The 46,403-nt window shown below is 49.2% G+C and carries 33 protein-coding genes (1 of these 33 running past the window's edge); 20 read left to right on the plus strand and 13 right to left on the minus strand.

Going from position 1 to position 46,403, the window contains the following annotated elements; genetic code table 11:
• Positions 1-943, minus strand: the 5' portion of a protein-coding gene (locus GILYN3_RS01230) for an amino acid aminotransferase (protein WP_049721165.1). The gene continues 251 nt to the left of window position 1, outside the view; 943 of the gene's 1,194 nt are visible here — the first part of the coding sequence; its start codon is at positions 941-943; its stop codon lies off the left edge, out of view.
• Between the two features lie 320 nt (positions 944-1,263).
• The gene (locus tag GILYN3_RS01235) at positions 1,264-1,542 is read right to left on the minus strand and encodes a YebG family protein (RefSeq protein ID WP_049721166.1); all 279 of its coding nucleotides are present in this window, start codon (positions 1,540-1,542) and stop codon (positions 1,264-1,266) included.
• 139 nt (positions 1,543-1,681) lie between these two features.
• On the opposite strand from GILYN3_RS01235, the gene murJ reads away from it, so the two are divergent.
• The 6 genes from murJ to ispH are packed head-to-tail and all read left to right on the plus strand — an operon-like array spanning position 1,682 to position 9,074.
• Complete coding sequence (murJ, locus tag GILYN3_RS01240; protein ID WP_084004999.1) at positions 1,682-3,301, plus strand: murein biosynthesis integral membrane protein MurJ; 1,620 nt, start codon at positions 1,682-1,684, stop codon at positions 3,299-3,301.
• Between the two features lie 52 nt (positions 3,302-3,353).
• Positions 3,354-4,334: a bifunctional riboflavin kinase/FAD synthetase gene (ribF, locus tag GILYN3_RS01245; protein ID WP_049721167.1), complete on the plus strand. Its 981-nt coding sequence runs from the start codon at positions 3,354-3,356 to the stop codon at positions 4,332-4,334.
• A 13-nt stretch (positions 4,335-4,347) separates the two neighbouring features.
• Positions 4,348-7,149, plus strand: a complete 2,802-nt coding sequence (ileS, locus tag GILYN3_RS01250) for an isoleucine--tRNA ligase (RefSeq protein ID WP_049721168.1) — start codon at positions 4,348-4,350, stop codon at positions 7,147-7,149.
• 10 nt (positions 7,150-7,159) lie between these two features.
• Positions 7,160-7,681, plus strand: a complete 522-nt coding sequence (gene lspA, locus GILYN3_RS01255; protein WP_157484825.1) for a signal peptidase II — start codon at positions 7,160-7,162, stop codon at positions 7,679-7,681.
• A complete protein-coding gene (locus tag GILYN3_RS01260; protein WP_049721170.1) occupies positions 7,674-8,123 on the plus strand; it encodes an FKBP-type peptidyl-prolyl cis-trans isomerase in 450 nt (149 codons plus the stop codon). Before lspA ends, GILYN3_RS01260 begins: the two co-directional genes overlap by 8 nt.
• Positions 8,124-8,141: 18 nt before the next feature.
• Positions 8,142-9,074 (plus strand): 4-hydroxy-3-methylbut-2-enyl diphosphate reductase, encoded by a 933-nt coding sequence (ispH, locus tag GILYN3_RS01265; RefSeq protein WP_049721171.1) that lies wholly within the window; start codon positions 8,142-8,144, stop codon positions 9,072-9,074.
• Here the strand turns inward: ispH and GILYN3_RS01270 are convergent.
• Positions 9,066-9,596: a GspH/FimT family pseudopilin gene (locus tag GILYN3_RS01270; protein WP_198147306.1), complete on the minus strand. Its 531-nt coding sequence runs from the start codon at positions 9,594-9,596 to the stop codon at positions 9,066-9,068. The genes ispH and GILYN3_RS01270 overlap by 9 nt on opposite strands.
• A gap of 113 nt (positions 9,597-9,709) precedes the next feature.
• Between GILYN3_RS01270 and GILYN3_RS01280 the strand changes: the two genes are divergently transcribed.
• From GILYN3_RS01280 to GILYN3_RS01305, 6 genes are read left to right on the plus strand one after another with little or no spacing between them, the layout of a single operon-like run.
• Complete coding sequence (locus GILYN3_RS01280) at positions 9,710-10,312, plus strand: GspH/FimT family pseudopilin (RefSeq protein WP_084005003.1); 603 nt, start codon at positions 9,710-9,712, stop codon at positions 10,310-10,312.
• Entirely contained in the window at positions 10,312-10,716 is a 405-nt protein-coding gene (gene pilV, locus GILYN3_RS01285) for a type IV pilus modification protein PilV (RefSeq protein WP_049721175.1), read from the plus strand. The genes GILYN3_RS01280 and pilV overlap by 1 nt, the downstream gene beginning before the upstream one ends.
• A gap of 9 nt (positions 10,717-10,725) precedes the next feature.
• Positions 10,726-11,754, plus strand: a complete 1,029-nt coding sequence (locus GILYN3_RS01290; RefSeq protein WP_049721176.1) for a PilW family protein — start codon at positions 10,726-10,728, stop codon at positions 11,752-11,754.
• A gap of 11 nt (positions 11,755-11,765) precedes the next feature.
• Positions 11,766-12,290 carry a pilus assembly PilX family protein gene (locus GILYN3_RS01295; protein ID WP_049721177.1) on the plus strand — a complete coding sequence of 175 codons (525 nt, stop codon included), beginning with the start codon at positions 11,766-11,768 and terminating at the stop codon, positions 12,288-12,290.
• Positions 12,291-12,325: 35 nt separating this feature from the next.
• Positions 12,326-16,516, plus strand: a complete 4,191-nt coding sequence (locus GILYN3_RS01300; RefSeq protein WP_049721178.1) for a pilus assembly protein — start codon at positions 12,326-12,328, stop codon at positions 16,514-16,516.
• 14 nt (positions 16,517-16,530) lie between these two features.
• Positions 16,531-16,926 (plus strand): type IV pilin protein, encoded by a 396-nt coding sequence (locus GILYN3_RS01305; protein ID WP_049721179.1) that lies wholly within the window; start codon positions 16,531-16,533, stop codon positions 16,924-16,926.
• 60 nt (positions 16,927-16,986) lie between these two features.
• Here the strand turns inward: GILYN3_RS01305 and GILYN3_RS01310 are convergent, their stop codons facing one another.
• Together GILYN3_RS01310 and GILYN3_RS01315 are read right to left on the minus strand one after the other, a co-directional pair.
• On the minus strand, positions 16,987-18,369 hold the full coding sequence (locus tag GILYN3_RS01310; RefSeq protein ID WP_049721180.1) for a sigma-54-dependent transcriptional regulator: 1,383 nt from the start codon (positions 18,367-18,369) through the stop codon (positions 16,987-16,989).
• On the minus strand, positions 18,366-19,982 hold the full coding sequence (locus GILYN3_RS01315) for a sensor histidine kinase (RefSeq protein WP_049722504.1): 1,617 nt from the start codon (positions 19,980-19,982) through the stop codon (positions 18,366-18,368). The genes GILYN3_RS01310 and GILYN3_RS01315 overlap by 4 nt, the downstream gene beginning before the upstream one ends.
• Before the next feature lie 146 nt (positions 19,983-20,128).
• On the opposite strand from GILYN3_RS01315, the gene GILYN3_RS01320 reads away from it, so the two are divergent.
• Positions 20,129-21,757 (plus strand): NAD+ synthase, encoded by a 1,629-nt coding sequence (locus GILYN3_RS01320; protein ID WP_049721181.1) that lies wholly within the window; start codon positions 20,129-20,131, stop codon positions 21,755-21,757.
• A gap of 77 nt (positions 21,758-21,834) precedes the next feature.
• Here the strand turns inward: GILYN3_RS01320 and GILYN3_RS01325 are convergent, their stop codons facing one another.
• Positions 21,835-22,740: an outer membrane protein assembly factor BamD gene (locus GILYN3_RS01325; RefSeq protein WP_198147256.1), complete on the minus strand. Its 906-nt coding sequence runs from the start codon at positions 22,738-22,740 to the stop codon at positions 21,835-21,837.
• A gap of 271 nt (positions 22,741-23,011) precedes the next feature.
• Here GILYN3_RS01325 and rluD point away from each other — a divergent pair, with 271 nt between their 5' ends.
• The 3 genes from rluD to GILYN3_RS01345 all read left to right on the plus strand — a co-directional run bounded on the left by rluD (position 23,012) and on the right by GILYN3_RS01345 (position 25,600).
• The gene (gene rluD, locus GILYN3_RS01335) at positions 23,012-23,965 is read left to right on the plus strand and encodes a 23S rRNA pseudouridine(1911/1915/1917) synthase RluD (protein ID WP_049721184.1); all 954 of its coding nucleotides are present in this window, start codon (positions 23,012-23,014) and stop codon (positions 23,963-23,965) included.
• Complete coding sequence (pgeF, locus tag GILYN3_RS01340) at positions 23,958-24,776, plus strand: peptidoglycan editing factor PgeF (protein WP_049721185.1); 819 nt, start codon at positions 23,958-23,960, stop codon at positions 24,774-24,776. The genes rluD and pgeF overlap by 8 nt, the downstream gene beginning before the upstream one ends.
• Before the next feature lie 257 nt (positions 24,777-25,033).
• Positions 25,034-25,600, plus strand: a complete 567-nt coding sequence (locus GILYN3_RS01345) for a lipid-binding SYLF domain-containing protein (protein ID WP_049721186.1) — start codon at positions 25,034-25,036, stop codon at positions 25,598-25,600.
• A 65-nt stretch (positions 25,601-25,665) separates the two neighbouring features.
• Here GILYN3_RS01345 and GILYN3_RS01350 read toward each other — a convergent pair whose 3' ends face one another.
• Both GILYN3_RS01350 and GILYN3_RS01355 read right to left on the minus strand, forming a co-directional pair.
• Positions 25,666-28,785, minus strand: coding sequence for a DUF7933 domain-containing protein (locus GILYN3_RS01350; protein WP_049721187.1), 3,120 nt, complete (start codon positions 28,783-28,785; stop codon positions 25,666-25,668).
• Between the two features lie 56 nt (positions 28,786-28,841).
• Entirely contained in the window at positions 28,842-29,681 is an 840-nt protein-coding gene (locus GILYN3_RS01355) for a hypothetical protein (protein WP_049721188.1), read from the minus strand.
• A gap of 232 nt (positions 29,682-29,913) precedes the next feature.
• Here GILYN3_RS01355 and GILYN3_RS01360 point away from each other — a divergent pair, with 232 nt between their 5' ends.
• The 3 genes from GILYN3_RS01360 to GILYN3_RS01370 all read left to right on the plus strand — a co-directional run bounded on the left by GILYN3_RS01360 (position 29,914) and on the right by GILYN3_RS01370 (position 34,939).
• The gene (locus GILYN3_RS01360) at positions 29,914-30,504 is read left to right on the plus strand and encodes a TetR/AcrR family transcriptional regulator (protein WP_084005006.1); all 591 of its coding nucleotides are present in this window, start codon (positions 29,914-29,916) and stop codon (positions 30,502-30,504) included.
• Positions 30,505-30,645: 141 nt separating this feature from the next.
• Complete coding sequence (locus GILYN3_RS01365; protein ID WP_049721189.1) at positions 30,646-31,806, plus strand: efflux RND transporter periplasmic adaptor subunit; 1,161 nt, start codon at positions 30,646-30,648, stop codon at positions 31,804-31,806.
• 4 nt (positions 31,807-31,810) lie between these two features.
• Complete coding sequence (locus tag GILYN3_RS01370) at positions 31,811-34,939, plus strand: efflux RND transporter permease subunit (protein WP_049721190.1); 3,129 nt, start codon at positions 31,811-31,813, stop codon at positions 34,937-34,939.
• 80 nt (positions 34,940-35,019) lie between these two features.
• Here the strand turns inward: GILYN3_RS01370 and GILYN3_RS01375 are convergent, their stop codons facing one another.
• The 5 genes from GILYN3_RS01375 to GILYN3_RS01395 all read right to left on the minus strand — a co-directional run bounded on the left by GILYN3_RS01375 (position 35,020) and on the right by GILYN3_RS01395 (position 44,824).
• A complete protein-coding gene (locus GILYN3_RS01375) occupies positions 35,020-38,676 on the minus strand; it encodes an ATP-binding protein (RefSeq protein ID WP_049721191.1) in 3,657 nt (1,218 codons plus the stop codon).
• A 196-nt stretch (positions 38,677-38,872) separates the two neighbouring features.
• Positions 38,873-42,436: a pullulanase-type alpha-1,6-glucosidase gene (pulA, locus tag GILYN3_RS01380; protein ID WP_084005008.1), complete on the minus strand. Its 3,564-nt coding sequence runs from the start codon at positions 42,434-42,436 to the stop codon at positions 38,873-38,875.
• A gap of 175 nt (positions 42,437-42,611) precedes the next feature.
• Positions 42,612-43,373: an ABC transporter permease gene (locus GILYN3_RS01385; protein ID WP_049721192.1), complete on the minus strand. Its 762-nt coding sequence runs from the start codon at positions 43,371-43,373 to the stop codon at positions 42,612-42,614.
• Positions 43,370-44,296, minus strand: a complete 927-nt coding sequence (locus GILYN3_RS01390) for an ABC transporter ATP-binding protein (protein ID WP_049721193.1) — start codon at positions 44,294-44,296, stop codon at positions 43,370-43,372. Before GILYN3_RS01390 ends, GILYN3_RS01385 begins: the two co-directional genes overlap by 4 nt.
• Before the next feature lie 36 nt (positions 44,297-44,332).
• Complete coding sequence (locus GILYN3_RS01395; RefSeq protein WP_157484826.1) at positions 44,333-44,824, minus strand: hypothetical protein; 492 nt, start codon at positions 44,822-44,824, stop codon at positions 44,333-44,335.
• A 249-nt stretch (positions 44,825-45,073) separates the two neighbouring features.
• On the opposite strand from GILYN3_RS01395, the gene GILYN3_RS01400 reads away from it, so the two are divergent.
• A complete protein-coding gene (locus GILYN3_RS01400) occupies positions 45,074-46,105 on the plus strand; it encodes a helix-turn-helix transcriptional regulator (RefSeq protein ID WP_049721195.1) in 1,032 nt (343 codons plus the stop codon).
• Positions 46,106-46,403 lie beyond the last annotated feature (298 nt).

Consider the following 46,403-nt stretch of genomic DNA (forward strand, 5'->3'; position numbering starts at 1 on the left):
GCATGTCGGTCAGTTCTTGCAGCCATAGTGCGTGCAAACTTTCGCTGTGATAAATAATGTCTACCAGCGAGCTGCCGTGTGCGGGCGGCATGGAGTATAGGCCTCGGGTAATACTTAATACTTGGCTTAAGCTGGCGCTAGCTGCAGTGGCCGACGGCGCGACAATACTAAGGCTGCCGGTACGTTCGCGGTATAACCCCAAGTTTTTTGAAAACGATGTAGCGAGAATCAGCTCGGGTAGTTTATCGGCCATAAGCCTTACTCCGTAGGCATCTTCGGCAATACCATCGCCAAAGCCCTGATAGGCCATATCAATAAATGGTGTAAAGCCGCGCTCGGCGGCAAGCTCGGTTAGTTTCTGCCATTGGGTTGGGGTTAAATCGGCGCCGCTGGGGTTGTGGCAGCAAGCGTGCAATAGAACTAAATCATCTTTTCCGGCTTGGCTTAAGGTGGTAAGCATGGCCTCAAAATCAATCGCATGTCGGTTAAAGTCGTAATAGGGGTATTGCTTTAATGTGATGCCGGCACTGCTAAGCAGCGGCACATGGTTGCCCCAGGTTGGGTTGCTTACCCAGATGGTGGCATTGGGGTTGGCTTTGGCAATTAGCTCGGCGGCAGTGCGCAGTGCACCGCAGCCGCCGGGGGTTTGTATGGTGGCTACCCTTTGTTCACGAATCACTGCATGTTGCTCGCCAAAGGCCAGCGCCGCTGCGGCTTGGTTGGCACCAGGCACACCCGCAGGTGGTGTATACACCTTGCTCGACTCGCTTTGGTAGAGCTCGGCCTCAGCTTGTTTCACGCAGGCTAAAATTGGCGTATTACCTTGCTCGGTTTTGTACACACCAACGCCTAAATCGACTTTATCTGGGTTGTTATCGGCGTGGTAGGCGGCGCTCAAGCCTAAAATAGGGTCGGCAGGCAATAGTGGCAGCTTGGTGAACATAGGGGCTCCTGAGTAGGTAGGCAATACGTATGGCCGTAAAATACCGCGGCGGCAAAAATATCTGGCGTGGATAATAGCGCAAAATAACCGAGCGCGCAGAGCCTAAAGAATTGTGGGCGTCGAATGGTGGGGGTGGCTATAAAAAGGCCGTCGCACCGTTGAGGGGATACGACGGTTAAGCAAGCGGCAGTACGGTGTGGAAGCTGTGTCCTGCCGCGAAGTTCCTGTTGTGGTACAGGATCCGCGCCGTGTGGAGTGATGGCTGGTGAAGGCCATCCGGCGCAGTGGTTTAATGTACTTTGTGTTTAGCGTGGTTGCTGCTATTGGTTTGCCACCAGTGGGGTCACGCTGCTGGCAGGCGACACCTCTAATAGCAGCTCGGGCTTACCTTTGCAGGCTCGTGCCAATTCATCACTTTTACCTGCCAGCAATAGACCGATGGCCTCGCTGTGTTCTTCACTAATACCTTTAATCGATGTTTCAATCAGTTCGGTAATATTGGCAGCCAATTCCAGCATTTTATCGTGAGCTTCGGCAGCTTTTTTATCATCAAACATCTTTCCATCCCGATCACATTTCCAAACGGCGACTACAGCCATGATTAACCTCCATTGCGACACTGTTTGCATGTACAGTATTTTATTGTGGTGTTGGTGTCAAGCAAATGCATGGGGCGGAGTTTATTTTTCCTGTTCTTTTACGGATGAGCTAGGGATAATAAGGCACATTTAAGCCGTTATGGGACTGTATGTGACTAAAACGCCCCCCGAGCCCAAAACAGAGCAACAAGCGGTTAACCGCCCCGGACTGCTGCGCTCTAGCAGTAAGGTGGGGCTGATGACCATGACCTCGCGAGTACTAGGGCTGCTGCGTGATGTGGTGTTTGCCCACACCATTGGTGCCGGTGGCGGCGCCGATGCGTTTTTTGTCGCTTTCAAAATTCCCAACTTTATGCGCCGATTATTTGCCGAGGGTGCCTTTGCGCAGGCGTTTGTGCCGGTGTTGTCCGAGTATCGCGCACAGGGCACCTTGGCTGCGGTAAAGGCGTTGGTGGATCGCGTGGCTGGTGGTTTAGGGTTAGTTTTGTTGCTGGTCACCGCGTTGGCGGTGCTGGGTGCGCCATTGGTTGCTGCTGTGTTTGCTCCAGGCTTTCATGCCGATCCAGAGCAGTTTGCCTTGGTCACCGACATGATTCGAATCACGTTTCCGTACCTAATGCTGATCTCCCTAACAGGGCTAACCGGTGCGATTCTTAACAGCTACGACCATTTTGCAATACCCGCATTTACCCCCGTACTGTTGAATGTGTGCCTGATTGGCGCGGCATTATTGGCGGCGCCCCAGTTTGATCCGCCCGCCTTAGGGTTGGCGTGGGGCGTGTTGGCGGCGGGGGTTGTGCAGTTTGTGTTTCAATTGCCGTTTTTGATGCGCCTGCAATTGTTGCCCTCACCCAAAGTGGATTGGGCCGACCCGGGCGTAAAGCGTATTTTGGCGCTTATGTTGCCGGCACTGTTTGGTGTGTCGGTAAGTCAGATCAATTTAATGCTCGATACCATTATTGCGTCTTTGTTGCCCAGCGGCAGTATTTCTTGGCTGTACTACTCCGAACGCTTGGCTGATTTGCCTCTTGGGGTGTTTGCGATCGCCATTGCTACCGTAATCTTACCCAACTTGTCGCGCCAGCATGCCGCCCGCGACCCAGACAGTTTTGCCCATACGCTCGATTGGGCGTTGCGGTTAATTTGCTTAATTGCTCTGCCGGCCATTGTTGCGTTGGTGATTTTAGCCGAACCAATACTGGTGACCTTGTTTCAGTACGGTGCCACTGGCGCCGCTGATACCGCGATGGCGGCGCTCAGTTTGCGGGCCTACGCTTTGGGGCTGTTGGCCTTTATGCTAATTAAAGTGCTGGCGCCTGGTTTTTTTGCGCGCCAAGACATGAAAACACCCGTGCGTATTGGCGTTATCGCTATGGTGGTTAACATGGTGCTTAATATTGCGTTTGTAGTGCCATTACATTATTACTGGCAGGTTGGTCATGTCGGGTTAGCCTTGGCTACGTCGCTTGCGGCTTACGTTAACAGTTTTTTGTTGTATCGCGGCTTGCGCCGCTTGGGGGTCTATTGGCCGCATCGCGGTTGGCCAGTATTTGGGCTGCAAATGCTGTGTGCCAATATCGCTATGGCGCTGATGTTGGTGGCGCTGATGATGGTTTGGCCCAATTGGGTAGACTGGTCAGCGGGGCAGCGTATTTGGCGCTTAGCGTTAGTTTGCGTGGCGGGGGCGCTGATCTACGCTGTAGGTTTGTTGTTAACGGGATTTAAACTCGCCAATTTGCGCCACGTCTCGCGCCATTAGGGTTGCTGTTGTATACTCACGCGTCAGATTTTCCGCCGTCAACAGGTTCAGTGTGAACAATCAGACTCCAGAATTCATTCGCGGTTTATACAACTTGCGCGAGCGCCATCGAGGGTCTGTGGCCACCATTGGCACGTTCGATGGTGTGCATTTAGGGCATCAGGCGATACTGCGACAACTCAAAGATGTGTCTGAGCGTCTGCAGTTGCCCTCTGTGGTGATCTTATTTGAGCCTCAGCCTCACGAGTATTTTGCACGCGAGCGGGCACCGGCACGGTTAATGCGGCTGCGTGAAAAGCTCGAAGCGCTGTTTGCCGCTGGTGTAAACAAAGTATTATGTCTGCAGTTTAATGAGGCGTTTCGCAGCCTAACGGCGCATCAATTTATTGCTCAGGTGCTGGTGGGTGGTTTAGGTATTCGCCACTTGGTGGTGGGTGATGATTTTCGCTTTGGCTGTGATCGCGCTGGCAACTATCAATTATTGCAAGAGGCGGGCGCCGAGCTGGATTTTGGCGTGACCGACACTTGTACTTTAACGCTCGCGGGTGAGCGGGTGAGCAGCACTCGTATTCGCGAACATTTGCAGGCCGGTGAATTTGCCCAAGCTGAGGCCTGCCTAGGGCGGCCCTATGCGATTAGTGGACGAGTAGGGCACGGTAAAAAGCTGGGGCGTGAGTTAGGTGTGCCCACCGCTAATGTGCGCTTGCAGCGTTATCGAGCGCCGCTCTCGGGGGTTTTTGTGATCAGCGCTTTATTGGCCGATGGCAAGTGCTACCCAGGCGTTGCTAACGTTGGAGTAAAGCCTACGATAGGCGGTGATATTGAGCCGTTATTAGAAGTGCACTTACTGGATTTTGATCGAGATATTTATAGCCAACCGGTAACGGTGATGTTTCACCAGCGGTTGCGAGCTGAGCAAAAGTTTGCATCGCTCGCGGCACTCACCGCACAATTGCAGGATGATATTCGAGGCGCGCGGGCGTATTTTGCCGTCGTGTCACCGGCATCTATCCAACCACACATTCTTAACTGACTTTGAAAAGACCATGACCGATTACAAAGCAACGTTGAATTTGCCCCATACATCGTTTGCCATGAAGGCTAACTTGGCCCAGCGCGAGCCGGAGATGCTCAAAGCGTGGGCGAACGATGATCTATACCAACAAATTCGTGCCGCACGTAAGGGCTGCGAGTCGTATATTTTGCATGATGGCCCCCCCTATGCAAATGGCGATATTCACATTGGTCATGCCGTTAATAAAATTCTTAAAGATATTATCGTTAAGAGCAAAACCTTAAGTGGTTTTGACGCGCCTTACGTCCCCGGCTGGGATTGCCATGGTTTGCCGATTGAGCACAATGTCGAGAAGAAACACGGCAAGGCGGGGGTTAAGTTAGACGTAAAAGCGTTTCGACAAAAATGCCGCGAATACGCTACGCGTCAGGTCGATGGTCAGCGGAAGGATTTTATCCGTTTGGGGGTGTTAGGTGACTGGCACAACCCTTACCTCACGATGGACTTTACCTTCGAGGCCGATATTATTCGCGCGTTAGGTAAGATCGTCGAAAATGGCCATTTGCAGCGCGGTTTTAAGCCCGTCTACTGGTCAGTGGTCGGTGGCTCAGCATTGGCTGAGGCCGAGGTGGAGTATCAAGATAAAACCTCATTCAGTATCGATGTAAAGTTTGCTTTTGCCGATCAAGATGCCGCCGCTGGCGTGTTTGGTGACTTAGCCGGTAATGGCCCGCTGTCCGTGGTTATTTGGACCACCACGCCATGGACTTTGCCGGCCAACCAAGCGGTGAGTGTTAACCCCGAGTTGGATTATGTTGTAGTTGCAGTGGCGGGTGAGCGCTTAGTTATGGCCGAAGGCTTGTACGAGTCGGTTATGGCGCGCGCGGGCATCGAAAACTTTACCGTGGTAGGCCGTGTTAAAGGCTCCGCTCTCGAAGGGCAGAACCTACAGCATCCGTTTTATGAGCGTCAGGTGCCGGTTGTGTTGGGTGATCATGTCACCTTAGATGCTGGTACGGGTTGTGTGCACACCGCGCCTGATCACGGCATAGATGACTTTGTGGTAGGGCGTAAATACGATATAGGTACGCTTAATTACATCGATGATAACGGCTTATACCGTGATCATGTGCCAATGTTTGCCGGCGAGCATGTGTATAAAGTTGATGAAAAAGTTATCGACTTATTAAAAGAAAAAAGCGCACTGTTTTTTGAGAGTAAAATCACTCACAGTTTCCCACACTGCTGGCGCACCAAAACACCGCTGATTTTTCGCGCGACGCCGCAGTGGTTTGTCAGTATGACTAAAAACGATTTGCGTGGCCAAGTAGCAAAATCGGTTGAAGGTGTGCAGTGGGTGCCCAGCTGGGGACGTGCGCGTATCGACTCGATGCTGGAGTCTAGCCCCGATTGGTGCATTTCTCGACAGCGCACATGGGGTGTCCCCATTGCGTTGTTTGTGCACAAAGAAACCGGCGCGCTGCATCCCCGCACCGCCGAGCTAATTGAGCAAGTGGCGCTGCAGGTTGAAAAAACTGGCATGGACGCTTGGTACGACTTAGATGCTAGCAGTTTGTTGGGGGCCGAGGCTGCTGAATACGATAAGGTGACCGACACGTTAGATGTTTGGTTCGATTCTGGTGTTACGCATCACGCCGTGCTGCAGCAGCGTGAAGGTTTGCACTACCCGGCCGACTTGTATTTAGAGGGTTCAGACCAGCACCGCGGTTGGTTTCAGTCGTCGCTTAAAACCGCAATGGCAATGAACGGCACCGCACCTTACAAAACGGTTTTGACCCACGGCTTTGTGGTAGATGCTGACGGACGTAAAATGTCTAAATCTATCGGCAATACGGTGGCACCGCAAAAAGTGATTAATGAGCTGGGTGCCGATGTGTTGCGTCTTTGGGTGTCGGCTACCGATTTCAGCTCTGAGATGAGCGTGTCCGATGAAATTCTAAAACGTACCGCTGACTCATACCGTCGCATTCGCAATACCGCACGTTTTATTTTATCCAACCTCAACGGTTTTGATCCGGCGACTGATTTGGTGCCCGAAGATGAACTGCTGGCGCTGGATCGTTGGGTTGTTGGGCGTGCGGCTCAATTGCAGGAAGAGTTGATTCAGTGCTACGACAACTTTCAGCTGCATCAGGTATACCAAAAGCTGCATAATTTTTGTGTGGTTGAGCTTGGTGGTTTTTATCTGGATATTATTAAAGATCGGCAGTACACCACTAAAGCGGATTCACGTCCGCGCCGCTCGGCGCAAACGGCGCTGTATTATTTGGCCGAGGCGTTTACACGCTGGATTGCACCGATACTAAGCTTTACCGCCCATGAAATGTGGCAGCAATTACCAGGTAAGCCCAGCGGCAGCGTGTTTACGGCCGAATGGTTTGTATTGCCAAAATGTGTTGATGCTCGGTTGGGTGATGACTTTTGGCGGCAAGTAGCGGATGTTAAAAATGCCACGAATAAAGTCTTGGAGGCCAAGCGCGGTGAGGGTGCCATAGGTGGTTCATTGTCTGCTGAGCTCACCCTATATTGCGACGAGAGCCTGCTGAGCCAGTTGGCGCGGGTAGGGGATGAGTTGCGGTTTATTTTAATTAGCTCGGCCGCCACCTTGGCGCCATTAAGTAGTGCTGGTGATGATGCTGTGAGTACGGATGTTAATGGTTTGAGTATTGCCGTACAAAAATCTGAGCAACCTAAGTGCGCCCGCTGTTGGCACTTTCGTGCCGATGTTGGCTCTGTTGCCGCACACCCAGAAATTTGCCAGCGCTGTGCTGATAATATTGAGGGTGCCGGCGAAGTCCGACACTATGCCTAAGGTGATGGCCATGTTTAAAAAAATAGCGCACCCGTGGTGCTGGTATATGCTGGCACTGGTGGTGTTTGTTTTGGATCAGTGGAGTAAAACGGCGATAGTGGCAAGTTTAGATTACAATTCACCACTTGTGCTGAATGCGTACTTTAATTTTACCTTGCTATATAACCCCGGCGCGGCCTTTAGCTTTTTAAGTGACGCCGGTGGCTGGCAACGCTGGTTTTTTACCGCGATAGCGGCGGTATTTAGCGTTGTGATTGTGGTTTGGTTGGCGCGTTTGCCCAAAGTCCGCTGGCTAGAGGCGATGGCGTTAGGGTTTGTTTTAGGCGGTGCGCTAGGCAACTTGTACGATCGAGTGATGCTTGGCCACGTTGTAGATTTTATCGTTGTGCATTATCAAGATAGTTATTTTCCAGCGTTTAATCTTGCCGATGCCGCGATTTGTTTTGGCGCCTTCTGGTTGATTGTGGATATGTTGTTCGGTTCTAAAGTGGCCGTCGCCGAGACCGCTCGTAACGGTGACTCTAATGCGTGATTTGACGGTTGGGCCTGGTACCCGCGTAACTTTGCACTTTTCATTAGCCTTGCCGGATGGCCAGTTAATCGATTCTAATTTTGAAGGTTCGCCGGCCACTTTTACAGTGGGCGATGGAAAACTTTTAAAAGGCTTTGAGCAGGCGCTGTTTGGTTTACGCGAGGGCGCACAAGAAGAGTTAACCATTAAGCCAGAGGCCGGTTTTGGCGCCCATAACCCTAATAATCTGCAAACGATTCCACGCTCCGACTTTGAGGCAGATCTGGAATTGAGCCAGGGGTTAATGTTGTCGTTTTCCGATGCGCAGAATACCGAATTACCTGGTGTCGTCGTAGAGTACAATGACGAAGAGGTAACAGTGGATTTTAATCACCCGCTGGCGGGGCGTGATATCACCTTTAAAGTGGCGATCCTGCAAATAGAGCCCGTGCAAGTACACTAACATCGACAGGTTTTACTAATGCAAATCAAATTGGCCAACCCCCGCGGCTTTTGTGCGGGGGTCGATCGCGCGATTGATATCGTCAACCGGGCGCTAGATGTGTTTGGTGCACCTATCTATGTGCGTCATGAAGTGGTCCACAATAAATTTGTGGTCGATACGCTGCGCGAGCGCGGAGCAGTGTTTGTCGATGAGTTAGAAGAAGTACCTGATGACGTCATTGTAATTTTTAGTGCGCACGGTGTGTCGCAAGCGGTGCGTGACGAAGCGGCAAAACGCGCTCTACAAGTGTTTGACGCCACCTGTCCGCTGGTGACCAAGGTGCATATGGAAGTGGCTCGGTACAGTCGAGATGGCAGTGAATGCATCTTAATTGGCCACGCAGGTCACCCCGAGGTAGAAGGCACTATGGGACAGTATGACGCCGGTAACGGTGGCAAGATGTATTTGGTTGAATGTGTTGCCGATGTTGCCAGTCTTAGCGTGGTAGACCCGTCGCGTTTAGCTTACGTTACCCAAACTACGTTATCGATGGATGACACGGCTGAGATCATCGCCGCTTTGCGGGCAAAGTTTAGTGATATCCAAGGGCCGCGCAAAGACGACATTTGTTATGCTACTACCAATCGCCAAGATGCAGTGCGTCAGCTGGCACTAGAGTGTGATTTGGTTTTGGTGGTTGGCTCCCCTAATAGCTCAAACTCCAACCGTTTGCGCGAGCTGGCCGAGCGCTGTGGTACCGAGGCCTATTTAATAGATTCTCCCGCGGATATTAACAACGCTTGGTTAACCGGTAAGAATCAAATTGGTATTACTGCAGGTGCATCAGCGCCAGAAACTTTAGTGCGGCAAGTGGTGGAGCATCTGGCTGTAATGGGGGCTGATTTTCCGCAAGAGATCGCTGGGACACCGGAGACTATTAGTTTTTCTCTGCCTAAAGAATTACGTTGAGGTTGCACATTCGGATTCACCTATTCGCTCTTTACGGATCCTGCCACCTCTAGATAGTACTAGAGAATATCCGCCGTGTTCTGCGTTGTCTGAACAAATAGTGATGGTTCCGGCTTGGAAGGCGCTTTTGCGCTTTCCGCTCGCCCAATGGCTTTCGCCAGTTCCCAAGTATGAAATGTAATCCTGTAGTGGTCGATTACCTTTTACCTTAATGGATTCATGTAGCTCGTGATGAGTTTGTAGTAGAAGCTCGTCTTCGTCATAGAGCCCGTTGTGGTTGTCATCGTGAAATATGCGCCAGCCTTGTTGCCAAGTTGAATTAGCTTGCATCGTAACTCGGCTATTGGCTTTGACTGCGTGGGATCTTGCCGTTTGAGTCGCATCGAATAACGCCCATGTGGCAGTTTCGATGCGTGAGCTGCGAATTAAGTGATCAAAAGCAGGTATTGCTATGGTAAAAAGAAGAGCGCCAATAGCCAGTGTGATTATCATTTCAATTAAGCTAAATCCTGATGTTTTCATAGGTTGCGTCCATGCTCTTGGTCGAATGTATCCGTTTGATCTTCCATGATGACCGTATGTCGACAGTGCCAAGCAAATGCTGAAGTGCTGTGATAGTTTTGGAAATATAGTAGATGAAAATAAGTGCGTCAAATTTTGCAGCAGAGGGGAGTAGCTCATTGAAACACCTAAACTCTAGTAAAAACAAAGGCTTCACTCTCATAGAGTTGATGGTCACGTTGGTAGTAGCTGCGGTTCTTGCAACTGTCGCCTTGCCCAATTTTAGAACTATGATTTTTAATAGTCGCTCTGATGGTCTAGGTGAAGAGCTAGTGTCGGCTTTGCAGGCAACGAAGGCTGAAGCTGTTAAACGAGGTCGAAGAGTCAGCCTTTGTGCCAGTAATGGCGATGGCTCTGGGTGTGCTGGCGATTGGGCCAACGGGTGGCTGATGTTTGTTGATGGTGCCGCTTCTGATGAAGCTGCTACGCCTGTGGTGGGGGCGACAACTGATATTTTACGACATATCAATAATTTAGATGATGCGGCAGTGATTACTGGTAATGCTGATTTTGTTCGCTATACCAGCACTGGGCAGTTGGCTCGTATCGGAGGTACTGCCAATACCACACCTGTAGTCTTGAGCGCGTATGTAGATGGGTGTGAGGGGGATAAGCAGAGCAACATCACAATTGGTGTTGCAGGCATGATGAATGTAAACGAAGTAAGGTGTCCGTGATGAATAAAAGCAATCGTTATGCAAATAAACAGGCTGGCGTTACCCTAATTGAGGTATTGGTAACGGTATTAATTATTTCTACTGCACTAATGGCCCTTGCTTCCTTGCAAACACGCGCATTGCAGTACAATAGTAGTGCCTATTTACGGTCTCAAGCTAACATTATCGCTTACGATATTTTTGAACAAATGCGCGCATCCTCTACTGCTAATGCGGTAGTAACTGGGGCTGCTGTGGTAATGCCTGATGTTGATGCTCTAGCTGCCCAGTTGCCTGCTGGGACGGGTAATGTTGTATGCGCTGCGCGGGTATGTACTGTAACTTTGACGTGGAGCGAGCCCACGCAAAGCCAGGCAGGCGACAATATGGAAAACACAACATTCGCTTATGCTTCGAGGATTTAAGAGGTGAATATGAATCGCCAAAAGGGTTTATCGCTGGTCGAATTAATGATATCCATCGCTATTGGTTTAATGTTGATGACGGGTATCGTGCAGTTGTTTCTTTCTAGTAAAGAGGTATTTAACACCCAGCAGGGGATGTCTCGGCTGCAGGAGACCGGTCGTCTAGCGGTCGAATTTATGAGTAGAGATTTACGTCAAGCGGGTTACATGGGGTGTGCGTACCTGACTGATTGGAATATCAACTCAACATTAAATAATGGCCATGCATTCAGTAATAATTTTGAATTTGGTACTCCTTTACAGGTATATGATGCTTCTGCTCCGCCAGCAACAATTCCTCTTGTTCCTGGGCCCAAAGCTGGTACCCAGGTGCTGGTAGCTTATACGGCTAACGAAGCCTCGGCGTCAGTCAGTCAAGCAAATACATCTAGTAGTGTATTCGTGGACTTGATACCTCCTGCCAACCAAAGTTGTCCTAGTGGTATTTGTGAAAATGACATTGTGGTCGTAGCTGACTGCGATAAAGCAATGGTGTTTCAGGCTACCAGTGTGAGTGAGCAAGGTGTGCAGGTGGAGCTTGGGCATGCGGCAGGGGCTGACCCTGGCAACGCTCGTACCAATTGGGGTGGGAATCCAGATAATTTGGTTGAAACCTTTGATGTGGGGGCTGAGGTCTTCAAAATTAATACTGTGGTGTACTACGTTGCAGAAGACGCAGATGGTGAAGTTGGGTTATATCAAAAAATAGGCAGTAATCCGGCTTTTGAGCTGTTGCGTGGAGTAGAAGATTTTAATGTGTTGATTGGTGTGGATGGCAATGCGGATCGAGCAGCCGATAACTATGTAGCACATGGGGCCGTTGCTAATTGGATGGATGCTGTGGCCGCGCAAATTGAGGTGTTGGTTCAGACTCCAAATGATGGGGTCGCCAGCGAAGAGCAGACGTACGAGTTCGGAGGCGCAGAAATTACCGCTGCGGATAATCGAATTCGCAAAGTGTTTACTACCACGGTAGGCATCAGAAGTAAGTTGCCTTAAAAGGAGAAATTATGAATTGCCAAGTCATTAATCGGGCAGGCCAGGCAGGGGTCACTTTAATTGTAGGTTTGATAATGGTGCTTGTCATGACTGTCCTTGGTCTTTCGGCTATTCGTGGAAGCGGATTACAAGAGCAAATGGCCGGTAATATGCGCGACCGTCAATTAGCATTCCAAGCATCCGAGGCGGCTTTACGTGAGGCAGAGGTTCAACTTGAAGTGCCAGCCCCGCCCATTGGTAGTAGTCAGGGATTTAAAGAATCGCTTAATCAATCAAGCACAGCTTTTTGGTTGGATTATGAGAACAATTGGTCGGCGTTAGCCGCAGATTATTCTAACCATATCGACCACGTTAAAGAACGGCCAAAATACTTGGTGGAGGAGGTCAGGTTCTACTCGAGTGGCCTTGATGGCAACCCTGTTGATTTGTCAAGTATGCTCAATAAGGGTATGGAAGTGCGTTATCGAGTTACCGCACGTTCCACTGGTGGTTCAACTGATGCGAATGTAATTTTGCAGTCTTCTTACCGCAATTAAGCAATCTGTTTGCATGAGCAACACGGAGTAAAACCATGAACAGAACAAAATTGACTATTTTTCTTAGGCAGCCAGTGCGTGTGGTTGCTGCAATCGCAACGATAGTGCTAACGCTTGGAAGTGTCCACTCTGTACACGCTATAAATCTAGCGCAATCGCCGTTATTTTTGGCGCGTCCGGTTGCCCCTATTGTTATGCTGAATATGTCCAACGATCATCAGCTGTACTTTAAGGCTTATGATGATTATTCGGATTTAGACTCAGAAGATGTGGGTGGTGATCCGGCCCCCGAAACAACTTATAAAAATAGCTACGATTACTACGGCTATTTTGATAGTAATAAATGTTATAAGCATAGCGGCGGGGCGTTTCGGCCTAGCAGTGCGGCCAGCAACCATTATTGCTCTGGTGAGTGGAGTGGTAATTTTTTAAACTGGGCGACTATGACTCGGATCGATACTGTGCGGAAGATTTTGTACGGCGGTATGCGCTCTACTGATAAAGTGAACGAGACTATACTAGAACGAGCATTTTTGCCGCAGGATGCGCACTCATTTGCGAAATATTATAACGGATCTGATGTATTTAAATTAGTCCCCGGTGCTACGCATGGTCCAGCTAACTCAAAGGCAAGTGGTGTGACAATTTGTAATACCACTAACCCATCAAATCGTAACGTCCATTCCCAGAATGTAACCGCACCGCCTATTATGCGTGTGGCCTCGGGTAATTATTCGTTGTGGGCAAGTAATGAGCGTTGGCAGTGCCGTTTATCTGGTGATGTAAGTGGCTCAAACGGGAAGAACGATAATGACTCCAGCAAGTCTGGAATTTATGCATATTCGAGCTCTCCAGCGGCGGCGGCTGATTATGTTGTCCGTGTCGAGGTCTGTAATGCCGCACACGTTGATATAGATAATAACGAAAATTGTAAAGCGTATGCCGGCGCTAGCTTGAAGCCAGCGGGCTTGCTGCAAACCTATGGCGAGGATGATTCTATTTTGTTTGGGTTGTTAACCGGCTCATATAAGCAAAATAAATCTGGCGGAGTCCTGCGTAAAAATGTCGGCTCTATGTCTGATGAAGTAGACGCGAACGGACGATTTCTTACTCCTGCAAATGGCGAAAGTATTATTGAAACACTCGATAAGCTTCGTATTGCACGTTATGATTATAATCAAGGTCTTTATAATAGTGCGGATTCCTGTGCTTTTGGTTTGTCATCCTTCAGTAACGGAAATTGTACTAACTGGGGAAACCCTCAGTCAGAGATGTACCTTGAGTCATTGCGTTACTTAGCTGGTTTGACGCCAAATTTCTCGGCGGATGATAGCACTATTATTAGCGGATTAAAGACGGCGGGGTGGGATGATCCTATTGGTAATAACAATTACTGCGCGCCGCTAAGTGTCATTCAATTTAACGCATCGACCAGCTCTTACGATGGCGATGAGCTCGGTGGCTTTACAGGTATTGCTGGAGGTAAATCGTTAAATGCCTTAACTGATATAGTTGGTGCCGCAGAAGGGATACACAGCACCAGTCGCTATGTTGGTGAAACGGCCTCAGACACTAATCAGCTTTGTACGGCTAAAACTGTTAGCAAATTATCAGCTGTTTTGGGAACTTGCCCTGATGCTCCACGATTAGAGGGGAGTTATCAGATTGCTGGTTTGGCCTATCACGCGAACCTTAACGGCATCGCCGATAATCGTGAGACAGTACAGACTTTTGGTGTGGCATTAGCGCCCGCGGTGCCCTTGGTTAAGATCCCTGTTCCTGGTAGCGCTGCAAACACAATCTCAATACAGCCTGCCTGTCGTAATAGACAGCCAAACCCGGATGGTAATTGTGCGATTGTTGATTTTAAAATTGTAGAGCAAAATCATGTCGGAACCACCCATACCGGTAAACTTTATGTTAACTGGGAAGATAGTGAACAAGGTGGTGATTTTGACCAAGATATGTGGGGTATATTGTCATACGAAGTAAGCTCAACTGAAGTAAAGGTGACGACTGATGTTATCGCTCAATCAACACCTAACTCAATGGGGTTTGGGTATGTGATCGGCGGCACTACAATGGATGGATTCCATGTGCACAGTGGTATTAATAACTTTTCTTTCTCTAATGAGTACACCGCTGCTTTGGCTTGTAACAATTGCGTGAGGGATAATGATGCCTCAGAGCAAACTTTTGAGATTGGTGCTACGTCGGCCTCTGCATTAGAGCAACCGCTTTATTATGCGGCTAAATGGGGTGGCTTTGAAACGGAAGATGAAGCGGGTAATGTGGTTGATACGCCGACAGGTGACCCCTCAACCTACTTTTTTGCGACCAATCCGCGTAAGTTAGAGGAAGCGTTAAAGGATGCTTTTGACACTATCGCGGAAGGGGCCGGTTCGGCTAGTGCCGTAGCGACTAATTCGACGCGCTTAGGTTCTGATGCGGTTGCCTACCAGGCAACTTTTAACACTGAAAGCTGGAGTGGCGATTTAATCGCAGCCAATATCGGTGAGGTGGCGTTAGGTTCATCTATATGGTCGGCGGCCAACAGTATGCCGGCTGCTAATGCTCGTGAAATTTGGACGCATGACGGTAACTCAGCTGTTGAATTTGTTTGGAGTAATCTCTCTGGCGCGCAACGTAGCATTTTAAATAGTGACGACGGTCAAGGGCAAGAGCGATTACAGTGGGTGCGTGGCGTCGAGGTCGTGGGGCTTAAAGATCGTGACGCGGATGAAGTGCTCGGTGACATTGTAAGCTCTAACCCTGCGTTCGCTGGCGCCGAGAATTATGGGTTCGATCGCTCACAGGCCAGTGGCGCAGATCATTATTCCACGTTTGTTGAGGGCACTAAAGCAAGTCGAGATAAAATGATTTACGTTGGTGCCAATGATGGTATGTTACATGCCTTTAATGCTGAAACAGGTGTGGAGAGGTTTGCTTATATACCATCGACTGTTTACGAGCAGCTAGTTGCGCGCACAGGTAGTGATTATGGTTCGGTATTTAATCCACATCAGTTTTCGGTTGATGGACAAGTATTTGTCGGTGATGCTTATATTAACGGTAGCTGGAAGACAATACTTGTGGGGACTCTGGGGGCAGGTGGCAAGGGAGTGTTTGCGCTGGATGTCACTAACCCAGAGAGCGGTTTGGATGCGACCAAAGTGTTGTTTGAGTACAATGAAAGCAATGCGCCGAATATTGGTAATGTGACTGGTACGCCGATTATCGCGCCAATGCCGGACGGTAGTTGGGCGATCATTCTAGGCAATGGTTATAACAGTCAAGGAGGAGAGGCCCAATTGGTTGTTATTCCACTGGACGGCAATTATGTGCCTACTTATATTCCAACAGGTAATGTCGGAGATAATGGCTTGAGTGAGCCGTCAATCTCTGTCGGTGGTGGCTTCTTGTCTCGTTACGCTTATGCCGGTGACTTGCAAGGAAATATGTATAAATTTGATTTGCAGAGTAAAACGCTTGATTACACCTTGTTTGAAGCTCGCGATAATAGTGGAAATGCACAGCCAATTACCGCAGCGCCAGTATTGGGCATTAATCCTTACCGTAAGTCCAGCAATGGACAAGTAGGTACGATGGTATATTTCGGTACTGGCAGTTATCTTACAGTCGGAGATTTGAATAACACTAAACTGCAAAGCTTTTACGGCGTCGCTGATACCGGTGCAGCGGTAAGTCGAGGTGATTTGTTTGAAAAGGAGATTACGTCTCAAAGCGGAGGGAGTCGTACCGTTTATCAAGGTGATGGGCAGTTCGGAGATGAAATTGACTGGGATACACACGCTGGCTGGGTTTTGGATTTTGATACCGTCATCGGTGAGCGTGTGGTTGATAAGCCCATATTGTCTTTTGATAGGCTAATCTTTCCTACAACGGTTCCCACGGAAAACCCTTGTGATTATGGTGGTAACAGTTGGATTATGGCACTTATTGGTGTTGGTCAGTTGTACCCAGGGTATTCGCCTTTCGCTGAACCTCCAAGTGATCCTAGTGAACCACATGAGCCAGGTGTTTGCACTGGGGATGGTTGTGAAACAGACACGCTGGTTAAATTGACTCCACCAAAAGATAAAGGACTACCCTGTGGCGGTGGTGCATTTATTATTCAGCAAAACAGTGACGGTTCCGTAGGCTATATATGCACCGGCGAGCCAGATGTAGTTGAAGGCCGTCAGTCTTGGCGACAAATTCAATAGCACAGGATTGTAATATGAAAAAAGAAAAAGGTTTTACATTAATTGAAGTGATGATTGTAGTGGCAATTATAGGTATTATCGCTGTTATCGCTGTGCCCTCTTATTTGGATAATATTCGTAGGGCTAACCGTGCTGACGCTACGACCTCACTAACTAATGTGGCGCATCAAATGCAGCGTTGCTATACGTTGAATAACAGTTATACCGGCTGCCCGTCTATTGGTACTCGAACTTCAGATGAAGACTTTTATACTATTGTGGTGGCTCTGACTGATGCGGGTGCGGGTTATACTGCAACGGCAACACCGGCTAAGACCCCGCAAACTGGTGATTCCGACTGTGCTAGTTTGACTTTGAATAATTTGGGGCAAAAAAGTGCTTCACCTGATTCGGAGGGGCGTTGCTGGTAAGGTAAAGCTTTTTCAGTAATAACACAGCTTAATAACAAAGCCCGTCATGTACGGGCTTTGTTATTCATCCAGTCCCAGTTTTTGTAGTCGGTATCGCAATGACCTAAAACTTACTCCTAATTTTTTTGCCGCTTGGGTTTTGTTCCAGCGGCTGGATTCTAGGGCGCTACATAACACTTCTTTTTCAATTTCTTCTAGATATTCATCTAGGGAATCGTGCTCTAAACACCGTTGAAAGTGATTGAGGGTTGGGCCGTTTTTGACTGTTGAAGAACTTTGGTTGCCGGTAACTTTTGATATTGTAATCGGTAATTGTAAGTCAGGCTCATCAATGAGGTCATTTTCACATAAAGTAAAGGCACGCTCTAAAATATTTTCTAGTTCGCGAACATTACCTGGAAACGAGTAAGCTGTAAGGGTGGTTAATGCCTTGCTGGATAGAGCGAGAGGCTCTTGGCCTACGGAGTGAGCGATTTTTTTAAGTAAGCGTTCTGCAAGTGCGGGAATGTCTTCTTGACGCTCGCGTAGAGCAGGAACGGCCAGCTGAATAACGTTAAGTCGATAAAATAAATCTTGGCGAAAGTTGCCTTGTATAACCTCTTGTTCAAGATTCTTATGGGTGGCGCAAAGAATACGTACATCGGTTTTAATCTCACCAGTTGCACCCACCGGACGCACCACTTTTTCTTGGATTGCGCGCAGTAACTTTACTTGCATATCTAGCGGCAAGTCGGCCACCTCGTCAAAAAATAAAGTTCCGCCTTCAGCTGCTTGAAATAAACCAAGTTTGTCTTGGTTGGCGCCAGTAAAGCTACCTTTAATATGACCAAACAATTCACTTTCGAGTAATTCGCGCGGAATGGCGCCGCAGTTCACTGCGATAAAAGGCGCGCTTGCACGCGGTCCTAAATTATGAATTGAGCGTGCTGTTAATTCTTTTCCTGAGCCAGATTCGCCGCTAATGTACACAGGTGCTTGTGAACGCGCTAGTTTTTGAATGCTAGCGCTTAGACGAGTAATTGACGGTGATTCTCCAGTAAGTAAAGTGCTTTTGTTATTGGTGTTGCTGGGTAAGTTGCCGGATTTAATTGCGGTGTTTACCAGTTTTCGTAAAATGGCGAGATCTACCGGTTTAGAAATAAAATCAAAGGCGCCAGCTTTCATCGATTCAATTGCAATATCGATGTTGCCGTGGGCAGTAATTACGGCAACTGGCATCCGCGGTTGGTGTTGTTGAATATACTCGACAATCTCTAAGCCGTTACCGTCGGGCAGCCTCATGTCGGTCAAACAAAATGAAAATTCGTGTTTGGTTAATAAAGCCTTTGCTTCACGGATAGTGGCGACGCTGCGAGTGTTGATTTGCATTCGCCCTAGAGTGATTTCTAGCAGTTCACGAATGTCAGGTTCGTCGTCGATGACTAATGCGGTTTTTACACTCATTGCTGCGCCTTATCTGGATGTGCCATTTGCAGAGTAAAACAACTTGGCTCATTATCGTTACACTGATAAAAAAGAATAGCTTGGTTGGCTTCGCAAAGTTCTTGGCAAATAAATAACCCTAGGCCTGATCCGGTATTTTCAGTGGTAAAAAAAGGCTCAAATACATGTTTTTGGTTGGCTGGGGCGATGCCCGGACCTTTGTCTATAATCTTAATATAAGGGGTTTGTCGTCCGCTCTCTACCCCTATTTCTAAAATAACGGGCTCGGCACAGTCGGTCGGTGTATAGCGTAATGCATTATCAACTAGGTTGGTCAGGATTTGATGTAAATGACATGAGTCGAAGGTTGCATATACAGGTTCTGAATTAAGTTTTAAAGCAATATCACTGTCGTTGGACCGGGTGTATTCATCGATGAATTTTCTGGCCCAAGTGCCAAGTTCAAGCATGGAAGGGGTCGCCATATTACGCCGTGAAACGTGCAGTATGTTTTCGATAATTTGGTTTACACGTTTGGTGTGATTGCTGATAATCTCAAGTAAACGTTGGTCGGCATCGGCTATGTTGGGTGACTCGCTAAGTAATTGACTGGCATGACTAATGGCACCTAAAGGGTTGCGTATTTCATGAGCGATACTGGCAGTAAGTCGCCCAAGTGATGCCAGTTTAAGTTGTTGAGCTTGTTGTACAATGGCACGATTGTCTTCGATAAAGGCTAGTGTCTCTTCAGTCTTTCCAAGTTCTAGGTTGGCTAGGCTAATGCGTAATTCACTGCCTGGGTCGGTATTGTTTTTAACGACTTCTGAGCCTTGAGCTTGACCTTTACGCCACTGGTCTAGTTGATGTTTTAGTGTGGGCATTTGCGTTAGTGATAAGCTCAAATCGTCTGATTTTTTTAAACTTAAAAGTCTTTGCGCTGCATCATTAATAAGCTCAATGTCGTCGTTTTTGTTTAACACGACAATGCCTGTGCGCATTCTTTCGACAATCAGTCGGGCCAGTTTTTGCAGGTGAGCAATATGTTTGCTGTGAGCAGCTAACTCCTCGGTACTGGCTTTAATTTTACGGGTTAAATATTGAAATAGTAGTGCTGTGATAAAAATCATAGCACCAAGCGAGCCGGCTATAAACAGTGCTTTTGAGTCTATTCCCGAAACTGAGTGATGAACAATACTCTCGCCAATAAGTGCAATGGTGGCTAACGCTGCGATAAAAACAGCAAGTTGTGCTGGCATTAACATACCTGCAGCAGCAACGCTCACAATTAATAAGTATCCTAAACCGCTGGTGGCGCCACCACTGGCAAACATAATAAGTGTGATGCCGACAATATCGCTAACAATGGCAAATAATCGTTGTTGTAAGGTGGGGGCGCTTTTGTTACACCATAAGAAAATTAATGTGGTTAGGCTAATCGTGGTGTACGCCCAAGTTGTATATACAAACAAAGGAGCGCTATCGATTCCCAGTACATTACTTACTAGGTTACTTTTGTAAATTAATAATAATAAGCTGCCTAACAATACTCGGTAATAGGTATATACCCGTAATAGCTGGTATGGGTCGTAACTTGGGTCGTAGCTTGGCTCTATGATTTTATCAGTGGCTTTCATGGGCATCATTTTTGGCTAAACATAATGGTTTTGATATCGCAAATACCGAATCAGCTATTGTACAGCATTGCCTGCTCTTTGCTTAATGGCGGCCTTTATTGGACAATATGAAACCCAATGTAGGGGCGTTGTAAAGAGGAAAGAGCATGAGCAAAGTCGTCGTGTGTATGGCGCAAATCAATACGCTGGTCGGTGATATCCCCGGCAACACTAATTTGGTGTTAAGCGAAGCGCGACGCGCACTCACACAATATGACGCAGACGCCATATTGTTTCCTGAGTTAACCCTAACGGGTTACCCGCCCGAAGATCTATTGTTGCGCCCGTCGCTGCAAGTGCGTATTGAGCACGCGCTTAAAGTATTAATAGAGGCTGCGCTGCCAATCACTCTTATTGTGGGTTACCCGCGCAAGGTGGCTGGGGAGCTGCTTAATATGGCAGGGGTTATAGCGAATGGCCAGTTAGTAGCTGAATATGCTAAGCAGCACTTACCTAACTATCAAGTGTTTGATGAGGTACGTTATTTTGTGCCGGGCGACAAAGCGTGTGTTTTTGACCTGAAAGGGATCCCCACGGCACTGACAATTTGTGAAGATATTTGGCAAAGCGAGCCAATGATTCAGGCGCGAGACGCAGGTGCGGCACTGATGCTGAATCTTAATGCCTCGCCCTTTCATAAAGGCAAAGCGAGCGAGCGTGAACAACTGCTGGCAAACCGTAGTCGCGATGGCCAGATGCCTATTATTTACACCAATATGGTGGGCGGCCAAGATGAGCTTGTGTTTGATGGCGGCTCGTTAGCCGTCAATCAAGCTGGGGAAGTGTGCGCTAAGGCGTTGGTCTTTGAGCCCGCATTGTTGCCCGTAAGTATCGTACGCGAGGCTAATGGTTTACAGCTCGTGCCGCAATCTCTTGCCCCTGAGCCGCTAGAATTGGCCTCTGTGTATCAGGCTTTGGTGACTGGGCTGCGCGATTACGTCCAAAAAAATCACTTTAAAGGTGTACTGCTCGGGTTGTCTGGCGGTATCGATTCTGCACTGACTCTGGCGATTGCGGCCGATGCTTTGGGCGCTGCAAACGTCGAGGCGGTAATGATGCCGTTCCGTTACACGTCGGAGTTAAGTAAAACTGATGCAGCTGACCAAGCTGAGCGCATGGGAGTGCGCTACCAATCCATAAGTATCGAGCCGATGTACGAAGCTTTTATGACAGCGCTCGCCGATGAGTTTGCCGGCACTTCTGTTGACACTACCGAGCAGAACTTACAGGCCCGCTGTCGTGGCGTTGTGCTTATGGCTATATCCAACAAAAAAGGCAGTTTGGTATTAACCACAGGCAATAAAAGTGAGCTGGCGGTGGGTTATTCAACGCTGTATGGTGATATGGCCGGTGGTTTTGACGTACTAAAAGATGTACCCAAAACCTTAGTGTTCAGCTTGGCTAAGTATCGTAATCGTATCGAAGAAGTGATTCCAAACTCGGTGATTGTCCGGCCGCCCTCGGCGGAGCTTGCACCCGATCAAACAGATCAAGATTCGCTGCCACCCTACGAAGTGTTAGATCCGATTCTGGCCTTATATGTCGAGTTAGATTACAGCGCCGAACAAATCATTCGTGAAGGTTTTAGTCGTGAGGATGTGATGCGAGTAGTGCGGTTGGTAGATATTAATGAGCACAAACGACGTCAAGCCCCTATCGGTGTGCGTATTAGTCAGCGTGGCTTTGGTCGAGACAGGCGTTACCCGATTACCTCGGGCTGGCAAGCTGGAGAGTAACCTAATTAAGCACTCCCAAGGCTTATATAAAAAAGGCGCTGCTACTGCAGCGCCTTTTTAATAGTGTTTTCTAGGTGTTATTGAATGGCGCGAGGGGCGTCTTGGTATTGGGCGTCGTATACTCGGCGCGAGTCAAAGCCACGTGGGTCCCGCTTATCAAATAAACCAAAGGTGATGGTGCTGAGCCAAGAGCGCTCGCCGCTGACATCGCCGTGCTGAAAATCAAACTCACCTTGCTTATTAAAAGCTGGGTGATCGGCGTAGTTTAAGCGTAAAACTGCCAGTGTGCGATCGGCCAGCTCGTCCATCTCTAATAGGTGGTAACCTTGTACCATTACTGCCAGCGCATCAGGCACAGCCGGTGTTTCTTGGAAGTTTTCTAAGACGTATTTACCGCGGTTTACTGATGCAAGATAAGCGCCGCGTTTAAAGTAGTAGTTGGCGACATGAATCTCGTAGCGCGCTAATCGGTTGCGTAAATACAGCATACGCTTTTTGGCGTCGGTGGCGTAAGAGCTGTCGGGGTAACGATTAAGCAGTTGGGTGAAGTAATCCAACGATTCACGGGCGGCGCCAGGGTCGCGCTGGGTCTGATCTAACGGGATGATTTTGGCCAAAAAGCTTTCATCTTTACTGTACGCTGCTAGGCCTTTCATATAGTAGGCGTAGTCGACATTGCGGTGTTGCGGGTGCAGGCGAATAAACCGATCTGCGGATGCTGTTGCCGCGTCAGGATCGCCGGAGCTGTAATAGGCATAAATAAGCTCAAGTTGAGCTTGCTCGGCATATTTGCCAAAAGGGAAGTGCTCTTCTAGCAGTTGTAAAGAACGAATAGCGTTCTCCCAGCGAGAGCGATCGAGATGTGTTTGAGCCGATTCATGCAGTTCGGACTCTGAGGTAACATCTTGCTGTTGCTCGGTAGTAGAACACGCGCTAAGCAGGACCAAAAAAAGACCGGTGATTAAAAAAACTAGGGCTCGCATAGGGTTACAACTCATAATTCGTTATCATCGCAGCGTCATTGGGCGCAAAAGGGTTGTTTTAAAACATTCTAAGCAAAAGCCAAATAGAACAAAGTGAGCGAAAAAGCGCAATTCATAGTAAATAAGTACGCACTTTGGCCAAGTTCGTTGTTCTTGGGTTAAGCTGATCGTTTTTATACAGTCGCCAAGCCCGCTATTTAAACACAGTCGAGCGCCAAGCCAAAGTGGGCAGGGTACGACAAAATCCGTAAAACTGGGAGCCAGGTTGGGAATGACCGAAACCATAGAACACAGCGCCACTATCTCTGTACAAATGCAGGGGCTGCGCTTAGACCAAGCAGCTGCAGCCTTGTTCCCTGATTATTCGAGGGCACGTCTGCAAAGTTGGATTATCGCGGGGCAATTGACGTTAGATGATCGCCAAGTGCGTCCGCGTCACAAGTTAATAGGTGGCGAGCAACTTAAGCTTAAAGCTGAGCTTACCCCCGAGGGTGAGTGGGGCCCTGAGAATATACCGATTGATATCGTCTTTGAGGACGAGAGCCTGATGGTGGTGAATAAAGCTGCGGGTATGGTGGTACACCCCGCTGCAGGTAATTATACCGGCACCTTGGTTAATGCACTGTTGCATTACTGCCCAGCCCAAGCAAACTTGCCCCGAGCGGGGATTGTGCACCGGCTGGATAAGGACACCAGTGGGTTAATGGTAGTGGCAAAAACGCTTGCTGCCCACGCCAACCTAGTGATGCAGTTACAGGCGCGCACAGTCAGTCGCGAGTATGAAGCGCTAGCCTGTGGTGACATGACCGGCGGTGGTAAAGTCGACGCGCCGATCAATAGGCACCCACGTTTACGCAAGCAAATGGCAGTAGTAGCCCACGGCGGTAAAGAGGCTGTAACTCATTATCGGCTAGTGGCGCGTTTGGGCGGCTACACGCATCTACGGCTAAAACTAGAAACCGGCCGCACTCACCAGATTCGAGTGCATATGGCGCATATCCGTCACCCGTTACTAGGTGATCCGGTTTATGGTAAACGTCCTAGTAAGCTGCACACGTTAGCGCGTGAACTTGCCACAACCATTAAGGATTTTCCGCGGCAAGCATTGCATGCCGCTCAATTAGGGTTGGATCATCCCGCCACTGGTGAATATATGCAGTGGCAAGCACCATTGCCGGATGATATGGCACAACTACTGTACGCACTGCATCATCGAGATGAGTAATTTGCTACCTAATCATTATATTGTTCCCGATTGGCCCGCTCCAGCCAACGTGCGAGCCGTCGCCACAACGCGTCTAAGTGGCGTTAGTGAAGGAGGGGCTAACGGCGATGGTTACGCCAGCTTCAACCTTGCCACCCATGTTGGCGACAACCCTAATGCTGTGGCAACTAACCGGCAGAGATTAAAAACCGAGTTGGCATTAAGCGCAGAGCCCCAATGGCTAGAGCAAGTGCACGGCATTAAGGTTGTTGACGCCGTCGCTGATGGACTGATGCGCACCGCCGATGGCGCCACTACCACACAGCGTGGCTTACCGTGTGCCGTGTTAACCGCCGATTGCTTGCCAATTTTACTGTGTGATCGCGCAGGCACCCAAGTGGCGGCAGTACACGCCGGCTGGCGCTCGTTAGCCGCTGGTATCGTACCGCGTGCATTGGCGCGCTTTAACGCCCCACCAGAGCAGCTGATGGCGTGGTTGGGGCCTGCTATATCAGCCCAGCACTTTGAGGTGGGGGTTGATGTATTAGAGGCATTCTTTGATACCGCCGGCAGTGTTGCGCACAGTGATGCGATTGCCGCCGCTATGCGTCCGGGGAGTCGGCCGATGCACTTCTATGCAGATTTACCACAATTGGCGCGTGCCGCATTATCTGAAAATGGCGTGACTTCTGTTTATTGTGGCGCAGCGGGTAACATGGGAGTGAGTAATGACAGTATGTGTACTTATGCCAATACTCGCTTTTACTCGTATCGCCGTGACGGTCAAGCCAGTGGCCGTATGGCAAGCCTTGTTTGGTTGACAGACTCTTAGCCGAGCCAAGTCGCTTAGATATGGAGCGGGTGTCGAAGCCCGTTCACCCTGCTACAAGTCGTATAGGTTTTAAGTCATTTTACCAAAAGCGGTGTTTTATTTAGCGTATAGGTATTGGCAATCAAGTACATTACGTCGTGTATAGCTCATTGTGCTAAAGGCGCTTGTCTTTGTGCGACACCAAAAGCTGTGAATAAGAGCACGTGGCTTACAGTTTATTTATGTATTGTGTCTGTTTTTTAATCTGGAGATCCACCATGAAATTATTGTTGCGCTTGGGGTTGTTAGGTGTTGTTTTCACTTGCTTAACCACGCATGCCAATCCGTACCAAGAAACGGTTGATACTTTTAAGTCTTCGCCGCAAGTGGCGGAGTTTTTTCAAACAGCATACGGTTATGCTATTTTCCCCTCGATAGGTAAAGGCGGTATCGGCATAGGCGGAGCGCACGGTAAAGGTCGAGTGTTTCGTAATGGGCAAATGACTGGAAGCACTAGTATGACTCAGCTAACGATTGGTTTTTTGTTGGGTGGTCAAGTGTTTAGTGAGATTATCTTTTTTGAAAATAAATCCAGTTACGATCATTTTGTTCAGGGTGAATTCGAATTTGGCGCGCAAGCCAGTGCCGTTGCCATAACGGCCAGTGCCAATGCAAAAGTAGGCACTACAGGTATGGCCGCTGGTGCGTCAGGCGTGTCCGATAAGGCAGGCAAACAAATGGCAACATACAATGCCGGTACAGCTGTATTCACTCATGCGAAGGGCGGTTTTATGTTTGAGGCGGCGTTGGCTGGTCAAAAATTCACGTATGAACCGATACAGTAATCTTTATAGCTGTTTTAAAGACAAATAAAAAAGGCCGCAAATGCGGCCTTTTTTATTTGTCGGTACTAATTGGCGCGATTAGGTCTTCGTTTTTTAACGGCTAAGCGTGCTCGGTAGCGCAGTGTCATAAGGCACAGGCCTAATGCGGTTAACAAAAGTGCCCAAGGATTGTTGATCGGTAGTGACGTGCCGCCAGCGGCTGCGCCACCAACGCCAATAGGGTCGACCAGCATGCCATCGACATCAGTGCTATCGCCTAGGCTACCATCGACCAACGCAAAATGAATATATTCATCCGCCTTATTAATAGTAACGCCGGGAGGGGTATACCAAGTTGCAGGGCCGGCAAAATTAGGCGCTTGAGGCCCGTATTTACTGACAAGGGTAGCTTGGTTTATGTGTCCGCCGGGTAGGTGCAACTCAATCGAAGAGCTTGCGCAAGTTATCGCAAAGTCTGCTAAACCGTCAGGATAGAGGGCATCGCTTCCACCTAGGCTCGAGGCGCTGACCATGGTAAATCGATCAAGGGTGCATCCAGCATCAAATACCAGCGAGACAGGTAATCCAGTAACGGGGCTGATAATGCTCGCCACATTGGCTTGGATTGCATCGAGAATTCCATCTTGGTTGACGTCGCCAAGAGGCCCTTCATCGGCCGTTAAGAGTCCATCTCCATCGGGATCGGTTTCGATAGCATTAGATAAGGTTAGATCGCGCGCAATTCCAGGTTGATACACGCTTAGCAAGACTTGTGCGCCAGTGTCTGAGTAAGTGCTTCCAGTGAGAGTGTATTGCACGGGGGTACTTGCGGTGTGGTATAGCTGTGCTGTGGCGGATGCTGGAACTGTCGTATTTACGGTAAAGCTGCAACTGGTGTTTGCTGCAAGACTCGCATTACTTAACTGTACTGTGCGGTTACCACTAATGATATTTACGCTGGAGCCGATGCCGCAGGCTGGATCTGGCGTGACGGGGAGGCTGGCGGTCATTCCCGGTAGTAACGTGTTTAGATCCAGTGAAAGGCTGATATTGCTCAGCGGTTCGCTGCCGCTCGGATTCGTCAGAGTAAATTGCACTGTGGCGGTGTCGCTTGCTACATAAGGCATATCGAGAAAGGTGATCTCGGTGTTGATTCCCGGAAGCGTTATAGCACTGGCTGTTAACAGACTTTCGGTGGCATAACTTGCCGATGTGGCCGTTACTATGGTTTCTCCAAAAGCATAGGTTCCGGGGGGCGAGTTGCTGGGGATAATGGCATCCACAGTAAAGCGGCAGCTTTCATTGCCAGCTAATGTTGCACCACTCAACATTAATACACTGCTACCTGTTAGCGATCCGTTACACGCACTGGATGGCACATTGATAGCTGTTAAGCCTGGCATGACAGCATCAAGACTTAGAGAAAAGCCAATATTGCTATAAGCATGCTGCACGTCTTGGTCGGGAAGGCTGGTCTCTGCTCCAGAGCCTAAATCAAACGTTAGTTGAATGCTATCGCCGGGGGCGACGACATCGCTAGAGGGCGTAATCGATGCATGTACACCACTGATAATATTGAGAGTGTTAGGCTCGATTCGTATTGCTTGACCGTCCACGCCATCACGGGAAAAGGTAGCGTTATCGCTTCCAGTTGAAAGGTGGTTATCACCGACATTAGGTAAAATATCCATGTCGACATCAAAGCTACAGGAAGAATTTGGGGCCACAATCAAATTGGTGGCACGTAAGTAATTGTTACCATAGCTATCTACCTGTGAAGAGAATGTCGATGCTCCGCCACACGTGCCATTGGCTGGCAGGTTGATGGGATAGCTAAAAACGGCTTGTGGTAGAAACTCGTCAAACTCGATGTTCGTAGCTCCTGCTGACGGACTTGGGTTTGTGAGTGTGAATGTGAGAGTTGTCGAACCTCCACTGCCGGTGGTGGTGGGTGAGAAGGTTTTGCTAAGCGTCAAGCGATCACTGATCGTAAGGCTTCGAGAGGCTACTGTTGCCGTACTTACTACACTGTTGATCGTGGCGCTCGGCGAGCTGATGACCAGTGGATAGTCACCTGCAGTTGCATTGGCCGGTGTGTTAAGTGTTGCTGTTAGCGTACAGCTGCCTCCTGGTGCTAACTGCGCGCCGCTTAGGTTGAGGCTTTGTGTGCCGGTAAACGATCCTCCACAGTCAGAGGCATCTAAGTTATTTGCAATAAGTCCGGTAAGGCTCGACTCCAAGTCTACAGTTAAGGTTAAATTGTTGGCAGCAAACTCACGGTTTGTATTGCTCAGTAATAATTCTAAGGTTGTGGTGCTACTGGGCGTTACAGTGTCGGGCATTAATGCTGGTCGGGCGTGTAAACTTGATGCGGTGCTTGTAATTCCCGTTGCGGAAAATCCTAATTCGATAGAAGGATAGTTGTTGTTGCTGGCTAGAGCGCTGACTAGTGTAAAGGTGCCTGGCTGATTCACTTGCACTTTGGTGGTGATGGTACAGCTCGCACCCGCTGCTGCGACTTCAAAACCTGGGTTTGCGATTCCGTTTAGTCTAACGATGAAGTCGTCTTTCTCTGCGGTAAGGGTTTTTGTAGTGTAGCCACAGGTAGTTGTGGACTCATTACTAGCGGCAAACGTTATCCCTTTAGGTAGTGTATGCGAGAAGTCTAGGCCCACTAATGCGCTGCTGCCGGCACTGTTGTCAACCGTATAGGTGAGCGTTGCCTGACTGCCGGCGATGAGGGTGTTAGGTGAGGCGGTGAGCGAGACAATGGCTTGTGCTGCTATCGTTAAATCGTCACTGCTCGTGCCTGAGTTACCGCTGCTACTGGTTAAGTCGCCGCTGGTGTTGGTGAAACTCCCAATGGTCGAGCCAGTAACTAATGCGCTAAAAGTACAACTCTTACCAGCGCCTAAACGACCGCCGCTCAAGCTAATGGTGTTGCCTCCGTTGGGTGCGCTTGCTTGACCCATACAGCTGTTTTGCAGATCGCTGACATTGGCGACTGAAATACCGGCGGGCAGAGTGTTGGTAACGTTTAAGTTGGTTTCGGGCGTCAAACCAGTATTTTCAACAGTAAAGGTTAGACGGCTAAGACCTCCCTGGCCAATAGTCGCGGGGGAAAAATCTTGGTTAAAATTGGCGGCAATGGCGTTTGGCATCGCACAGACCAAGGCTAAGCCTAATAATCGGTGAAAAAATTTCATAGTGTGGCTCATCTCAAATTGATCGGAACACATAGAGGTGCGTGTAGCTACGCTAATTAATTAGCCGTTTCTAGTTGCACTTTTAGCGCGTCGATTTGAGATTGTTGCTGCAAAGTGTAGAGGGTTAACTCTTCTACTTTTTGCAGTAATTGGACTTGAAATTCGGTCATGTTTAAGCCGTTAGCGCCAACTTCTGAAGCGGAGGGTATGCCGGGTAGATGGCGCTCGGTATGCAAATATTGCTGCAATTGCGCTAATGGCATCAGCGGGTAATCACTGGCAAACACGTAATCTGGAAACGTGGAGCCTGGGGTGCTGGCGGTAACGCTACCGGCGACGGTCAGATCGCCATTAGCGGCAATGCTGGCGACTTCGGTATTATCGATGGCAATCTTTAAGCCGTCTTCGTTGACGATGATATCCCATACGGTGGCTGGGAAGCCTTGTTCGGTCGATTGTTCAAGTCGAATGGCGGGGGAGTTACCGCTGGTTATATGAAGCGTTTGCTCTGGCGCATTGGTACCGATACCTACGGCGCCGGAATTATCGATAAATAGCGATGATTCGGGAGCCCCGCCCATAACGGTAAAAACTTCTTGGGATGTGGTGGCGTTCTCAATGGTGAAGTGGTTGCGACCACCGTTGGTGGTGTCGTTGGCTATTAGGCGCCAATCGGTCGACGGGAAACTGGCGCTGGCACTTGTATCGTTAAACAAAATTCGCAGGTTGTTTTCTTTAATTCTTACTGTGTCAAAATTAAAGGCTTCCCCGTTTACACAGTCTACCCCGACACAGAGGCTGCCATCGATGATCGCGTCATCGAGCGTGACTTGATCGGCGTATACGGTGGTACTGAATAACATGGCAGATGCGAGTAATAAGAGTGAACGATTCATGATGAAGCCCCAAGAGTTAATTTTTGTTTGAATGGTGTGCAGTTTACTCGCTTTTTGTGGTATGCATCACAAAAAAATTGCGGCTATTTCTAATAATAAGCTTTACCAGATGCGTAATCGGCTGCCGTAGACGTGAATCGGGGGAGTTTAAGCTAAAGCGCTATTTACCTTATGTCGCAACAGGTATAAAGTGAACGTTTGTTCATTTTATACCTGTTCAGGGTTGGGTTGTATGTCTCAATGTGATTTAACCGGTAAAGCCGTCGATAAGCGTCGCGCCATTCTTGATGCGACTTTAAGTCTGTTGTCGGAGCGTGGCTTTCATGGGTTTTCTATAAAGCAACTAGCTGAGCGCGCAGGTGTTGCGGCAGGGACTATCTATCTTTACTTTAAAGATCGCGATGACCTAATTGGTAAGTTGCATGACGATGTGATCCGCGAGATCGCGGCCAATGCATTTGCAGAGCATGATACTAGTGAACCATTGGCCGATCAGTTACGGTTAATTTTACGGAATGTTTGGCGTTTTGGCATGGTACGTCCCAACGCCATGCTTACTAAGGGTCAGTTTGATCACTTGCCGCCAGATATCTTGCGCAGCCGCCGCGATGCTGCCCATGAAGTATTTCTACCGTTTCTAACGCTGCTTAATAGTGGCCGCACAAGTGGTCAGATTAAAGACTTACCTGATGAGGTGTTAGTCGCTCTGTGCTTCGACCCGCTGTGCTCTATGATTAGTCAGCATCATTTAAACCTTATCCGTATTACCGACGCCGAGCTTGAGCGAATACTCGATGCTACCTGGGATGCGATTTCCAGCTAGCGCTGCAAAGAAACGTCAAGCTTACGCCTTGAGGGCGTAAGTCGCTTGTAAATGAACGTTTATTCATATTTAATTGCCGCCATGTTAACTGCGTGCTATCTGGGCGATATGCCTCGTTTCACGCCATTTAAGGAGTTGTAGATGTCGTCCTTTTTACCGAAAAAATTCCCTTTGTGGGTAATGTTGGTCACGCTGGTTGGCCTTGCGGCCTGCGAGTCTAAATCACCTGATGGTGCGGCCAGTGCGGGTGCACCACCTGCTACCGAAGTAACTGTGGTGACGCTGCAAGAGCAAACGGTTGCGTTAAGCAATACTTTGCCTGGCCGCACAGTTGCCTATCGTAAGGCTGAGGTACGTCCACAGGTTACGGGTATTTTACAAAAACGATTATTTACTGAAGGTGCCCTTGTTGCAGAGGGGCAGCAGTTGTATCAAATAGATGCGGCGCGTTATGAAGCTGCTTTAGCCAATGCCAAAGCAGGATTGGCCCGAGCTAAAGCCAACCTGACCACGACTCAGGCAAGGGAAAAGCGTTATAAAAATTTGCTCGCCGACAAGGCTGTTAGTCAACAAGAATACGACGATGCTTTATCGGCTTTTGAGCAGGCTAAGGCCGATGTGGCTGTGAGCGAAGCTTCGGTACAAACGGCTGAGATTGATTTGCGTTACACCAAAGTAATGGCGCCTATTAGTGGGCGTATTGGTACGTCGGCGGTTACCGAAGGTGCTTTGGTGTCTGCAGGGCAGGCAACTGTTTTGGCGACCATCCAGCAACTCGACCCCATTTATGTGGATATGTCGGAATCAGCCGCCCGCGTGTTAGAGATGCGCCGGCAGTTGATGAGCGGGCGTGTTTCTCAGGAGCAGCAGCCTAAAGTCGTCTTAAACCTTGAAGGTGGCAACCAGTACGAGCATGAAGGTGAGTTGCAGTTTTCCGACGTAAGTGTTAACGAAACCACCGGTACGATTGTGTTGCGTGCCTTGTTTCCTAACCCCGACGCATTGCTTCTGCCCGGCATGTTTGTGCGAGCTACCGTTGATGAAGGCAAGCGTGACAGTACGGTATTGGTTCCTCAGCGTGGTGTAACACGTGATCGCGAAGGCAATGCTACCGCTTTGGTTGTGAATGCCGAGAGCAAAGTGGAAGTGCGCGAAATAAATGCAAGCCGCGCGGTTGGTAGTGATTGGCTGGTTGAGAGTGGTCTGGCCGCAGGCGATCAAGTGATAGTGACAGGTTTGCAAAAAGTTCGCCCCGGTGCGCCGGTTAAAGCCGTTGAAGCGGGTAGCGCTGAGGGAGAGTAATACCATGGCAAGATTCTTTATTGATCGCCCCGTTTTTGCCTGGGTGATCTCAATTATTATTATGTTGGCGGGTGTTTTGGCTATCGAAACCTTGCCGATCTCTCAATACCCTGATGTTGCGCCACCGGCGGTATCCATTCGCACTTCTTACCCTGGCGCATCGGCCAAGGTGGTCGAGGATTCAGTGGTACAGATTATTGAGCAAAACCTAACGGGTATTGATAACGTTCAGTATTTGTCATCGACCAGCGATTCATCGGGAACGGGTGAGATTACCGTAACCTTTGATGCCGGTACCGACCCTGATATTGCTCAAGTGCAAGTACAAAATAAATTGCAAGGGGCTATGCCTTTGTTACCGCAAGAAGTGCAGCAGCAGGGGATTCGCGTTACTAAATCCTCGGCTGGCTTCTTAATGGTATTGGGCTTTGTCTCTAGCGATAGTAGTTTAGATAAGTATGACATTGCCGACTATGTGGCTGCGAATGTGAGTGAGCCTCTCAGCCGTGTCAATGGTGTGGGTAGTATCCAAATTTTTGGTTCGCAGTACGCGATGCGCATTTGGCTTAACGCCGATAAACTTGCCACCTACAAAATGACAACTACCGATGTGGTTTCGGCGATTCGTGCGCAAAACGTGCAAATTGCCGCCGGTGAACTTGGCGGCGCGCCGGCATTACCAGGACAAGATATTAACGCCAGTATTGTGGTGCAAACTCGCCTTGAAACACCTGATGAGTTTCGCCGTATTTTATTGCGAGTCAATGAAGATGGCTCGCAGGTACGATTGGGGGATTTGGCACGGGTTGAGCTTGGGGGTGAAAATTATCAATTTCAAACCGAATATAATGGCAAGTCCGCTACCGGTTTAGCGATCACTCTGGCCTCTGGTGCTAACGCGCTAGAAACAGCCGAGAGCGTACGCGAGCGCATTGCCGAACTAAAACCCTTTTTTCCTGCCAGTTTAGAAGTGGCTTACCCTTTTGATACGACACCGTTCGTTAAGTTGTCGATCGAGGGCGTGGTACATACCCTAATAGAAGCCATTGTGTTGGTGTTTTTGGTGATGTATTTGTTCTTGCAGAACTTTCGCGCCACCTTGATTCCAACCATTGCGGTACCTGTGGTGCTACTGGGAACATTTGCCATCTTGGAGGCGTTTGGCTATAGCATCAATACCTTAACTATGTTCGGCATGGTATTGGCTATCGGGTTGTTGGTGGATGATGCCATTGTAGTGGTCGAGAATGTCGAGCGAGTTATGCACGAAGACAAACTCTCTCCGCGCGAGGCAACCCGTAAGTCTATGGGGCAAATTACCGGGGCATTGGTGGGTATCGCCTTGGTGTTGTCCGCGGTATTTGTACCGATGGCTTTCTTTGGCGGCTCCACCGGTGTTATCTATCGTCAGTTTTCCATTACCGTGGTATCGGCGATGACACTGTCGGTGATTGTTGCCTTAACACTGACGCCCGCATTGTGCGCGACATTGCTTAAGCCTGTTGACCCTGATCATCACCAAAAGCGTGGTTTTTTTGGTTGGTTTAACCGTTCATTTGATCGTTCGGCCGATGGTTATCAGCGCAGCGTTAGCCATATTGTTAAGCGTACCGGTCGTTACATGGCGATTTATGTGGCCATTGTGGTGGTGTTGGTGTTGTTGTTTGGTCGCTTGCCTGGCTCGTTCTTGCCGGATGAAGATCAGGGTATTATGTTTACCCAAATGACCTTGCCGGTTGGCTCTACTAAAGAGCGTTCGATAGAAGTTATGAACGATGTAGAGGAGTATTACTTAAGTCAGACCGATACGGTTGAATCTGTATTCTCAGTGATTGGTTTTAGTTTTAGCGGTCGAGGCCAAAATAATGGTATCGCGTTTGTAAAAATGAAAGATTGGTCTGAACGCACGGAGGAAGGTCAAGATGTTCAGTCTGTGGCCGGACGTGCTATGGGCTATTTTATGACGATAAAAGAGGCGATGGTTTTCGCCTTTGTACCGCCCTCTATTATTCAGTTAGGTACGGCTACAGGTTTTAACTTACAGCTGAAAGATCTTGGCGGGGTAGGCCACGAAGCCTTAATGGATGCCCGAAATCAATTGCTGGGTATGGCTGGACAAGAACAATCATTGATGGGTGTGCGCCCCAATGGTCAAGAAGATACACCGCAATTTAAACTCGATATTGATATGGAAAAAGCGTCGGCGCTTGGAGTGCCGATTAGCGAAATTAACAGTGTGTTCTCTACCGCGTGGGCCGCGTCTTACGTTAATGATTTTATCGATCAAAGTCGTATTAAGCGGGTATACGTACAAGGTGACGCCGAGTTTCGGATGATGCCAGATGACGTAGGTAGTTGGTATGTGCGTAATGCCAGTGGCGAGATGGTGCCGTTCTCTGCTTTCTCGACTGGACGTTGGGTATATGGATCGCCACGACTTGAGCGTTATAACGGTGTGTCGTCGGTTAACATTCAAGGGCAGGGCGCTCCAGGCGTTAGTTCGGGTGATGCGATGGACTTGATGGAACAGCTCGCCGCCAAGTTGCCTCCGGGTATCGGCTTTGAGTGGACCGGTATGTCACTGCAAGAACGTGAATCGGGCGACCAAGCGCCAGCGCTTTATGCTCTTTCTATATTGGTGGTGTTCTTATGTCTGGCAGCGTTGTACGAGAGTTGGTCAGTGCCTATCTCTGTACTGCTGGTGATTCCGTTGGGGGTACTCGGGGCCGTGTTGTTTGCCATGAGTCGAGGCTTGTCTAACGATGTTTACTTTCAGGTGGGATTGTTGACGACGGTCGGCTTGTCGGCAAAAAATGCCATCCTTATTGTGGAGTTTGCTAAGTCACTGTATGAAGATGGACTGGGTTTGATTGAGGCGACTATTGAAGCGGTAAGAATGCGCTTACGCCCGATTATTATGACCTCTCTGGCATTTGGCTTGGGCGTTACTCCGCTGTTTTTGGCGTCGGGCGCAGGCTCTGGTGCACAGAATGCCATTGGTACGGCGGTATTAGGTGGTATCGTGTTTGCTACCTTCCTAGCTATATTCTTTGTGCCTTTGTTTTTTGTGGTAGTGTTTAAATTTGCTCACCGCTTGACGGGCAATAAATCAGAAGTAAAAGCAGAGTCGTAAAGCTCTGTTGCAGAAAATAAAAACGGCGACATTTGTGTCGCCGTTTTTTTATGTCTGGCAATTGGTGTTGCCTTGTACGATTAGCTATTAATATTTAAATACTGTTGGAACTGAGCCGCTAAATTTTTATAGGCTTGAGTGAATTCTGCAAACTCGCTAGGAATATTATCCCAGCTCTTTTCTTTTGCACTGCGCTCAAGCTTGGCGGCACAAGCCTGTAAAACAGCGCCATGCAGCTGGCCGGCACTGCCCTTAATTGAGTGTGCAATAAGCACTAGCTGTTCTGAGTCTTGTTGTTGGTACGCATGTTGAGCCGATGCTAAATGGTTGGGTAGTTGCTGACAAAATAAATTAAGAACATTTTTCAGAATGTCATCCCGATTAAATAAACTGGTTAAGGCTTTAGCTTGATCCCAGATAACCGGTGCGGTGGTTTGGGTGAGAGCCTGCGGCAGAGATTGTTCGGTGTGAGTTCGCTCGGGAGTAATCCAGCGGTCGATTGCCAGCCATAATAATTGGGTCTCGATAGGTTTACTTAAGTAGTCATTCATACCCTCGCGTAAACAGTGTTCGCGATCCCCTTCTATGGCATTTGCGGTTAAAGCGATAATAGGGATTCCCTGATTTTTCTTGCCCGCTTCGCCGGCGCGGATACGCCGCGTTGCTTCAAAACCATCCATCTCGGGCATCTGACAATCCATTAAAACTAAGTTGTAATCGCGATCTTTTTGAGTGTTCTTTAACGCATTAATAGCCTCTAAGCCGTTGCTGGCGTGATCAGCCTCAAGCTTTAACTCTTGTAGCATCAATAGGGCAACCTCTTGGTTAATAAGGTTGTCCTCTACTAATAAAATACGGGTGTGTTCAGGCCAAGTGTGATTTTCTTTAACCAGTGCGGCCTGAGTGTTGCCACTATTTGAATTGGAGGTCGTGAGCGCTCCGCCGTGATCGTTTACTGTTGTTAGTAGTTGCAATAACCCTCTGGTAGTGGTTGGTTTATACAGAATTTGATCGAAGTCGTGCTTCTCTGGCTCTTGATCTATACCACACATAAGTACAGTTTGACGGAACGGCTTTGGCTTAGAATCTTGCGGTAGGGTTGGTAAGGTATGCTCATTGAATGTCCGATCGATAATGAGCAGATCGATCGGCTTGTTGTTTTTTAGGTGTTGCTGCTGACACAGGTGCAATGCAGCTGACTGAGTTGGCTCTGCATAAAACTTTGCGCCCCAGTCAGTAAGCTGCCGAGTTAGTGCGTTGATCATATCGAGATTTTCACTGACTAAAACAATCTGGGTATTGCTTTTAGCAAGCGAAGGGGCGTTGTAAGTAGAGATTGTGCCGGTTTGTAATTGTACCGAGAAGCTAAAGCAACTGCCTTTGTTGGGGGTGCTGCTAGCATTGATCTCGCCCCCCATAAGAGTGCAGAGCTTTTTACAGATGGCAAGTCCTAAGCCGGTGCCTCCATACTGCCGGGTGGTGGAGGCATCCTCTTGAACAAAAGGCTCAAACAGAGAATTTATTTTGCTCTCTGAAATACCAATGCCGCTATCGCAAACGCTGGCGCTGAATTTAATGCCGGTATTGGTTTTTTTCGTGGCGCACTGAAGAATGATGTTGCCGCTAGGGGTAAACTTAATGGCATTACTTAGCAGGTTGGTTAGAACTTGTTTTAGCCGGCCGGCGTCACCTTTGACGTCACTGACGTTGACGTCGGTTAGATCGATAATAAATTCGAGTCCTTTCTCTTGCGCACGCAAAGCAAAAATATGGCTAAAGCCATCGATGACTTCGCGTAAATTAAAGTCGGTTGATTCTAATAAAAATTTACCGGCCTCGACTTTTGAAAAATCTAAAATGTCATTGATAAGACTTAAGAGCGATTCGGCGCTTATTTTTGCAATGTTAATTTTATGCTGATCTTCCTCATTAATGTTAGACCTTTTAAGCATGTTTAACATGCCTAGTACACCGTTCATGGGGGTGCGTATCTCGTGGCTCATCATGGCGAGAAATTCACTTTTAGCCGCGGCAGCAGCAACGGCACTATTTTTAGCTTTTCTCAGTGACTCTTCGTTAATTTTACGCTCATGAATGTCTTGGAATGACCCGTACAAGCGGATGCATTTACCGTCAACAAGTTTTGCTGTTCCGGTTGTGCATACCCAGCGCTCATTGCCTTTGGCGGTAATTATTTGTAATTCATCGCTCCATGATTCGCCGTCATTTATAGCTTTTTCAATGCGTTTTTGTATGAGTGTGCGGCTTCGTCCTTCTTTATAAAAGTTGATACCTTCAGTCATCAGCGGGGTGTAATCGTCCTCCACCTCATGAATGCTTCTGGTTATTTTTGACCAGTAAATCGTTTGCAGTACTGTGTCTACTTCCCATGCGCCAATATTTGCTTGCTCGCTCATAGATTCTAGCATTTGCTGTTGGCGTAACAGCCGATCTTCGTAGGCTTGTTGTTCGGTGATGTTTTCGGCTATCGACCAGATATATTGCCGGCCTTGATTGTCGCGTATAAACATACCATTTAAGCGTACCGGAACCTGGCTGCCGTCAGGGCGAATGAACTCTGTTTTGTAGGGGCCGTAACGGCCAGTTTTAAGCAGTGTTTGTTGTTTTTGATCGCTATTTGCCTGGCTTGGGGGCGTTAGAGGTTTAGTTGGCAAGGTTTTTATATTTTGTGCTTTACAACCGTTTAACGCGAGCATCGCGGAGTTGGCTTTTAGGCACAGCCCAGTTTGGGCATCGATTAACGAGATGCCTAATGGCGATAAATCAAACAGCGCTTGTAGTTGTTGTTGTTGCTCACGGCGCTTTTGTTGTAAGTAGATAATCCATAGGGTTGGCAGTAGAGTAATAATAATAAGTAACGCCGTAGCGTAGCGTATTAGTGGGGCGTTATCGGCGTTTTTAGGCCAGCCGGCTTTGGGTTTTGCGGCTATTTCCCAATAACCTCCGGGCAGCTCGACTTTGGTTATTACTGATGCAGCGGTTTGGTTAAACAGTGCCGGGTTACCGTAAAATACATCACCTTTACTGCCAAGACCGTCTTTGCCACGAATAGCAATATCCAGTGTCTCACTCGCTTGTAGTAGACCACTGGCTTGGTAGTATTTGTCTAGATCAATGACCGCGGAAATTAATCCCCAAAGTCTTTTATCTCCAGCGGGGGTATCAATAATAACCGGAATTCGGCCGATTAAGCCCTGTCCGCCTTGCATTAGATCTATTGGCCCAGCAACTGTCATACGGCCAGTTTCGAGCGCCTGTAGCGCGGCTTTTGTCTGTCCTTTTTGGGTGCGGTAATTTAGCCCTAGAGCCGCGCGATTGTCTTCGAGAGGGTAGATAAGTTTAATCACAAGGTTGGGAGCTGCGCCAATATTACGCAGTAGAGTCTGCCCAGAAAATAAGTGTTTGGCGTATTGCGCGTACGTGTCTTGGTCGATATCGGGGTTAATTTGTAGGGTGGGGATGAGTCCCTGAGCCGCAAGGAGGTTGCCGGTTAGGTTGCCTTCTAGCTTGGCTCTTACTAAACCTAAAGCGTCTTGTACTTGGTCGCGCTGCTGCAGAATGTAATTTTGGTTGTTGAGATTGCCAACGTAATAACCGCCCGTCGCAATAGAGGCGATAATAACGAGCGTAGCCAATAGATAGGGAATTTGCCCTCGAAGATGCAATCCGCGTAATTCTGGCTGAAAAGCTGTACTTTTGGTCTGCGCCTGGTGCATGTGTTCTCCGTAACTCGGCCTAAGCTTTAAGCTTACAGCAACTATAACGGAAATACCTGTTAACCGGCAGTGGTGGTTTTAGTGGGATATGATTGGATGGCTTAGCGGCCAGTTTGTTATATCAATGGGCTTATGGCCCATAAAAAAGGCCGGTCGCAAAGCGGCCGGCCGGAGAGGTTAAAGCTTATAAAGCCAATTAATCTGCCAGTACAAACACGGCGGTAGTTAATGCCGGTACGGTTAATTGATTCGCCGTAACGCTGGCACTGGCGGTAACGGCATCGGCGGAGTTTTGTTGGATAGGGTGCAATTGCCAGTCGCCGTCGATGGGGCTGGCAATAACTTGCTCGGTATTGCTGGGGTTAAACACTACCACTACGTTGGCGTATTGGTTGTCCAGTTCTTGGTGGTCACTTAGGCTCATGACGATAAGGCCCGGCACTTGGTTGGGGCCGGTGTTGTGAAACGCTAAGTTCGACTCGACTTGTGCGGCCGTGGTTAGACGAAACAGCGGTGAGCTGTGACGAATGGCTAACCACTCTTTAAACACTGATTGGGCTAGGGCAATATCAGCGGCATCTGGGTTGGCGTTGGCATCGGCAATAATCTGACCAATCAGGTTATAGTTGGCGCTGTCTTTGTCCTCCCGTGGCAAGCCAACATTCCAGTTGTTACTCTGGCCGGTAAAGTCGACGCGATTAAACCAATCGCCCGAGTCGTAGCTGTCGCGCTCCATCGATTTAGAGCGCAGCAAATCAACCCCCATATGAATAAACGGAATACCCTGCGCCAGCATCGGCACACTGAGCGAGAAGTTATGCATCCGCGCGCGCTCGGTGCTGCTCATATCGCTGGCGGCTTTGTACATTAAGTTATCCCACAGGGTTTGATTGTCGTGCTTAGAGATGTAATTAATGCTTTCTTGTGGGTCGGCGGTGTAGCCGGCTTTTAAATCAAAGTAGGGGACTTCGCCACCGGTCACTTGATTGCCGTTGCGATCGGTTAGCGGGTAACTGCTAAGGCTGCCGGCTAAGTTTACGCGCAGGCGATCGGTTAAGCCTATTAAGTTGTCCGCTTCGCTATCCGCGCCTGAGTTGAAGTTGTTGGGGTAGTAGTACAAACCGCTGCCGTAACCTTGGTTGGCACGCAAGCTATCGCCACCATCAAAGGGCGCACCACCGCGCACGGCATCGCGGATGCGATCATTAAAACTGCCCACGCCGGTGCCGGCCATATTCACTTGAATGGCGTTGACACCGCGGCGATTGCTGATGACTTCGCCAAAGTTCCAGCCTTCGCCGTAAAAATAAGAGTCGGGGTCAACGGCTTTAACGGCATCTTGTGCGGCGATAATATTGCGACGCATATGGTGGCCCATTAAATCAAACCGGAAACCATCGATTTTATAATCACGCGCCCATACCACCAGTGAGTCGATCATGAGTTTTTCCATCATGTCGTGTTCGCTGGCAGTGTTGTCGCAACAGCTAGAAGTTTCTACCGCGCCGGACAGTTCATTGCGGCGATGGTAGTAACCGGGCACCAGTTTATCCAGCACTGATTTGTCCCATAGGCCCGAGGAGTTGGTGTGGTTGTACACCACATCCATCACCACCCGTAGGTTTAGCTCGTGCAGGGCTTGAACCATGGCGCGAAACTCGCGGATGGCCGTAAAATCGTCGTTGCTGGTGGCGTAGCTGCCCTCGGGGGCGGTGTAGTGGTAAGGGTCGTACCCCCAGTTGAATGAATCAAGGCCGCGCAGCTCACCCACTAACGCTTGGGCAGCGGTACTGGCTGGGTCAAATTCGGCCAATACAGCCGCTAACGTTTTACTGTTATCGGCGTTGCCGCAGACGCTGGCACTGGCGTTTAGGGCACATAAATCGGCTACTGTATCGCTAATATCAACGCGCTTGCTTGGGTCTTCATTGACGGTGGCGATATCAAAGGTTGGCAGTAAATGAATCGTGTTAAGGCCTGCCTGTTGCAGCTCGGTTAAATGTTTAACCGGTGCGCTGTCGGTGTCGGTAAAGGCTAAATATTTACCTCTATGGGCTGCTGGGGTACTGGTATCTAACGCCGAAAAGTCACGAATATGCACTTCGTAAATCACGCTGTCTTCTGGGGCGGCTAACGCCGGTACCGTGTGGCCACTCCAGCTGGCTGAGTAAGTATCGGCGCGATTTAAATCAACCACTTGAGTGAGGCTGCCGTTTTGCGACAGATTAAGTGCGTAAGGATCGGTAGTGGTAACACGCTCGATTTGATCGCTTAAATAGTGGTACACATCGGCTTGGTAGCGGTAGTACTCGCCGTGCATATCGCGATTGACTACGGTGCTCCAAACGCCTTTAGCGCTGCGAGTTAACGCAAACTCACTGGTGGGGGTTGTCGTGTTGGCGGTGGCAAAGGTTTGCAGGGTGACCGCTTGCGCGGTGGGTGCCCAAACCGCAAAGTGAGTTTTGCCGTTAATAGTGTGTGCACCTAATGCATCATCGGTGGCGTAGTATGCATCCAGCGCCCCTTGGATCTGTACGCTGGTCGCTTTAATTAATGTGCCATCTGCATCTAACGCAGCGGCGACTAACTCGCCCGCAAGAACAGTGTCTATGGCGAGCTCGGCGGTGGGGATTTGCCAAGCGCTCCAATTGGCCAAGTGTGGAAACTTCTCGGCGCTGGCGCTGCTGATGGTCGCGCTGGTTAAGGAAATGGCGGAGCCTCCGCTAATAGCGCCATCGGTTAAGCTAATGGCGCCGCTGGGGTCACTGAACAATTGCACCTGAGCGGTATCTTCAGGTGTGTCCCACAGTAAGGTGTTGCTATCTACCCAATGGGCGGCGTAGCCACTTAGGGTGGCTTGGGCGGGGCCGGCTTCACCGCTGTAGGTAATGGCACTGCTGCCGTGTTGGGTAAAGGCAATATTGCCTTGGGTTAAATCCATCACCGCATCGGCATCGCCAAGGGCTTTGTCGTCGGCGTTGTGCACAATAAAATTAAAGCAGCCGCCAGGCTGATTTAAATCGAGAATGTAAAATGCCCCGCGCTCTGAGTCGATTCCGTCGGGTTGTTTGGGGGCATCCCAGGTCACGCCGTTAAAACTGTTATCCGCCAGTGCGTTGCAGTCGCCGCCGTTCCAGAGGTGTAAGCCCCAGCCGTCGTACTCGGTATCGCTGCGCTTATAAAAAATAGCGGCTTGGCTATCGCTTAGGGTAAATGGCAGCGGAGTTTCATTGCTGGGATCTAAAGGATATTCAATATTGGCCGCGCCGTGTTGTGTTAGGGCAATAGCGCCACGGCTTAAATCAAACATGGCGTCGGCATCGCCCAAGGCTTTGTCGTCGCCTTTATGGACAATAAAATTAATGCAGCCACCGTCAGCGGCTGGAGCGTTTAAATCCAGCAGGTAGTAAGCGCCATAAGTGTCATCGATACCGTCGGCGGGCAAGGGGGCATCCCAAGTAATGGCAGCGGTGCTGGCATCGGCTAAGGCGCCACAGCTGTCATTGTTCCATAGGTGCAGCCCCCAGCCGTCGTACGCACCGTCGTCGCGGCGATAAAAGACAATGGCTTGATCATCTTTTAGGGTAACGGGTAGGGCAAAACTGGGCAGGCTGCTGGAGCTAGATTGACTGCTGCTGGAGCCGACCGATGAACTGGAGGCTGAGCTGGAGGTTGCCGGTGGGGTATCTGAGCCACCACCGCCGCCACAGGCGACGAGAACGGCAGAACTTAATAAACACGATAGGGTTAGGCGACGCATGGTTAACCTCTTGCTGATATTATGATTATTGGTAGGCCTGTTGGCGACTGACTAAAGAACGGCAGGCCAAACGTTTGTTATCAGCAGGAGAGTACGATAGCGGGAGAGGGGGGAGAAACTGCATACGTATACATAGGGGATGAATACGTATGCAATATTTTTACTTGCTGGACATTTAAGGTTTAAGTTTGTAACCGGTGCTAAATACCCAGGTGATGGCGGCAATACAGATGGCCATAAATAGCGCGATCATGCCTAAGCTAACGCCTACATGGACATCGGCGCTGCCGTAAAAGCTCCAGCGAAAGCCACTGACTAAATACACCACAGGGTTTAATAAAGTTACTTTTTGCCAAAACTCGGGCAGCATTGTAATTGAATAAAAAGTACCGCCTAAAAATGTTAGTGGTGCAATTACCATCATTGGAATAATTTGCAGCTGCTCAAAGCTATTTGCCCACAGGCCGATTAAAAACCCCAGCAAGCTAAATGTTAAGGCCGTTAATATTAAAAACATCAGCATCCACAGCGGATGCATAATTGAGTAGTCGACAAACAAGCGAGCGGTGAGCAAAATAATAAGCCCTAAAATAACCGATTTAGTGGCCGCCGCACCAACATAACCTATGACGATCTCGGCGCCCGATACCGGTGCCGATAATATCTCGTAAATACTACCGGTAAATTTGGGCATGTAAATTCCAAACGAGGCATTCGATGTGCTCTCGGTTAAAATGGTGAGCATTAATAAACCCGGTACAATAAACGCGCCGTAGCTAATGCCATCGATCTCGACAATGCGCGAACCAATGGCCGAGCCAAACACTATAAAGTACAGCGAGGTTGACAGCACCGGTGACGCAATCGACTGCATTATGGTGCGCCAAGCCCGGGCGAGTTCGTAACAGTAAATGGCTTTAATACCGTAATGGTTCATGCTTTTTCCTCCACCAGTGAGACAAAGATTTCTTCCAGAGAACTCTGGCGGGTTTGTAGATCTTGGTAATGGATGCCGGCGCTTTGCAGCTGCGCTAATAACTCAGATACGCCCGAGTCAGTCTCAGCGGTACTGTAGTGATAAATTAAGCTGGCACCGTCGTCGGCCAACTGTAAATCGTCACGCATCAGCTCGGTGGGTAACTGGGTAATAGGCTTGCTGAGCAGCACGGTTAAACTTTTTCGGCCCAGTTCGCGCATCAAAGCGTGTTTGTCTTCGACCAGCATTAATTTACCTTTGTTGATCACGCCGATGCGGTCGGCCATGTCTTCAGCTTCTTCGATGTAATGGGTGGTTAAAATAATCGTAACACCCTCGCCCCGCAGGCGTCGGATCATGGCCCACATCTCGCGTCTTAGCTCTACATCCACACCAGCGGTGGGTTCGTCTAAAAATAAAATTGTGGGTTGGTGCGCCAGCGCTTTGGCGATTAACACTCGACGCTTCATGCCGCCCGAGAGTGCCATAATGCGCGAATCTTTTTTCTCCCACAGCGACAGGTTTTTCAGCAACTGCTCAAGGTAGGCATCGTCCGGTGGGCAGCCAAACAAACCACGACTAAAGTGAACCGTGTTCCAGACACTGTCAAAAATATTGATGGACAGCTCTTGCGGCACCAAGCCGATTTGTTTACGCGCTTGGCGAAAATCGTTTTGCGTATCGTGGGAGTCGACCACGATGCGGCCAGCGGTGGCGTTAACGATGCCACAAATAATCCCGATAAGGGTGGTCTTGCCTGCGCCGTTGGGGCCAAGCAGCGCAAAGATCTCGCCGCGGCGGATGGATAAATTGATATTACTAAGAGCGTTAAACCCAGTGTCGTAGGTTTTGTCGACGCCCTCTAGAGTGAGAATATCTGACACGTGATCTCCTTGTATTTAGCGGTATTGCCATAGGCTCTAGAATATAGAGTTTATGGCCGTGGGGGTACCTGTGACCGGCTCAATACGGTGACGCCTAAGCACCGGCAGTAAAGTGTTGGCTTGCTCGTTAAGGTGTGCTCGGTAGTCGCGACAAAAACCGCGCCATAGCTGTTTCACCGATGGGGTGGGCATACTGCTGCGGGCTTGGCTGTTGGCCTTGCGGTGGGCAACACACTCTAAGCGATCGAGCGCGACGGCGAACTTTAGTTGACGATCTTCCAAGCGATTGGCCAAAACTGGGTCATACTCTTGTAAAAACGGGTAGTAGGCTTGGTCTTGGCGATCGGCAAATTGGCGCAGTTGCCAGACGCAGACGTTAACCCCCGTTTGTACTCGCTGAGCATCCAGCGCGCTCGCCTCGTTTAGTAGCTCGCTCAGTTGTCTTAAATAAGTGGTGATTGGCTCCGTGGTTATCGTGCGATTGGCCCCTAGCGGTGGGCGAGAGTGCTGGCGGCATACAAACATCATAAATCCTCCCTGTGATACGGATCTGTCGCGAGATTTAAGCCCGCAACCTGCAATGCAATATTTATGGGTTAGTCGAACAGAGGTTGCCGCGTTCGACATCAGTGGATAAAAATTGCATGCTACCGAGCATATACGACAGTTTATGACGTATAACTCGGCTAGCATGTCCCTCAATCATTCTATTTATTATTCTTTACGGTAATCGCCGTTGGTTTTGCACGGCCATGTGACAAAACTCAAGGAGACGCTATGGCCAATACTGCAACGCGCTTGTTAAATCTGATCATGCTGTTGCAGCGCGAGCCCAATACCCCGGCATCGCGCTTAGCCGAGGCGCTGGATGTATCGGTGCGCACGGTACAACGCTATATCACTATGCTGGAGGAAATGGGGGTGCCGGTGTATGCCGAGCGAGGTTCTCAGGGGGGGTACTCACTGGTGCGTGGTTATCGTATGCCGCCGCTGGTGCTATCGCCCGAAGAGGCGGTAGCGGTCTCGCTGGGCACCTCGGTGATCTCGGGGCTGTGGGGCAATCTGTTTCGTACCTCGGCCCAAAGCGCCATGACCAAGATCGCCAATGTGCTGCCCGAAGAACAATTGCGCGAGGTTCGCTGGGCGCAAGACAGTCTGTTAACTCGCGGCTTGCCTCGCGCTAATCCCAGCGTTAATGAGCCATCACTAGAAACACTTTATCAGGCCAGTCGCCGCCATCAGCAGCTGGATATTGTCTATCAAGGGCGAGGGCGCGTTCAGGCACAGTCGCGGCGTATCGATCCCTACGCGTTGATCTACAGCTGGGGGCAGCAGTACTGTGTTGCTTATTGCCATTTGCGCGGTGCCATGCGCTCGTTTCGGATCGATCGAATACTGTCGCTGCAAACTCTTGAATCGCACTTTGATAAGCCCACCGACTTTGATCCGAGTAAGTATTTAAATCAAGCAACCGATGACCGGCCGATGACCCGCGTGAGCTTGTTGTTTGCCGCAGAGCACGCCGATTTAGCTCGGGATTACGCCTGTTGCTGGGATACGCTTGAAGAGCGCGAAGATGGCAGTTGGTTGGCCGAATACAGCACCGCTGATTTGGATATGGCTCGCTGCCGAGTGATGAGCTTTGCCCCCAAAGCGCAGGTGCTGGGGCCGCCGGAGTTGATCGAGAAAATTCAACAAGCAGCGTTAGCAGTGCTTGCCCAGTACCCTCTGACATCGGCTGCTACTGGAGCGGTGCCGGTTAACCCTGCGTCGCCACAATTACCTCATAGTACTTCGTTAAACAGTTAAAGTGTCCCAGTAAAAGCTTTGAATATCGTGCTCGATAAGCTCATTATGGCCGTAGACCTTACTTGCGGATTAGGGCCGTTTATTTAATTAGCGCACATCAGATGCATCCAATAAACCAATGTGGCCGTAACTGTAACAAATACCGTATTTTGACGTCTTATTCATTAATCCCTATTTTAATGAGCACACACCACAGGATATAGCCGTTATGTTGATTAAACGCCCGCCTCGTATAGCGACCAGTGAGATCACCCCCGAGCCTATTTACCGAGCGCGGCGCCAATTTATGCAGCAGAGC

The organism is Gilvimarinus polysaccharolyticus (genome assembly GCF_001187555.1).
GTDB lineage: Bacteria > Pseudomonadota > Gammaproteobacteria > Pseudomonadales > Cellvibrionaceae > Gilvimarinus > Gilvimarinus polysaccharolyticus.

Coding starts and splice junctions, on each gene's coding strand:
- pilV (WP_049721175.1), top strand. CDS start 10,312: ATGAATAAAAGCAATCGTTATGCAAATAAACAGGCTGGCGTTACCCTA.
- GILYN3_RS01370 (WP_049721190.1), top strand. CDS start 31,811: ATGGCAAGATTCTTTATTGATCGCCCCGTTTTTGCCTGGGTGATCTCA.
- GILYN3_RS01375 (WP_049721191.1), bottom strand. CDS start 38,676: ATGCACCAGGCGCAGACCAAAAGTACAGCTTTTCAGCCAGAATTACGC.
- lspA (WP_157484825.1), top strand. CDS start 7,160: ATGTTTAAAAAAATAGCGCACCCGTGGTGCTGGTATATGCTGGCACTG.
- GILYN3_RS01300 (WP_049721178.1), top strand. CDS start 12,326: ATGAACAGAACAAAATTGACTATTTTTCTTAGGCAGCCAGTGCGTGTG.
- GILYN3_RS01325 (WP_198147256.1), bottom strand. CDS start 22,740: ATGCGAGCCCTAGTTTTTTTAATCACCGGTCTTTTTTTGGTCCTGCTT.
- GILYN3_RS01355 (WP_049721188.1), bottom strand. CDS start 29,681: ATGAATCGTTCACTCTTATTACTCGCATCTGCCATGTTATTCAGTACC.
- GILYN3_RS01360 (WP_084005006.1), top strand. CDS start 29,914: ATGTCTCAATGTGATTTAACCGGTAAAGCCGTCGATAAGCGTCGCGCC.
- GILYN3_RS01310 (WP_049721180.1), bottom strand. CDS start 18,369: ATGAGTGTAAAAACCGCATTAGTCATCGACGACGAACCTGACATTCGT.
- GILYN3_RS01385 (WP_049721192.1), bottom strand. CDS start 43,373: ATGAACCATTACGGTATTAAAGCCATTTACTGTTACGAACTCGCCCGG.
- GILYN3_RS01350 (WP_049721187.1), bottom strand. CDS start 28,785: ATGAAATTTTTTCACCGATTATTAGGCTTAGCCTTGGTCTGTGCGATG.
- GILYN3_RS01235 (WP_049721166.1), bottom strand. CDS start 1,542: ATGGCTGTAGTCGCCGTTTGGAAATGTGATCGGGATGGAAAGATGTTT.
- GILYN3_RS01365 (WP_049721189.1), top strand. CDS start 30,646: ATGTCGTCCTTTTTACCGAAAAAATTCCCTTTGTGGGTAATGTTGGTC.
- GILYN3_RS01295 (WP_049721177.1), top strand. CDS start 11,766: ATGAATTGCCAAGTCATTAATCGGGCAGGCCAGGCAGGGGTCACTTTA.
- GILYN3_RS01315 (WP_049722504.1), bottom strand. CDS start 19,982: ATGAAAGCCACTGATAAAATCATAGAGCCAAGCTACGACCCAAGTTAC.
- GILYN3_RS01270 (WP_198147306.1), bottom strand. CDS start 9,596: ATGAAAACATCAGGATTTAGCTTAATTGAAATGATAATCACACTGGCT.
- GILYN3_RS01305 (WP_049721179.1), top strand. CDS start 16,531: ATGAAAAAAGAAAAAGGTTTTACATTAATTGAAGTGATGATTGTAGTG.
- pgeF (WP_049721185.1), top strand. CDS start 23,958: ATGAGTAATTTGCTACCTAATCATTATATTGTTCCCGATTGGCCCGCT.
- murJ (WP_084004999.1), top strand. CDS start 1,682: ATGGGACTGTATGTGACTAAAACGCCCCCCGAGCCCAAAACAGAGCAA.
- GILYN3_RS01345 (WP_049721186.1), top strand. CDS start 25,034: ATGAAATTATTGTTGCGCTTGGGGTTGTTAGGTGTTGTTTTCACTTGC.
- GILYN3_RS01320 (WP_049721181.1), top strand. CDS start 20,129: ATGAGCAAAGTCGTCGTGTGTATGGCGCAAATCAATACGCTGGTCGGT.
- ileS (WP_049721168.1), top strand. CDS start 4,348: ATGACCGATTACAAAGCAACGTTGAATTTGCCCCATACATCGTTTGCC.
- pulA (WP_084005008.1), bottom strand. CDS start 42,436: ATGCGTCGCCTAACCCTATCGTGTTTATTAAGTTCTGCCGTTCTCGTC.
- ispH (WP_049721171.1), top strand. CDS start 8,142: ATGCAAATCAAATTGGCCAACCCCCGCGGCTTTTGTGCGGGGGTCGAT.
- GILYN3_RS01400 (WP_049721195.1), top strand. CDS start 45,074: ATGGCCAATACTGCAACGCGCTTGTTAAATCTGATCATGCTGTTGCAG.
- GILYN3_RS01260 (WP_049721170.1), top strand. CDS start 7,674: ATGCGTGATTTGACGGTTGGGCCTGGTACCCGCGTAACTTTGCACTTT.
- rluD (WP_049721184.1), top strand. CDS start 23,012: ATGACCGAAACCATAGAACACAGCGCCACTATCTCTGTACAAATGCAG.
- GILYN3_RS01395 (WP_157484826.1), bottom strand. CDS start 44,824: ATGATGTTTGTATGCCGCCAGCACTCTCGCCCACCGCTAGGGGCCAAT.
- GILYN3_RS01280 (WP_084005003.1), top strand. CDS start 9,710: ATGAAAATAAGTGCGTCAAATTTTGCAGCAGAGGGGAGTAGCTCATTG.
- GILYN3_RS01290 (WP_049721176.1), top strand. CDS start 10,726: ATGAATCGCCAAAAGGGTTTATCGCTGGTCGAATTAATGATATCCATC.